The 57,671-nt window shown below is 60.9% G+C and carries 48 protein-coding genes and 2 pseudogenes (1 of these 50 running past the window's edge); 27 read left to right on the forward strand and 23 right to left on the reverse strand.

Annotated elements, in window-relative coordinates:
* Positions 1-158: 158 nt before the first annotated feature.
* Positions 159-452: a DUF6124 family protein gene (locus ACIPL0_RS19335; protein ID WP_400597870.1), complete on the reverse strand. Its 294-nt coding sequence runs from the start codon at positions 450-452 to the stop codon at positions 159-161.
* A gap of 595 nt (positions 453-1,047) precedes the next feature.
* Between ACIPL0_RS19335 and ACIPL0_RS19340 the strand changes: the two genes are divergently transcribed.
* The 11 genes from ACIPL0_RS19340 (at position 1,048) to ACIPL0_RS19390 (ending at position 16,336) form a co-directional block, all read left to right on the forward strand.
* Entirely contained in the window at positions 1,048-1,767 is a 720-nt protein-coding gene (locus ACIPL0_RS19340; RefSeq protein WP_400597868.1) for an SIMPL domain-containing protein, read from the forward strand.
* A gap of 237 nt (positions 1,768-2,004) precedes the next feature.
* Positions 2,005-3,582 (forward strand): HET-C-related protein, encoded by a 1,578-nt coding sequence (locus ACIPL0_RS19345; protein WP_400597867.1) that lies wholly within the window; start codon positions 2,005-2,007, stop codon positions 3,580-3,582.
* Between the two features lie 106 nt (positions 3,583-3,688).
* Complete coding sequence (locus tag ACIPL0_RS19350; protein ID WP_400597865.1) at positions 3,689-5,287, forward strand: ABC transporter substrate-binding protein; 1,599 nt, start codon at positions 3,689-3,691, stop codon at positions 5,285-5,287.
* Between the two features lie 293 nt (positions 5,288-5,580).
* Positions 5,581-7,209 carry an ABC transporter substrate-binding protein gene (locus ACIPL0_RS19355; RefSeq protein ID WP_400597864.1) on the forward strand — a complete coding sequence of 543 codons (1,629 nt, stop codon included), beginning with the start codon at positions 5,581-5,583 and terminating at the stop codon, positions 7,207-7,209.
* A gap of 333 nt (positions 7,210-7,542) precedes the next feature.
* Positions 7,543-9,144, forward strand: a complete 1,602-nt coding sequence (locus tag ACIPL0_RS19360) for an ABC transporter substrate-binding protein (RefSeq protein ID WP_400597862.1) — start codon at positions 7,543-7,545, stop codon at positions 9,142-9,144.
* A gap of 152 nt (positions 9,145-9,296) precedes the next feature.
* Positions 9,297-10,676 (forward strand): OprD family porin, encoded by a 1,380-nt coding sequence (locus ACIPL0_RS19365; RefSeq protein WP_400597860.1) that lies wholly within the window; start codon positions 9,297-9,299, stop codon positions 10,674-10,676.
* Between the two features lie 91 nt (positions 10,677-10,767).
* A complete protein-coding gene (locus tag ACIPL0_RS19370; RefSeq protein WP_400597858.1) occupies positions 10,768-12,375 on the forward strand; it encodes an ABC transporter substrate-binding protein in 1,608 nt (535 codons plus the stop codon).
* A gap of 75 nt (positions 12,376-12,450) precedes the next feature.
* Positions 12,451-13,461, forward strand: coding sequence for an ABC transporter permease subunit (locus ACIPL0_RS19375; protein ID WP_400597856.1), 1,011 nt, complete (start codon positions 12,451-12,453; stop codon positions 13,459-13,461).
* Positions 13,462-13,471: 10 nt separating this feature from the next.
* Positions 13,472-14,383 (forward strand): ABC transporter permease subunit, encoded by a 912-nt coding sequence (locus ACIPL0_RS19380; protein ID WP_400597854.1) that lies wholly within the window; start codon positions 13,472-13,474, stop codon positions 14,381-14,383.
* A 10-nt stretch (positions 14,384-14,393) separates the two neighbouring features.
* Entirely contained in the window at positions 14,394-15,362 is a 969-nt protein-coding gene (locus tag ACIPL0_RS19385; protein WP_400597852.1) for an ABC transporter ATP-binding protein, read from the forward strand.
* A complete protein-coding gene (locus tag ACIPL0_RS19390; protein WP_400597851.1) occupies positions 15,362-16,336 on the forward strand; it encodes a peptide ABC transporter ATP-binding protein in 975 nt (324 codons plus the stop codon). Before ACIPL0_RS19385 ends, ACIPL0_RS19390 begins: the two co-directional genes overlap by 1 nt.
* Before the next feature lie 2,051 nt (positions 16,337-18,387).
* Here ACIPL0_RS19390 and ACIPL0_RS19395 read toward each other — a convergent pair.
* Both ACIPL0_RS19395 and ACIPL0_RS19400 read right to left on the reverse strand, forming a co-directional pair.
* Complete coding sequence (locus ACIPL0_RS19395) at positions 18,388-20,949, reverse strand: PepSY domain-containing protein (RefSeq protein ID WP_400598139.1); 2,562 nt, start codon at positions 20,947-20,949, stop codon at positions 18,388-18,390.
* Between the two features lie 502 nt (positions 20,950-21,451).
* Positions 21,452-23,776, reverse strand: coding sequence for a TonB-dependent receptor (locus ACIPL0_RS19400; RefSeq protein WP_400597850.1), 2,325 nt, complete (start codon positions 23,774-23,776; stop codon positions 21,452-21,454).
* A 200-nt stretch (positions 23,777-23,976) separates the two neighbouring features.
* Between ACIPL0_RS19400 and ACIPL0_RS19405 the strand changes: the two genes are divergently transcribed.
* Both ACIPL0_RS19405 and ACIPL0_RS19410 read left to right on the forward strand, forming a co-directional pair.
* Positions 23,977-24,657, forward strand: a complete 681-nt coding sequence (locus ACIPL0_RS19405) for a Fe2+-dependent dioxygenase (RefSeq protein WP_400597849.1) — start codon at positions 23,977-23,979, stop codon at positions 24,655-24,657.
* A 1-nt stretch (position 24,658) separates the two neighbouring features.
* On the forward strand, positions 24,659-25,450 hold the full coding sequence (locus ACIPL0_RS19410) for a tetratricopeptide repeat protein (protein ID WP_400597848.1): 792 nt from the start codon (positions 24,659-24,661) through the stop codon (positions 25,448-25,450).
* Here the strand turns inward: ACIPL0_RS19410 and ACIPL0_RS19415 are convergent.
* From ACIPL0_RS19415 to ACIPL0_RS19445, 7 genes are all read right to left on the reverse strand, one after another.
* Complete coding sequence (locus ACIPL0_RS19415; protein ID WP_400597846.1) at positions 25,427-26,488, reverse strand: alpha-xenorhabdolysin family binary toxin subunit B; 1,062 nt, start codon at positions 26,486-26,488, stop codon at positions 25,427-25,429. The two genes, ACIPL0_RS19410 and ACIPL0_RS19415, sit on opposite strands and share 24 nt — an antisense overlap.
* Before the next feature lie 29 nt (positions 26,489-26,517).
* Complete coding sequence (locus tag ACIPL0_RS19420) at positions 26,518-27,702, reverse strand: alpha-xenorhabdolysin family binary toxin subunit A (RefSeq protein WP_400597844.1); 1,185 nt, start codon at positions 27,700-27,702, stop codon at positions 26,518-26,520.
* Positions 27,703-28,008: 306 nt separating this feature from the next.
* Positions 28,009-29,172 carry a type III PLP-dependent enzyme gene (locus ACIPL0_RS19425; protein WP_400597842.1) on the reverse strand — a complete coding sequence of 388 codons (1,164 nt, stop codon included), beginning with the start codon at positions 29,170-29,172 and terminating at the stop codon, positions 28,009-28,011.
* 1,496 nt (positions 29,173-30,668) lie between these two features.
* A complete protein-coding gene (locus tag ACIPL0_RS19430; protein WP_400597840.1) occupies positions 30,669-31,826 on the reverse strand; it encodes a betaine/proline/choline family ABC transporter ATP-binding protein in 1,158 nt (385 codons plus the stop codon).
* On the reverse strand, positions 31,823-32,476 hold the full coding sequence (locus ACIPL0_RS19435) for an ABC transporter permease (RefSeq protein ID WP_400597838.1): 654 nt from the start codon (positions 32,474-32,476) through the stop codon (positions 31,823-31,825). The genes ACIPL0_RS19430 and ACIPL0_RS19435 overlap by 4 nt, the downstream gene beginning before the upstream one ends.
* A complete protein-coding gene (locus ACIPL0_RS19440) occupies positions 32,473-33,441 on the reverse strand; it encodes a glycine betaine ABC transporter substrate-binding protein (protein WP_400597836.1) in 969 nt (322 codons plus the stop codon). Before ACIPL0_RS19440 ends, ACIPL0_RS19435 begins: the two co-directional genes overlap by 4 nt.
* A gap of 40 nt (positions 33,442-33,481) precedes the next feature.
* Positions 33,482-34,195: an ABC transporter permease gene (locus ACIPL0_RS19445; RefSeq protein ID WP_400597834.1), complete on the reverse strand. Its 714-nt coding sequence runs from the start codon at positions 34,193-34,195 to the stop codon at positions 33,482-33,484.
* A gap of 321 nt (positions 34,196-34,516) precedes the next feature.
* On the opposite strand from ACIPL0_RS19445, the gene ACIPL0_RS19450 reads away from it, so the two are divergent.
* The gene (locus ACIPL0_RS19450) at positions 34,517-36,100 is read left to right on the forward strand and encodes a peptide chain release factor 3 (protein WP_400597832.1); all 1,584 of its coding nucleotides are present in this window, start codon (positions 34,517-34,519) and stop codon (positions 36,098-36,100) included.
* Between the two features lie 140 nt (positions 36,101-36,240).
* Here ACIPL0_RS19450 and ggt read toward each other — a convergent pair whose 3' ends face one another.
* The 3 genes from ggt to ACIPL0_RS19465 all read right to left on the reverse strand — a co-directional run bounded on the left by ggt (position 36,241) and on the right by ACIPL0_RS19465 (position 40,266).
* Positions 36,241-37,908, reverse strand: coding sequence for a gamma-glutamyltransferase (gene ggt / locus ACIPL0_RS19455; protein ID WP_400597830.1), 1,668 nt, complete (start codon positions 37,906-37,908; stop codon positions 36,241-36,243).
* A gap of 300 nt (positions 37,909-38,208) precedes the next feature.
* Positions 38,209-39,108, reverse strand: a complete 900-nt coding sequence (locus ACIPL0_RS19460) for an NAD-dependent epimerase/dehydratase family protein (protein ID WP_400597829.1) — start codon at positions 39,106-39,108, stop codon at positions 38,209-38,211.
* 231 nt (positions 39,109-39,339) lie between these two features.
* Complete coding sequence (locus ACIPL0_RS19465) at positions 39,340-40,266, reverse strand: DMT family transporter (RefSeq protein ID WP_400597827.1); 927 nt, start codon at positions 40,264-40,266, stop codon at positions 39,340-39,342.
* Positions 40,267-40,380: 114 nt separating this feature from the next.
* On the opposite strand from ACIPL0_RS19465, the gene ACIPL0_RS19470 reads away from it, so the two are divergent.
* Positions 40,381-41,262: a LysR family transcriptional regulator gene (locus ACIPL0_RS19470; RefSeq protein WP_400597825.1), complete on the forward strand. Its 882-nt coding sequence runs from the start codon at positions 40,381-40,383 to the stop codon at positions 41,260-41,262.
* A 169-nt stretch (positions 41,263-41,431) separates the two neighbouring features.
* On the opposite strand, the gene ACIPL0_RS19475 is transcribed toward ACIPL0_RS19470, so the two are convergent.
* Together ACIPL0_RS19475 and ACIPL0_RS19480 are read right to left on the reverse strand one after the other, a co-directional pair.
* On the reverse strand, positions 41,432-42,328 hold the full coding sequence (locus tag ACIPL0_RS19475) for a LysR substrate-binding domain-containing protein (RefSeq protein WP_400597823.1): 897 nt from the start codon (positions 42,326-42,328) through the stop codon (positions 41,432-41,434).
* Between the two features lie 61 nt (positions 42,329-42,389).
* Positions 42,390-42,953, reverse strand: coding sequence for a TetR/AcrR family transcriptional regulator (locus ACIPL0_RS19480; RefSeq protein WP_400597821.1), 564 nt, complete (start codon positions 42,951-42,953; stop codon positions 42,390-42,392).
* A gap of 94 nt (positions 42,954-43,047) precedes the next feature.
* Between ACIPL0_RS19480 and ACIPL0_RS19485 the strand changes: the two genes are divergently transcribed.
* On the forward strand, positions 43,048-43,692 hold the full coding sequence (locus ACIPL0_RS19485; protein WP_400597819.1) for a glutathione S-transferase: 645 nt from the start codon (positions 43,048-43,050) through the stop codon (positions 43,690-43,692).
* Positions 43,693-43,747: 55 nt separating this feature from the next.
* Here the strand turns inward: ACIPL0_RS19485 and ACIPL0_RS19490 are convergent, their stop codons facing one another.
* Positions 43,748-44,332, reverse strand: a complete 585-nt coding sequence (locus tag ACIPL0_RS19490) for an NAD(P)H-dependent oxidoreductase (RefSeq protein WP_400597817.1) — start codon at positions 44,330-44,332, stop codon at positions 43,748-43,750.
* A gap of 204 nt (positions 44,333-44,536) precedes the next feature.
* Between ACIPL0_RS19490 and ACIPL0_RS19495 the strand changes: the two genes are divergently transcribed.
* Positions 44,537-44,851 (forward strand): putative quinol monooxygenase, encoded by a 315-nt coding sequence (locus tag ACIPL0_RS19495; RefSeq protein WP_400597814.1) that lies wholly within the window; start codon positions 44,537-44,539, stop codon positions 44,849-44,851.
* 15 nt (positions 44,852-44,866) lie between these two features.
* Here the strand turns inward: ACIPL0_RS19495 and ACIPL0_RS19500 are convergent, their stop codons facing one another.
* A complete protein-coding gene (locus ACIPL0_RS19500) occupies positions 44,867-45,631 on the reverse strand; it encodes a sulfite exporter TauE/SafE family protein (RefSeq protein ID WP_400597812.1) in 765 nt (254 codons plus the stop codon).
* Positions 45,632-46,127: 496 nt separating this feature from the next.
* Between ACIPL0_RS19500 and ACIPL0_RS19505 the strand changes: the two genes are divergently transcribed.
* Together ACIPL0_RS19505 and ACIPL0_RS19510 are read left to right on the forward strand one after the other, a co-directional pair.
* Positions 46,128-47,021 carry a LysR substrate-binding domain-containing protein gene (locus tag ACIPL0_RS19505; RefSeq protein WP_400597810.1) on the forward strand — a complete coding sequence of 298 codons (894 nt, stop codon included), beginning with the start codon at positions 46,128-46,130 and terminating at the stop codon, positions 47,019-47,021.
* A 109-nt stretch (positions 47,022-47,130) separates the two neighbouring features.
* Positions 47,131-47,475, forward strand: a complete 345-nt coding sequence (locus ACIPL0_RS19510; protein WP_400597808.1) for a cupin domain-containing protein — start codon at positions 47,131-47,133, stop codon at positions 47,473-47,475.
* Positions 47,476-47,570: 95 nt separating this feature from the next.
* Here ACIPL0_RS19510 and ACIPL0_RS19515 read toward each other — a convergent pair.
* From ACIPL0_RS19515 to ACIPL0_RS19525, 3 genes and pseudogenes are all read right to left on the reverse strand, one after another.
* A pseudogene (locus ACIPL0_RS19515) lies at positions 47,571-47,675 on the reverse strand (anti-sigma factor); the annotation flags it as partial.
* 522 nt (positions 47,676-48,197) lie between these two features.
* Positions 48,198-48,311, reverse strand: a pseudogene (locus ACIPL0_RS19520) (zf-HC2 domain-containing protein); the annotation flags it as partial.
* Positions 48,298-48,810, reverse strand: a complete 513-nt coding sequence (locus tag ACIPL0_RS19525; RefSeq protein WP_400731568.1) for a sigma-70 family RNA polymerase sigma factor — start codon at positions 48,808-48,810, stop codon at positions 48,298-48,300. The gene ACIPL0_RS19525 and the pseudogene ACIPL0_RS19520, both read right to left, overlap by 14 nt.
* Positions 48,811-48,972: 162 nt before the next feature.
* Here ACIPL0_RS19525 and ACIPL0_RS19530 point away from each other — a divergent pair, with 162 nt between their 5' ends.
* From ACIPL0_RS19530 to ACIPL0_RS19545, 4 genes are all read left to right on the forward strand, one after another.
* Positions 48,973-49,944, forward strand: coding sequence for a metallophosphoesterase family protein (locus ACIPL0_RS19530; RefSeq protein ID WP_400597805.1), 972 nt, complete (start codon positions 48,973-48,975; stop codon positions 49,942-49,944).
* A gap of 162 nt (positions 49,945-50,106) precedes the next feature.
* Positions 50,107-50,421 carry a cupredoxin domain-containing protein gene (locus tag ACIPL0_RS19535; protein WP_400597803.1) on the forward strand — a complete coding sequence of 105 codons (315 nt, stop codon included), beginning with the start codon at positions 50,107-50,109 and terminating at the stop codon, positions 50,419-50,421.
* Positions 50,422-50,535: 114 nt separating this feature from the next.
* Entirely contained in the window at positions 50,536-51,198 is a 663-nt protein-coding gene (locus ACIPL0_RS19540; RefSeq protein WP_400597801.1) for a carbonic anhydrase, read from the forward strand.
* A gap of 111 nt (positions 51,199-51,309) precedes the next feature.
* Positions 51,310-51,549 (forward strand): DUF2790 domain-containing protein, encoded by a 240-nt coding sequence (locus ACIPL0_RS19545; RefSeq protein ID WP_400597798.1) that lies wholly within the window; start codon positions 51,310-51,312, stop codon positions 51,547-51,549.
* A 150-nt stretch (positions 51,550-51,699) separates the two neighbouring features.
* Here ACIPL0_RS19545 and cynR read toward each other — a convergent pair whose 3' ends face one another.
* Positions 51,700-52,599, reverse strand: a complete 900-nt coding sequence (gene cynR / locus ACIPL0_RS19550) for a transcriptional regulator CynR (RefSeq protein WP_400597796.1) — start codon at positions 52,597-52,599, stop codon at positions 51,700-51,702.
* A 147-nt stretch (positions 52,600-52,746) separates the two neighbouring features.
* Between cynR and cynS the strand changes: the two genes are divergently transcribed.
* The 4 genes from cynS to argH all read left to right on the forward strand — a co-directional run bounded on the left by cynS (position 52,747) and on the right by argH (position 56,301).
* Positions 52,747-53,217: a cyanase gene (cynS, locus tag ACIPL0_RS19555; protein ID WP_400597794.1), complete on the forward strand. Its 471-nt coding sequence runs from the start codon at positions 52,747-52,749 to the stop codon at positions 53,215-53,217.
* A gap of 175 nt (positions 53,218-53,392) precedes the next feature.
* Positions 53,393-54,016 (forward strand): DJ-1/PfpI family protein, encoded by a 624-nt coding sequence (locus ACIPL0_RS19560; RefSeq protein WP_400597792.1) that lies wholly within the window; start codon positions 53,393-53,395, stop codon positions 54,014-54,016.
* 326 nt (positions 54,017-54,342) lie between these two features.
* Positions 54,343-54,597, forward strand: a complete 255-nt coding sequence (gene grxC / locus ACIPL0_RS19565; RefSeq protein ID WP_400597790.1) for a glutaredoxin 3 — start codon at positions 54,343-54,345, stop codon at positions 54,595-54,597.
* A gap of 276 nt (positions 54,598-54,873) precedes the next feature.
* Positions 54,874-56,301 carry an argininosuccinate lyase gene (gene argH, locus ACIPL0_RS19570; protein WP_400597789.1) on the forward strand — a complete coding sequence of 476 codons (1,428 nt, stop codon included), beginning with the start codon at positions 54,874-54,876 and terminating at the stop codon, positions 56,299-56,301.
* 130 nt (positions 56,302-56,431) lie between these two features.
* Here argH and mmsB read toward each other — a convergent pair whose 3' ends face one another.
* The gene (gene mmsB / locus ACIPL0_RS19575) at positions 56,432-57,319 is read right to left on the reverse strand and encodes a 3-hydroxyisobutyrate dehydrogenase (RefSeq protein ID WP_400597787.1); all 888 of its coding nucleotides are present in this window, start codon (positions 57,317-57,319) and stop codon (positions 56,432-56,434) included.
* Positions 57,320-57,530: 211 nt separating this feature from the next.
* On the reverse strand, positions 57,531-57,671 hold the 3' portion of the coding sequence (locus ACIPL0_RS19580) for a CoA-acylating methylmalonate-semialdehyde dehydrogenase (RefSeq protein ID WP_400597786.1). 1,383 nt of this gene lie beyond the right edge of the window; 141 of the gene's 1,524 nt are visible here — the last part of the coding sequence; its start codon lies off the right edge, out of view; its stop codon occupies positions 57,531-57,533.

The following is a 57,671-nucleotide window of genomic DNA, read 5'->3' on the forward strand; positions in this document are numbered from 1 at the left end:
TGCTACGGGACGGTGTGTGCTGTCTGCTTTTGATTCTGGCCGCAGGCCGTGGGAGGGAGCTCTGCTCGCGAAAGCGCTATGTCAGCCATTACTGTAGTGACTGACCTGGCGCCTTCGCGAGCAGGCCCCCTCTCACAACGATTATGTGTACGCCTCGCCTAGGGCTTTTGGGTATTTCCCAAGCCCGCGATTGAGGCTTCTATCAGTGCTTTCGCGGCTTCGATCTGATGCACCACCGCACGGGCCAGTGGACGGAATTCGCGGGGGCTGTTGTCTGCCGATTCGTAGGCCGTCGCTACAGCGCTGGCCAGGTATTCGGCGGCGAGGATGAGCGCGTCTTCGACACGGATTTCAGGTTGGACTCGAAACAGGCTGAGGTTGCCGAGATTGACGCTGAACGGGGTGGCTTTGGTGACGGGACTTGCAGGTGGGTGGGGGGTGGATCGGATCATGTTGACGCTCCCTGACGTGGTGGAATCGCCACCGTTCGCGACTAAACGAATGGGGTGGCGACCGTACGCGGGTTAGTCGACCGGGACGTCAGGTACCCGGCGCACACGAATGTGCCCCAACGTACAGCCGCCATAACGAGGCATGCCGGTACGAAGCATCGGCATGGATCATGGAGGGCGTTACGCACCTGACAGTGTTCGGGCGACTAAACCCGGTCGCTGTTCTCAGCGACAGCCCGGAAGGTAGTCGGCGTATCAGGCGGCTTCAAGCGGTTGGGGAGCATATCGCCCAAGTTCAGAATCGTCCTACAGGCCCGCAAGGAATTTTATGGGGAAATATGTCAGACCCACCCCAGACAACACATTTCCTGTAGGAGTGAGCTCGCTCGCGATGACCTTCGTTCAGACACATCGATGCCGACCGACAATCCGTCATCGCGAGCAAGCTCACTCCTACAATCGTCGTCATTGCGCAAAGCCGATGGCGTATAACCCCACCCGGAACAAGATCCCCGGTTTACAGTCTGATGGGGCATCCGTGCGCAGAGGCGTATCGCAGATCCGCCCCGGACGGCCTGCCCAACAAGGAGTTTTTATGTTCAGCCTTCGCCCCGTTGCCACCCTGTTCAGCCTGGGTGCCATTGCACTGGCCAGCGCCCCGGCTCTGGCCGATGAGGTTCATTACAATCAGGTGTCGGTTCGCGCCGAGGTCAATCAGGAAGTCCAGCGCGATCTGATGACCGTCACGCTGTACAGCGAATCGCAAAACAGCGATCCGGCCAAACTCGCCGCAGAGATCACCGAGACCCTGAACAAGGCTCTCGGTCAGGCGCGTCAGGTCAAGGACATCACCATCCGTCAGGGCAGCCGCAACAGCTATCCGATCTACGACGACAAGGGCCAGAAGATCACCGGCTGGCGTGAACGCGCCGAGCTGCGCCTGGAAAGCGCCGACTTCGCAGCCCTGTCGAAACTCACCGGTGATCTGCTGGGCGGCGAGATGAAAATGGGCGGCATGGATTTCTCCATCTCCAACCCAGTACGCAAGGCCAGCGAAGACAGCCTGCTCAAGGACGCCGTCAAGGCATTCAAGGCCCGCGCACAACTGGTCACCGAAGCGCTGGGCGGCAGCGGCTACAAGCTGGTCAACCTGAACCTCAACACCTCGGGTTATCCACAGCCGTATTTCCGTGCGCCGGTCATGATGATGAAAGCCGGTCGCGCCGCCGATGCAGCACCAACGCCGGATGTCGAAGCGGGCACCAGCCAGGTCAGCGTCACCGCCGATGGCGTGATCGAAGTCGCGATTCCGTGATGGCAGGGGCGGCAGCGCAAGGCTGCCGCCCCTTTTCCACTTTGCTGCGGCGCTCAGTCGTCACTTGCGCGACAACACCGCCGCGTTGTCCTACCGCCGGTAAAGAACCACCCGCTTTCTATCTCCTGCTCCGTCCATAAAATCGGTTGCTCGAAGTCAATCACGACTGGCGTCAGCAATGCGTGCCCCGCCTCAGGACATGCCCGGCGCATTCGATCAATCAAGGACGACATCCCCATGCACATACACATACACATACACAACCTCGACAAACCCATGGGCTTCGAAGCCGGCGGCAGCGAACCCCATGGCCACACTCATCAAACCATCGAACACGTTCTGAAAGACGTCGGCTTTACTGCCGATGAAGCCGACGCCGTCTACTTCGGTAACTGGCTGCGCGATTACTCGCAAGTGGTCGACCCCAAGATCACCCGCGCCGCCGACATGCCCAAAGAATTTCCAACCCTGCTCTCCCGGGATGCCTGGACCCGCCTGGTCGACGTACTGGCGGTGAAGAAGTTTCTCGCACTGAGATCCCGGCACGCCGATGACATGCAGGTGACCGCGGAAAAGCTCGGCCTGTATCGCGCCAGTGAACACATCGATAATCCGCTGGTGAGTGATCCGTCGTTTCCCGACCCGAGAGTCCGCGACCCGGACTTCGAGCCATGGGTGCTGAAGGGAAACCCGCTGCTGGAGGTCGATCCGGAGACCTCAATGAAGCGCTACCTCTCCAGATCGGTCGACTACATGCAGCAGCAACTGCGGCTGGCCATGCAGCAGGGGCGTTCTTTCGCCGGCCTGCGCAGCCTGGGCGCCGCCCTGCATGTGCTGGAGGATCTGTTCGCCCACTCCAATTTCGTCGAACTCAGCCTGATCCAGGCCGGACATGATCGAGTATTGCCATGGACAACGCCTGGCCAGAGCAAGCACGAACTGCCGCTGGTGACCGGCACTTTCGGTGGCAGCGACATCATTGCCAGCCTCGCCGCCCCTTTGGGCAAGATTCTGTTCTCCACCCACGATCTGGCGTTCGAGCTCACCGCGCCGGGCAATCGTTCGGAGCGTGACCAGGTCATGCTGATCCTGCTGGAGGAACATCCCGACCCGAATTATCACAAGGCTTTCACCCTGTTTCTTGAGGCACGGGATGAATTGATCAGCATGGCCAGTCTGGCCGGCATTGACCTGCTGCGCTTCTACTGCTGGTTGCTGACCACGCCTCTGGCGATCCTGCTCAACGCGTTCAATTCCTTGGCGCAAGGCCTGATCACCTGGATCGGCAACAGCGTCGACGACGGACAGACGCTGCTGGGCAGCGACCCGAATCTCGACCCGGCTGTCGAACCCAGTCATTCGCAACTCTCCAAGGACCACGCTGAACACCCACTACAGGATCTGGCTGCGAACCTCGCCAGCAGCGCCGTGCGTCAGGTCGCGCACGCGTTGGTAGACCACTGGAACGGCAAGCCGGATGCCGATCCGCTGGCGGTGGCGAAGTCGTTCTTCTGCCACCCGGCCGACAGCGACTGGCAGCGTCAGCAGGTCCAGGCCTGGGCCAGCGAGCATCCGGCTGAAGTGGCACGCGCCCAATCGAAAACCGAGCTGGACAAGGTTCATCTGGGCGCCATTGAGGAATTGCGGGGTGTCCAGAAAAAACTGGTCGACAGCAGCGCAGCCTTCACCGATTACCTGTTCAACAGTCAGGATCAGACACCCTCTGTTGCGCGTGAATTGGCCGAAGCCGCATTCAAGATACTGATCGCCGAAACCTCATGGTGGAAAGCGTTGATGGCGCTGCCCAAGCAGTAACTACGCTCTGCGCATCTTGTAGAGCCGCTCTGCGCTGCGGCATTCTCGTTCGTCTGTCATCCGTCGATGACGTCAGGCATGAATGCCGTATTTGCGTGAGGTTCACATGGAGAACACCTTCAAACCCCTGCTGCTCGCCGCCGCGATTGCCCTTTGCGCGCCGTCGGTGCAGGCCGCCAGCACGCTGGTCTATTGCTCCGAAGCCAGCCCGGCCGGCTTCGATCCCAGCCAGTACACCAGCGGCACAGAGTTCGATGCGTCGGCCGAAACCGTGTTCAACCGCCTGACCCAGTTCAAGCGCGGCGGCACCGAAGTCGAACCGGGCCTGGCGACTCGCTGGGACGTGTCCGCCGACGGTCTGACCTACACCTTCCACCTGCGCGAAGGCGTCAAGTTCCACACCACCGACTACTTCACCCCGACGCGTACCTTCAACGCCGACGACGTGCTGTTCACCTTCAACCGCCTGCTTCACGCGGACGACCCGTTCCGCAAGGCCTACCCGTCCGAGTCGCCGTATTTCACCGACATGGACATGAACAAGACCATCAAGCAGGTGGACAAGGTCGACGAGCACACCGTCAGGTTCCAATTGAACAACGTCGAAGCGGCCTTTATCCAGAACCTGGCGATGAGCTTCGCCTCGATCCAGTCCGCCGAGTACGCCGCGCAACTGCTCAAGGAAGGCCGCGCCGGCGATATCAATCAGAAGCCGGTGGGCACTGGACCTTTTGTGTTCAAGCGCTACCAGAAAGACGCGCAGATTCGCTTCGTCGGCAACAAGGACTACTGGAAGCCGGAGGACGTGAAGCTGGACAATCTGATCTTCTCGATCAACACCGACGCGGCCACCCGCCTGCAAAAACTCAAGAGTGGCGAGTGCCAGGCCAGCGGCTATCCGCGTCCGCAGGATATCGAGGAAGCGCAGAAAGACCCTAACCTGCGGGTGCAGAGCCAGGCCGGTTTCAACCTCGGTTTTCTGGCCTATAACGTCACCCATCCGCCGCTGGATCAATTGAAGGTGCGTCAGGCGCTGGACATGGCCATCGACAAGCCGGCGATCATCAAGGCGGTGTATCAGGGTGCCGGCCAACTGGCACAGAACGCCCTGCCGCCGGCGCAATGGGGTTTTGATCCGAATATCAAGGACGCGCCTTACGACCCGGAAAAGGCCCGGCAACTGCTCAAGGAAGCCGGCGTCGCGCCGGGCACGCAGATCAACCTGTGGGCGATGACCGTGCAGCGCGCTTCCAACCCCAACGCGCGCATGTCAGCGCAGATGATCCAGGCCGACTGGGCGAAGATCGGCATCAAGGCCAACATCGTCAGCTATGAATGGGGCGAGTACATCAAGCGCGCCAAGGCTGGCGAACACGACGTGATGATCTATGGTTGGACGGGCGACAACGGAGACCCGGACAACTGGCTCGGTGTGCTTTACAGCTGCGCGGCGGTCAACGGCAGCAACTACGCCAAGTGGTGCAACACCGGCTACGACAAACTGGTCACCCAGGCCCGGCTGATCAGCGACCGCGACGAGCGGATCAAGCTGTACCGTCAGGCCCAGAACATTCTGAAAAACGACGTGCCGATCACCCCGATCGCCAACTCGAAAGTGTTCCAGCCGATGCGCAAGGAGGTGCAGGACTTCAGGATCAGCCCGTTTGGCCTGACGCCCTTCTACGGGGTAAGCCTGGCGAAATAGGCCGAGGGCCCACACAGAAATTCAACACACAAGTAACACCTGTGTACCGGGCGGGTGCATTCGCAACAAAGCAATGCGCCGCTTTGGTGCACGAAAGATGTCGATATGCGACACGCAAACGTTCAACAGCGGCAAAAATTATACTTTTGCGACATTCGTGTACGTTCGTGCCACTCTTTGACACTTCATTGGCGCCAGCATCTTGCTTTGGGTATGGCGCCTGCATAAGTATCCGCGGGATCGATCCACAAGGTCGTATCCTCAATTAAAAAATGACAACAACTGAGGCCACCATGCTCAAAAAAGCGGTCATTCCGTTTGTTCTCGGCGCAGGTTTGATCGCCAGCGCTCCCTTCGCCCATGCAGCATCGAATCTCGTGTTCTGCTCCGAAGGCAGCCCTGCTGGTTTCGACCCAGGTCAATACACCACCGGCACCGATTTCGACGCGTCGGCAGAGACCATTTTCAACCGTTTGACCCAGTTCGAACGTGGCGGCACCGCCGTGATCCCGGGCCTTGCTACCAGCTGGGACGTGAGCCCGGATGGCCTGACCTACACCTTCCATCTGCGTGACGGCGTCAAGTTCCACACCACGCCTTACTTCAAGCCGACCCGTACCTTCAATGCCGACGACGTGCTGTTCACGTTCAACCGCATGATCAACAAGGACGATCCGTTCCGTAAGGCGTACCCGACCGAGTTCCCGTACTTCACCGACATGGCGATGGACACCAACATCACCAAGATCGAGAAAGTCGACGAGCACACCGTCAAGTTCACCCTGGGCACTGTCGACGCTGCGTTCATCCAGAACCTGGCGATGAGCTTCGCGTCCATCCAGTCCGCCGAGTACGCAGCCCAGCTGCTCAAGGAAGGCAAGGCCGAAGACATCAACCAGAAGCCGGTCGGCACTGGTCCGTTCGTGTTCAAGAGCTACCAGAAAGACTCGAACATTCGCTTCACCGGCAACAAGGACTACTGGAAGCCGGATGACGTCAAGGTCGACAACCTGATCTTCGCCATCACCACCGACGCTTCGGTCCGCGCACAGAAGCTGAAGAAAGGCGAATGCCAGATCACCGCTTACCCGCGTCCAGCCGACCTCGCTCCGCTGAAGGCCGACCCTGCACTGAAGATGCCTGATCAGGCCGGCTTCAACCTGGGTTACATCGCCTACAACGTGATGCCGAAGATCAAGGGCGACGACAAACCGAACCCGCTGGCCGAGCTGAAAGTGCGTCAGGCACTGGACATGGCCGTGGACAAGAAAGCCATTATCGACGCCGTGTACCAGGGCGCAGGCCAGCTGGCGGTCAACGCCATGCCGCCGACCCAGTGGTCCTATGACACCACCATCAAGGATGCACCGTACGACGTCGCCAAGGCCAAGGAACTGCTGAAAGAAGCAGGCGTGAAGGAAGGCACCGAAATCACCCTGTGGGCGATGCCGGTTCAGCGTCCTTACAACCCGAACGCCAAGCTGATGGCCGAGATGCTCCAGAACGACTGGAAGAAGATCGGCATCAACGCCAAGATCGTTTCCTACGAGTGGGGCGAGTACATCAAGCGCGCCAAGAACGGCGAAAACGGCGCGATGCTGATTGGCTGGAGCGGCGACAACGGTGACCCGGACAACTGGCTGGGCACCCTGTTCGGTTGCGACGCGGTCAACGGTAACAACTTCGCCAAGTGGTGCGACAAGCCGTTCGACACGCTGATCCACCAAGCCAAGGAAACCACCGACCAGGCCAAGCGTACCGATCTGTACAAGCAAGCTCAGCACCTGCTCAAAGACGCAGTGCCGATGACCCCGATTGCTCACTCGACTGTCTACCAGCCGATGCGCAAGGAAGTGCAGGACTTCAAGATCAGCCCGTTCGGTCTGAACTCGTTCTACGGTGTCAGCGTAAGCGGCAAGTAATACCTTTGATATGACCGCACGGTCGCGTTGCCTTCGGGTAACGCGACCGTGTCGTTGCCTGCGTGTTTTACCCATGAAAATGACTATCGTTAGGCGCGTAACTTACTTCGCACAGTAATTGCCTACTAACGATATGCACTTTTCCTACAGAAATTGAAGCACCCAGAACTCTTTACTGTGCGCCTTGACGGACATACCTTCGCAAGTGCCCGCACCTGATACATGTCGTTACCTCGAACGGTCGGGCTGTCCCGTAATCGTTGAAAAATCCGTTTGCGCAAACGATTGCCACGGTATTTCCGGTTATTCGCGTTCCAGACGATAAGGATTGTCATGCGAAACAATATTGTGATTTCTTCGCTGTTAACTGCTGGGCTATTTGCCATTACCCCACAGATTCAGGCCGCCACGAAAAGTCTGGTGTTCTGTTCCGAAGGCAGCCCTGCCGGTTTCGATATCGGTCAATACACCTCGGGCACCGATAACGATGCGTCCGAGCCGATCTACAACCGCCTGGTGGAGTTCGAGCGCGGGCAAACCGGCGTGGTGCCTGCCTTGGCGACGAACTGGGACATTTCCGAAGACGGTCTGACCTATACGTTTCACCTGCGCGAAGGCGTGAAATTCCACAGCAATAAAACATTCAAACCGACGCGTGACTTCAATGCCGACGACGTGCTCTTTACTTTTAATCGGATGTTGAATAAGCAACATCCGTTTCGCGTCGCCTATCCGACAGAATTTCCCTACTTCACCAGTATGGGTCTGGACAAGAATATAAAGTCCGTCGAGAAAACCGGTCCGCTGACTGTTGTATTTACCCTCAACCATGTCGATGCGGCATTCATTCAGAATATAGCGATGAACTTCGCGGCCATTCTTTCCGCGGAATATGCTGACAAACTGATGGCATCGGGTGCTGTGCGCGATATCAACCAGGCCCCCATCGGCACCGGTCCGTTTGTCTTCCAGCGTTATCAGAAAGACTCGCAGATCCGTTATGTCGCCAATAAACAGTTCTGGGACCCGAGCCGGGTCAAGATCGATCAACTGATCTTCGCCATCAACACCGACGCCTCGGTCCGCGTGCAGAAGCTGCGCAAGAACGAATGCCAGGTTACCTATAACCCGCGCCCGGCGGATGTCGAAGCGCTCAAGGCAGACAAGCAGCTCAAGGTCGTCGAACAGTCAGGCTTCAACCTCGGCTACATCTCCTACAACGTGCGCCATGCGCCGCTGGACAACCTGCAGGTGCGTCAGGCGCTGGACATGGCTGTGGACAAGAAAGCCATCATCGACGCCGTGTACCAGGGCGCCGGTCAACTGGCGCAAAACGCCATGCCGCCGACCCAGTGGTCCTACGACGACACGGTCAAGGACGCTCCCTATAACCCGGAAAAGGCCCGCGAACTGCTGCGCGCCGCCGGCGTCAAGGAAGGCACCGAGCTGACCCTGTGGGCCATGCCGGTACAGCGTCCGTACAACCCGAATGCCAAGCTGATGGCGCAGATGCTCCAGGCCGACTGGGCCAAGGTCGGTATCAAGGCGACCATCGTCAGCTACGAATGGGGCGAGTACCTCAAGCGCAGCAAGAACGGCGAACACGACATCTCGCTGATCGGCTGGACCGGTGACAACGGTGACCCGGACAACTGGCTCGGCACGCTGTACAGCTGCGCCTCCATCGGTGGCAACAACTACTCGATGTGGTGTGACGAGAAGTACGACGCGCTGATCAAGGCCGCCGTGGCGACCGCCGACAAGGACCGTCGCATCGACCTCTACAAACAAGCCCAGCACTACCTGAAACAGCAGGTGCCGATCACTCCGATTGCCCACTCGACGGTCAACCAGCCGCTGCGTGCGGAAGTCGAGGGATTCCAGGTCAGCCCGTTCGGGCGCAACAACTTCTCCGGCGTGAGCATCGCCGAATAACCCTGAAACCGTGCCGCAGGTCTGTCTGCCTGCGGCACCGCCTGATCCGCAACCGTGGATAACGCGAAAAAGGCCCACGAGGCCGCGTCACCAAAGCCGGTTACCACATAAAAACCGGCCTCTATAAAAGCAGTAATTGGGAGCTTCAAAACGTGAAAAAAGCCAGCACCGCTGTATTCGCCTTGTCCCTGCTCGGAATGAGCATCGCGGCACAGGCAGAGCCAACCAGTCAGGAATTCGTTCCGACCACCCTGGCCACCAGCAACGCCCAGAGTGAAGCCAAGGGTTTCATCGAAGACTCGAAAATCTCCGGTTCGACCAAGAACTGGTACGCCAACGAACTGCTGCGTCGCGGCGGTGAGTTCCGTCGCAGTGAAAACGGCGTCGTCGTCGACAGCGACCCACGCCGGATCAACTGGGTGCAGGGCACCATCGTCGACTACTCCTCGGGCTTCACCCAGGGGCCAATCGGCTTCGCCACTGAATTGGCCGTGTACAACGCCGTGGCGCTGGACCGCGACAAGGATGACGTGATGGGCGGCGGCAACCGCACCCTGACCGAAAACAACGGCGATCCAGTCGGTCAGTGGAGCAAGCTGGGCCTGGGCAACATCAAGGCCCGCGTCTCCAACACCACCCTGACCTTTGGCCGTCAGTCGGTGAACACGCCTGTGATCGCCTACATCGGCAACCGCGCGCTGCCATCGAGCTTCGAAGGCGTGAGCATCCTCAGCGAAGAGTTCAACAACCTCTCGTTCACCGCCGGCAGCTTCGACCGCGTTTCGCCGCGTACCGAGCAGAGCCTGAGCAAGTTCCGCTCCGAGTACGGCGCCAACGGTGCCGAGGCGGATCGAGTGGACATGGCGGGCGTCGAGTACAAGCCGCTCAAGAGCCTGAGCACCAACTTCTACTACGCCAACGTCCAGGACTTCTGGCATCAGTACTATTTCTCGTTCCTGCACGAGATGGGCGACACCGATGTCGTCGGTCTGAGCACCAACCTGAACTACTACAAAACCAAGGATTCCGGCCAGAAGAAGATGGGCCCGATCGACAACGACACCTACAGCCTGTCGTTGACCGCCACTCACAAGGCCCACGCGCTGAGCCTGTCCTACCAGGAAGTGAACGGCGACACCTACTTTGACTACCTGCATGAAACCAACGCCATCTTCCTGTCCAACTCCCTGCTCTCGGACTTCAACGGCCCGAACGAGAAGTCGGTACAGCTGAGCTACCTGCTGAACATGGCCGAATACGGCGTGCCGGGCCTGAGCTTCAACCTGTATCAGGCGCGCGGTTTCGACATCGACGGTACCCACTACAAGGGCACCGCCTATGACGTTCGCAGCATGGACGGCGAAACCCACTACGAATACGGCATCGGCACCAAGTACGTCATGCAGTCCGGTCCGCTGAAGGCGTCGAGCATTCGTGCCACCTACACCACGCACCGTGCCAGCGCCCAACAGGCTGACGGCAACATCAACGAACTGCGTGTGGTGACCACCATTCCGTTCAACATTCTGTAAGCAGCAAACAGCGGGTACTGCGGACACCCACCTTCCCCAAGGGTCCGCAGTACCCGCCCCCATGGCTTCATTACTTTCGGAGGGCGTTTAGTTGAAATCGACATTCAAACTCGCAACATTGCGCAACGCGATCGCGCTGGCGCTGTTCAGCGTCTCGGTTGGCGTCTGCGCCAAACCTCTGGTGGTCTGCACCGAAGCCAGCCCGGAAGGGTTCGACACGGCGCTGTACACCACGGCTGTCACCGCTGACGCCGCGGCGGAAACCATTTTCAACCGGCTGGTGGATTTCAAGCCGGGCACCACCGATATCGAGCCGGCGCTGGCCGAATCGTGGGCGATCAGTGAAGACGGCCTGACCTACACGTTCCACCTGCGCAAGGGCGTCAAGTTCCACACCACCGATTACTTCAAGCCGACGCGCGACATGAACGCCGACGATGTGCTCTGGAGCTTCCAGCGTCAGTTGGACCCCAACCATCCGTGGCACAAACAGTCGACCGTCGGCTTCCCGTACTTTGAAAGCATGGGCTTCAAGGAACTGCTGAAAAGCGTCGAAAAAATCGACGACAACACGGTCAAGTTCACTCTGACCCGTCGCGAAGCGCCGTTCCTGGCCGACGTCGCCATGGCCTTCGCCTCGATCTATTCGGCCGAATACGCCGACCAGTTGCTCAAGACCAACAAGACCGACGAGCTGAACAATCATCCGATCGGCACCGGCCCGTTCATCTTCCAGCGTTACGCCAAGGACGCCCAGGCGCGCTTCAAGGCCAACCCGGAATACTTCCGTGGCAAGCCGCCGGCAGACACCCTGGTCCTGGCCATCGCCACCGACAACAACGTGCGCCTGCAGAAGCTCAAGGCCAACGAGTGCCAGGTCGCGCTGTACCCCAAGCCGGATGACATCCCGAGCATCAAGAAAGACCCGAACCTGAAGGTCGACGAACTGGAGGCGATGACCACCGCCTACATCGCCATGAACACCAGCCACAAGTACATGAGCGATGTCCGCGTGCGCAAAGCCATCGACATGGCCTTCGACAAGGAAGCCTATGTCAACGCGCTGTTCGGTAAAGGCAACGCGCTGGTCGGGGTCAACCCGTACCCGCCGACCCTGCTCGGCTATAACAAGACCCTGAAAAACCCGGCCCACGATCTGGACAAGGCCCGCGCCCTGCTCAAGGAAGCCGGCGTACCGGAAGGCACCGTGCTGACTCTGTTCACCCGTAACGGCGGCGGCCCGACCAACCCGAATCCACTGCTCGGCGCGCAAATGATGCAGGCGGATTTGGCGAAAATCGGCATTAAGTTAGATATTCGCGTCATGGAATGGGGCGAAATGCTCAAACGGGCCAAAAACGGCGAACACGACATGGTGTCGGCGGGCTGGGCAGGCGACAATGGCGACCCTGATAACTTCCTGACTCCGAACCTGAGTTGCGAGGCCGCCAAAAACGGCGAAAACTACGCCCGCTGGTGCAATCAGAAGTTCCAGACGCTGATCGATCAGGCTCGGGAAAAAACCGACCCGGCCGAGCGTGCCGCGCTCTACGAGCAGGCCCAGGTGGTCTTCAATGAAGATCAACCGTGGATCAGCATGGCGCACACCAAGATGTTCACTGCAATGCGCAAGAACGTAGAGGGCTATCACATTAGCCCTCTGACCACCAATAACTTCGCTACCACCCAAGTGAAGTAGAAGAAGAATCCGGCGGGCTCGCAAAAACGGGCCCCGCCGGCATACGCCTAACCGGCAGATGAGGTACACGAGAAGATGTTTAGTTTTATCGCCCGCCGAGTGGGGTTGCTCATACCCACCTTCTTCGGCATCACCTTGCTGACCTTCGCCCTTATTCGCCTGATTCCGGGCGACCCGGTCGAAGTCATGATGGGTGAGCGCCGGGTCGATCCGGAAATGCACGCCCAAGCCATGGAACGCCTTGGCCTGAACAAACCCCTGTATGCGCAATACATCGATTACGTCGGCAAGCTCGCCCATGGCGACCTCGGCGAATCGCTGCGTACGCGCGAGAGCGTGTGGTCCGAATTCACTTCGCTGTTCCCGGCGACGCTGGAGCTGTCGATTGCGGCGCTGATCTTCGCAGGCATCATCGGCCTGCTGGCCGGGGTCATTGCGGCCCTGCGACGAGGCTCACTGTTCGACCATGGGGTCATGGGCATCTCGCTGGCCGGCTACTCGATGCCGATCTTCTGGTGGGGCCTGATCCTGATCATGTTCTTCTCGGTATCGCTGGGCTGGACCCCGGTATCGGGTCGTATCGACCTGTTGTATGACATTCCGCCGAAAACCGGCTTCATGCTGATCGACACCCTGCTCAGCGATGAAGAAGGTTCGTTCATCGACGCCCTGCGTCACCTGATCCTGCCGGCCATCGTGCTGGGCACCATCCCGCTGGCGGTGATCGCGCGGATGACCCGTTCCTCGATGCTGGAAGTGCTGCGTGAAGACTACGTGCGTACCGCCCGCGCCAAGGGCCTTTCGCCGGCTCGCGTGGTGTTCGTCCACGGCCTGCGCAACGCGCTGATTCCGGTCCTGACCGTGTTCGGCCTGCAAGTCGGCACCCTGCTCGCCGGTGCGGTCCTGACCGAGACGATCTTCTCCTGGCCGGGCATCGGCAAGTGGCTGATCGAAGCCATCGGCGCCCGCGACTACCCTGTCGTGCAGAACGGCATCCTGCTCATCGCCTGCCTGGTGATTCTGGTGAACTTCGTGGTGGACATCCTCTACGGCTTCGCCAACCCACGCATCCGTCACCAGCGCTGAGATCCCGACCATGAATACACCTGTTCCTGTAACAGCAGTCGATCAAAGCCTGCTGTACCCGTCCGTCTACAAAGAGTTCTGGCAGCACTTCTCCAAGAACAAGGGCGCCGTGGCCGGTCTGGCCTTCATGCTGCTGATCGTGTTCTGCGCGATTTTCGCCCCATGGGTTGCACCCCATGACCCGAGCGAGCAGTACCGCGACTTCCTGCTGACTCCGCCGGTGTGGCTGGAAGGCGGCCAGTGGCGGTTCCTGCTGGGCACCGACGAGCTGGGCCGCGATCTGCTGTCGCGCCTGATCCAGGGTTCGCGCCTGTCGCTGCTGATCGGTCTGTCCTCGGTGGTGATGTCGCTGATTCCGGGCATCCTCATGGGTCTGCTGGCCGGTTTCTTCCCGAAGGTTCTCGGCCCGACCATCATGCGTCTGATGGACATCATGCTGGCCCTGCCGTCGCTGCTACTGGCAGTGGCGATCGTCGCCATCCTCGGCCCAGGCCTGATCAACACCGTGATCGCCATCGCCATCGTCTCGCTGCCGTCCTACGTGCGCCTGACCCGCGCCGCCGTGATGGGCGAACTGAACCGCGACTACGTGACCGCTGCCCGTCTGGCTGGCGCTACCCTGCCGCGTCTGATGTTCATCACCGTGCTGCCCAACTGCATGGCGCCGCTGATCGTGCAGGCGACCCTGAGCTTCTCCTCGGCCATCCTCGACGCTGCGGCACTGGGCTTCCTCGGCCTGGGCGTACAGCCGCCGACGCCTGAGTGGGGCACCATGCTCGCTTCGGCCCGTGACTACATCGAACGCGCCTGGTGGGTCGTGAGCCTGCCGGGTCTGACCATCTTGCTCAGCGTGCTGGCAATCAACCTGATGGGCGACGGCCTGCGCGACGCGCTGGACCCGAAACTCAAGAACGCCGCCTGAGGAATTCGGAATGCCACTGTTAGAAATCAAGAACCTCAACGTACGTTTCGGCGACGCCAACGCCACTCCAGTGGTCGACGGCCTCAGCCTGAGCGTGGACAAAGGCGAAGTACTGGCAATCGTCGGCGAGTCGGGCTCGGGTAAATCCGTGACCATGATGGCGCTGATGGGCCTGATCGATCATCCCGGTATCGTCACCGCTGACTCCCTGAGCTTCGACGGCAAGGACATGCTCAAGCTGTCCGCACGTCAGCGTCGGCAGATCGTCGGCAAGGACCTGTCGATGGTTTTCCAAGACCCGATGACCGCGCTGAACCCGAGCTACACCGTGGGCTTCCAGATCAAGGAAGTGCTGCGTCAGCACCTCGGTCTGAAAGGCAAGGCGGCGCATCAGCGTGCGCTGGAACTGCTGCAGAAGGTGGAAATCCCCGGCGCTGCCCAGCGTCTGGACGCCTACCCGCACCAACTGTCCGGCGGCATGAGTCAGCGCGTCGCGATCGCCATGGCGATTGCCGGCGAGCCGAAACTGCTGATCGCCGACGAACCGACCACCGCACTGGACGTGACCATTCAGGCGCAGATCATGGATCTGCTGCTGGCCCTGCAAAAAGATCAGGACATGGCGCTGGTGCTGATCACCCACGACCTCGCGGTCGTTGCCGAAACCGCCCAGCGCGTCTGCGTGATGTACGCAGGACAAGCGGTCGAAGTCGGTCAGGTCCCCGGCCTGTTCGACGTGCCGGCGCATCCGTATAGCGAAGCGCTGCTGGCGGCGATCCCCGAGCACAGCATGGGCGCCGAGCGTCTGGCGACCCTGCCGGGCATCGTCCCCGGTCGCTACGACCGTCCGAGCGGTTGCCTGCTGTCGCCGCGCTGCCCTTACGTTCAAGACAAATGCCGCCAGCAGCGCCCGACCCTGGACCCGCAAGTCCACGGCCTGGTGCGTTGCTTCTACCCGCTTAACCAGGAGGTGGCGTGATGAGCGAAATCGTACTGACCGCCCGTGACCTTACCCGTCACTACGATGTATCCCGTGGCTTCTTCAAGCCGACCGCGACCGTACGCGCCCTCAACGGCGTGTCGTTCGAACTGGAAGCCGGCAAGACCCTGGCGGTGGTCGGCGAGTCCGGCTGCGGCAAGTCGACCCTGGCCCGCGCCCTGACCCTGATCGAAGAGCCGTCGTCCGGCTCGCTGAAGATCGCAGGCCAGGAAGTCGCTGGCGCCACCAAGGCCCAGCGCAAGCAACTGCGCAAAGACGTGCAGATGGTGTTTCAGAGCCCGTACGCCTCGCTCAACCCGCGGCAGAAGATCGGTGACCAACTGGGCGAGCCGCTGCTGATCAACACCAACCTGTCCGCCGCCGAGCGCCGGGAAAAGGTCCAGGCGATGATCAAGCAGGTCGGTTTGCGTCCGGAGCACTACCAGCGTTATCCGCACATGTTCTCCGGCGGCCAGCGCCAGCGTATCGCCCTGGCCCGCGCCATGATGCTGCAACCGAAAGTGCTGGTGGCGGACGAACCGACCTCGGCGCTGGACGTGTCGATCCAGGCGCAGGTCTTGAACCTGTTCATGGACATGCAGCAGGAGTTCAACACCGGTTATGTGTTCATTTCGCACAACCTGGCGGTGGTGCGGCATGTGGCTGACAGTGTGTTGGTGATGTATCTGGGTCGTCCGGCGGAGATGGGGCCGAAGGAAGAGATCTACAGCCGTCCGCTGCACCCGTACACCCAGGCGCTGCTGTCGGCGACGCCAGCGATTCATCCGGACCCGCTGAAGCCGAAGATCAAGATCGTCGGTGAGTTGCCGAACCCGTTGAACCCGCCGAGCGGCTGTGCGTTCCACAAGCGTTGCCCGTATGCGACGGAGCGTTGCAGCAGTGAGATTCCGGAACTCCGGGCTGTGGATAACCGTCAGGTGGCTTGCCACTATGCGGAGCAGTTTGTGGCGTGATTCGCTGATCGCTGCATGAAGAAAGGCCGTCGCGTGTGAGCGTGACGGCCTTTTTTCATGATGAGCGTTGCGCGGTTTTCTGTAGGAGCTGGCTTGTCCTGCGAGCGCGCCGGGGTCGCGTCCGACCGAAGTCGTCGTAAGTCCTGTGTCCTTGGCTTGTCTGACACTCCGCCGAGTCTGCTAACGCAGCCTGTTTCGCTTGGCGGCGAGTTACGCGGACCTTTGTAGGAGCTGGCTTGTCCTGCGACCGGCGACGAAGTCGTCGTAAAACCTGTGTCCTTTGCGTGTCTGACACTCCGCTGAGTCTGCTAACGCAGCCTGTTTCGCCTGGCGGCGAGTTACGCGGACCTTTGTAGGAGCTGGCTTGCCCTGCGACCGGCGACGCAGTCGTCGTAAATCCTGTGTCCTTTGCGTGTCTGATACTCCGCTGAGTCTGCTAACGCAGCCTTATTTCGCCTGACGGCGAGTTACTTGGAAAAGCCCCAAGTAACCAAGGGCTCTTATCCCCGCCATACGGTGCCTCGCCTTGGCTCGGCATGCCCTCACTCCGGCAATGCTCCGTGGGCACGCCGCGAATGGGCCATCCATGGCCCACGCGGCTCTCGCGACATCCTGTCGCTCGACCCACTCCACATCGCCTGCGTTCGGCCTTCTGGAACGGGGCCCCAAGATCAAAAGCCAGATCAAAAGCCGGCGAAACACACACCCCCTGTGGGAGCGGGCTTGCCCGCGAAGGCGTCCGCAAGATCGCCACCGCCGGCAAGCCGGACTGCTACAGAAGTTTCACCGCGATCTATGTAGGAGCTGGCTTGTCCTGCGACCGGCGACGCAGTCGTCGTAAAACCTGTGCACGCGGTGTGTCATTTGGATTGCGAGTCTGCTAACGCAGCCCTGTTTCGCCTGGCGGCGAGTTACTTGGAAAAGCCCCAAGTAACCAAGGGCTTCTTACCCCACCATACGGCACCTCGCTAATGCTCGGTGTTCCCTCACTCCGGCAATGCTCCGTGGGCCCGCCGCGAATGGGCCATCCATGGCCCACGCGGCTCTCGCGACATCCTGTCGCTCGACCCACTCCACATCGCCTGCGTTCGGCCTTCTGGGACGGGGCCCCAAGATCAAAAGCTGAAAAGCAAAAGCCAAGCGAGCGCATCCCCCGTAGCAGTCCGGCTTGCCGGCGGTTGCGATCTTGCAGGCCCCACCGACGGCAAGCCGGACTGCTACAGGTTTTGGCGGTGTTCTGAAATCTGTCAGCCCCCTGAAAAAACTGTAGGAGCTGGCTTGTCCTGCGACCGGGGACGCAGTCGTCGTAAATCCTGTGCACGCGGTGTGTCATTTGGATTGCGAGTCTGCTAACGCAGCCTTGTTTCGCCTAGCGGCGAGTTACGCGAACCTGTAGGAGCGTGGCTTGCCCGCGATCGGCGACGAAGTCGTCGTAAAGCCTGTGCAGGCGGTGTGTCTGACGGATCGCTATGGCTGCTAACGCAGCCCCGTTTCGCCTAACGGCGAGTTACGCGACCCCTTGTAGGAGCTGGCTTGCCCTGCGACCGGCGACGCAGTCGTCGTAAAGCCTGTGCACTCGATTTGTCTGATGTATCGCTATGGCTGCTAACGCAGCCGGGTTTCGCCTGACGGCGAGTTACTTGGAAAAGCCCCAAGTAACCAAGGGCTTCTAACCCCGCCATACGGTGCCTCGCTTTGGCTCGGCATTCCCTCCCTCCGGCAATGCTCCGTGGGCACGCCGCGAATGGGCCATCCATGGCCCACGCGGCTCTCGCGACATCCTGTCGCTCGGCCCACTGCGCATCGCCTGCGTTCGGCCTTCTGGGACGGGGCCCCAAGATCAAAAACCAGATCAAAAACCAGATCAAAAGCGGGTGCTCCCCCTGTAGCAGTCCCGCTTGCCGGCGGTTGCAATCTCGCAGACGCCACCGGCAAGCCAGCCTGCTACGGAGGCTTTGCCGCGAACCTTTCGTAGGAGTGAGCTTGCTCGCGATGGCGATCTTGCGGACGCCACCACCAACAAGCCGTGCTGCTACGGTCGATCACCCATTTCAATAAACATCCCGACGATAGCGCCCCTGCTCCACCAGGCGTTCGACGCCCTGTTCGCCCAGTACGTCGACCAGCACCGCGTCGACCCCTGCCGCCATGCCTTCGAGGCTGCCGCAGATGTAGATCACCGCGCCGTCATCCAGCCAGCGCAGCAGTTCGTCGGTCGCCGCACGCAAGCGGTCCTGCACGTAGATTTTTTCGGCCTGATCGCGGGAGAACGCCAAGTCCATGCGCGCCAGATCGCCGGAGGCCAGCCAGCCTTGCAGTTCGCTACCGCAGTGGAAGTCGTGGGCGGCATTGCGCTCGCCGTAGAGCAGCCAGTTGCGCTGTTCGCCCTGAGCGATGCGTGCCTTGAGCAGGCTGCGCAGGCCCGCCAGCCCCGTGCCGTTGCCGATCAGGATCATCGGCACTGCATCGTCCGGCAAGTGGAAGCTGCTGTTGCGACGGACGCGCAGGCTGATGCCGTCACCCACCGCCGCATGTTCAGTCAGCCAGCCGGAGCCCAGACCCAGGCTGCCGTCCGGGTGCAGTTCCTGACGCACGATCAGTTGCAGCGACCCGTCTTCCGGGATCGACGCGATGGAGTATTCGCGCATCGCCAGTGGCACCAGCGCATCGACCAGCGCCTGAGCGTGCAGGCCGACCAGGTGATTGCGCTGGGCCGGCAGCTGACGACTGGCCAGCGCCTGACCAAGGCTTTCCTTGAGACCGTCGACTTCGACGACCGTCTGCGCAGCGATGCCCAGCCCTGCGAGGAAACGCTCGATGGCGGCGACGCTGTTGCGCGGCAAGACCTCAACCAGATCACCCGCTTCCCAACGTGTGGCATCCGGCGCGCTCAGGCCGAGCAGAAACACCTTGGAGCCGACGCTCTGCGGGTTCAGCCACTCGCGCTGGCTCAACGTCCAGCTCTGGTAGTCCGGGGCCTGCCACGGCTCGGCAGGCACGGCGCCGGTCAGGTCGCTGAGTTGTTGTTGCCAGTGCTGCAGGGCCGTTTGATCGCCACTGTCCACTTCCACCGGGGCGAACAGCGTGTTGCCTCCGCGCTCGGTCAGCCAGCCGTGCAGACGCTGGGCGAAGCCGCAGAAGTGTTGATACTGGCGGTCGCCCAGAGCCAACACGGCGTAGTTGAGATTGTCCAGCGACAGCGGACGCCCCAGCAGTTTGCGCTCGAAACCACGGGCGCTGTCCGGCGCCTCGCCGTCGCCGAAGGTACTGACCACGAACAACGCGTTGCGGCTCTGGTTCAGGTCCTGTTCGGTCATGTCGGCCAGACGCTGCACCCGCACCGGCAAGCCGGCCGATTGCAGCTGCCCGGCAGTCTGCCAGGCCAGTTGCTCGGCGAAACCGCTCTGGCTGGCAAAGCCGATCAGCCACGCCGGCCCCTGGCTGCCATAGACCGACGGCACGGCGGCGACTTCACCACGGGCATTGCGGATCTCGCGCTTCTTGCGGCGGCGGTCGAGGTACAGCAGCCAACCGGTGATGAAGAACAGCGGCATCAGCAACGCCGCCACGGTAATGACGATGCGCCCGGTCAGGCCCCAGTAGCTGCCGGTGTGCAGCGAGTAGTTACTGACCAGCAGCTTCGCGCCGTAGCCCTTGTCGGCGTAGCGCGACACCGCCTTGAGCTTGCCATTGGCCGGGTCGAGGGTGATCTGGTTCAGCGCACGCGGGTGCGGCGCGCTCTTGAGCACGTAGAACACCGTCGCCATCTGTCCCGGCATTTGCGGCAGGCGCAGGTTGTAGTTCTTCAGATCGGGACCTGCGGTTTTCTGGATGGTGTCCCAGATCGCCGCGTAATCCGGGGCCTGAGCGGCCACCGGCTCGGCATTTTTCTGCCCTGGGCCCGGGCGCGGTCCACCGCCGCCACGGCGCTGTTCGCCCGGCACCGGCGGATCACCGATCAGTTTGTTCATGCCGTTGTTGAACCAGTCGTAAGACCAGTTCAGGCCGGTGATCGCCAGCAGCAGGTAGACGATCAGGCACCAGGTGCCGAACACCGAGTGCAGGTCCCAGTTGAAACTGCGTCCCTTCTTCGCCCAGTCCAGGGTCAGCCAGACCCGCCAGTTCAGGGCCTGACGCGGCCAGCGCAGATACAGGCCGGACAGGCAGAAGAACAGCAGGATCAGCGTACACACCGCCGTGACCTGCTTGCCGTATTCGCCGGCGGCGAGGAAGCGATGCAGATTGAGGATGAATCCGAAGACGTCCTGACCGACCGCGTCAGGCTTGAACTCGCCGGTGTAGGGGTCGAAATTGTGCATTTCGCCGCGACGCTCGCCGGGGGCCGGTTTGAACCAGACCTGCGCCGCCCGGTCGCCGTCGACTTCGATGCGGAACATCGACACGGTGTCGTGCCCCTGGGCTTCGACCTTGCTGACCATCTCGGCCAGCGACAGCTGCGCCTCGCGCGGCTGCACGAACAGGGCATCGGGATTGAGCGCATCGAGAATCTCGTCCTCGAACGAATACAGCGCGCCGGTGACGCCCATCAAGGCCAGCACCAGCCCCGCCGTGATTCCGAAGAACCAGTGCAGTTGAAACAGGACTTTCTTCAACACCCTCAATCCCCTCATTGATCCGCCGCGCGCATTATGCGCGCAAACGGCATGCGTTCTCATCTGTATCTGATTCCGGTTCGGTTACAACCTTGATACCGAACCCGCGCCCCTACAGGCGCTGGCCTTTCTGTAGGAGCTGGTTTGCCCTGCGACCGGCGGGGAACCCGTCGTAAAACCCGCGGACACCGTTTGTCTGGCACACCGCGTTTACCGGATTTACGACTGCTTCGCAGCCGCTCGCAGGGCAAGCCAGCTCCTACAAGGGATACCTTCGCCACCTGTAGGAGCGCGGCTCGTCCCGCGAGCGGCGGGGAACCCGTCGTAAAACCTGCGGACACCGTTTGTCTGGCACACCGCGTTTACCGAATTTACGACTGCTTCGCAGCCGCTCGCAGGGCAAGCCAGCTCCTACAAGGGACGGTGTTCGCAATCGCCACCACAGCCATTCACACAAAAGCCCCGCAGCCAAGGGCAAGCGGGGCTTTTGCGGGCTTCCTGCTTAGAAGTGGAAGCTGGTGGTCAGCAAGGCCGTACGACCGGCTGCCTGGTTGGCGAAGTGCGCCGCGTAGGCCTTGTCGTAGTAGGTCTTGTCGGTCAGGTTCTGCACGTTCAGTTGCAGGTCGATGTTTTTGGTCAGCTTGTACGAAGCCATGGCGTCGTAACGGGTGTAAGACGGTACGTAGACGGTGTTGGCGGTATCGCCCCAGACACGGCCGACGTAGAACGCGCCACCACCGATGGTCAGCTTCGGCGTGATTTCGTAGGTGTTCCACAGGCTGGCGCTGTGTTTCGCCGTGTTTGGCATCTCGTTACCGTCTTGCGAGGCTGCGCCTGCAGTCACCGCACCGTTACGACCGACCAGGCCGGAGGACACCAGTTCGCTGTCCAGGTAGCTGTAGCCGGCGAATACTTGCCAGTGATCGGTGAGCTTGCCGCTGGCAGACAGTTCGACACCGTCGACGCGGGATTTGCCGGCGTTCTCATAGGTGTTGGTGCTCACCAGGACACGGGTGTTTTCTTTCTCGGTACGGAACACGGCGGCCGTCAGCGACAGACGATCGTTGAAGAAGTCCCACTTGGTGCCCACTTCGTAGTTCTTGGTGGTTTCCGGTTCCAGGTCGCTGGTCAGGGTGCTGCCGTCAGCGATCAGCGTGTTGCCATCGATACCTTCGTTGAGCATGCCGCCCGGCGGGGTGGCCGATGTGGCGAACGAGGTGTAGATGCTGCCGTTCTCGACCGGCTTGTAGACGACGCCCGCCTGCCAGTTCCAGAAGTTGCTGTTGTTCTTGCTGCGAGTGGTCGCGGCAGTGAGGCTGTCGGTCTTGGCCTTGGTGTCGAAGCTGTCGAAGCGCGTGCCCAGGTTGATCTGCCACTGCGGGTTCAGCTCGATGGTGTCGAAGGCATAGACCGAGCGCGTGAAGCCGATGGTGTTGGTGCCTTTGTAGTTACGCGCGATGGTGCCGGTGTAGTCGTCGTCCGGGTTCGGATTGCTCAGCGACGTACAGGTGCCACCGTAGACCTCGCCGACCTGACAGCCCACGCCGCCGGGAGAGGCCGCAGTCGGGTTAGTGTTGGCCGGGTTGGCGAAGGTGTAACCGCTGACCTTGCTCACTTCACGGGTCAGCTCGATACCGGTGGAGTAGTTGTTCTTGAAGCCCGCCAGCTGGAACTCGCCGAACAGGTCGGTCTGGTTGGTGGTAGTTTCAGTGGTGCTGACCCGGGCGTTGGCACGGCGCCAGACGGTGCCACGGGTGTTGACGTTGTGCTGGCTGTCGTCCGGCTGGGTCAGGATGTAGTCCTGGCCGACGTTGCCGTGACGGAAGGTGTTTTTCAGCGTCATGGTGTCGCTGAAATCATGCTCGAAGCTGATGGTCGAGATGTCGCTGCGGGTCTTGCGGAAGTCCCGGTCCTTCAGGCCGTAGAAGTTGTTGCTGTTGCCGCCGTCGGTAGGCTTGTCGTGGACGTGGACAGCCGTTGCCGAGTTCGAGCTGTAGCCGTAGGGAATGCCCGAATCCGGCAGATCGTTGCCTTCCACATGGTAGTAGCTGAGGTTCAGGCGGTTTTCAGTGCCCAGGCCGAAGGTCACCGACGGTGCCACGCCCCAACGGTCATAGTTGATCGCGTCACGACCGGCGACGTTCTGCTCGTGGCTCATCAGGTTCAGGCGGAACGCTGCGGTGTCGAGGAACTTGCGGTTGACGTCGAGGGTGTAACGGCGCGTCTGGTCGGTGCCGTAAGTGAAGCTGCCCTCGGTGAAATCGTTGGCTTTCGGCAGTTTGCTGACCAGGTTGATGCTGCCGCCCGCCGAGCCGCGTCCGCCGAAGGCCGAGTTCGGGCCTTTGCTGACTTCGATCGATTCGATGTCGAAGATTTCGCGAGACTGGGCACCGGTGTCGCGCACGCCGTCGATGTAAGTGTCGCCCTGGGCGTCGAAGCCGCGGATGAACGGACGGTCGCCCTGTGGGTTGCCGCCTTCACCGGCGCCGAAAGTGATGCCCGGCACGGTACGTAGCGCGTCTTGCAACGAGGTGGCAGCGGTGTCTTTCAGGACCTGCTGAGGAATGACGGTGACCGAACGCGGTGTGTCCGACAGCGGCGCGGTGTATTTCTGCGATGCGCTTCGCTCGGTCTTGTAGTCGGTGGATTCTTGCGCCTCACCGTTGATGCTTGTCGCGCCCAGTGCAATTGCACCGCCTTTGGCTTTTTCCGCGTCATCGGCGGCGTGGGCCATCTGCGCTGCCGACATGGCGGTGACAGCCATGCCGATGGCCGAGGCAAGCAGCCGAGGTGAACTGACGGACGGTTGTAAGGTGTGGCGCGACATGGTGAGTTCCTTCCCCAAGGAATGTAGAGGTCGCGGAATATAGGTGAGAGTAATTTGCATTTACACAGAACTTACATTCTTTACAATTTCGCATTACGGTTTTTTCACGCTCATTCGTCTATGGACACTTGGAAGGGGTTGTGCCCGGACAATAAGAATCACTATCATCTACCCCCTTCCCGTTCCCGAGTGGCCACGCCATGCTTCTACACATTCCCGGCCTCTTCACCCGCGAGGAAGTGCTGCGCATCCGCGAAGCCCTGGCACAGACCGAATGGGCCGACGGCAAGATCACCGCTGGCCATCAATCGGCCAAAGCCAAACACAACCTGCAACTGCCCGAAGGCCACCCGCTGGCGGTGGAGATCGGCGCGGCCATGCTCGAACGGCTGTGGCAGAACCCGCTGTTCATGTCCGCCGCGCTGCCGCACAAGGTTTTCCCGCCGCTGATCAACTGCTACACCGGCGGCGGCAGCTTCGACTTCCACATCGATAACGCCGTACGTCAGGCCAAGGGCAACATCGAGCGCGTGCGTACCGACCTGTCGTCGACGCTGTTCTTCAGCGACCCCGACGACTACGACGGCGGCGAGCTGGTGATTCAGGACACCTTCGGCACCCGCCAGGTCAAGTTGCCGGCCGGCGACATGCTGCTCTACCCCGCCACCAGCCTGCACAAGGTCAACGCGGTCACCCGTGGCGCACGTTACGCCTCGTTCTTCTGGACCCAGAGCCTGGTCCGCGACGACGGCCACCGCACATTGCTGTTTGAAATGGACAATGCCATCCAGCAACTGGGCCGCGACGTGCCCGATCATCCGTCGCTGCTGCAACTGACCGGCACGTATCACAACCTGCTGCGCCAGTGGGTCGAGGTCTGACATGGGCTGGAATCTGCGACGCCAGGATGTCCTCGACGGCGAACAGCTGCGCGCCATGCTGCAGGACAACCCGGCCAGCGCCGCCCGCGCGATTCTGGTCGCGGCTCAGGAAAATATCGTCGAAGCCCAGGCCCTGCTCGGGCAGATCCTGCTCGACGGCACCGGCATCGAGCGCGATCAGTCGCTGGCACTGGTGTGGTTCCAGATCGCCGCGCGCAAGGGTCACGCCATGGCCAGCAACATGCTCGGCCGCTGCCATGAGCACGGCTGGGGCTGCGAGGCCGACGCCGGCAAAGCCGCCGAACATTACCGGCAGGCCGCCGAAGCCGATCTGGACTGGGGTTTCTATAACTACGGCAACCTGCTGGCCACCGGTCGCGGCGTCGACAAGGATCAGGCCCGCGCGCTGGCCTGCTACCGCAAGGCGGCGGACATGGGCCACGCCAAGTCGATGAACATGCTCGGTCGCTATCTGGAAGAAGGGGTGAGTTGCGAACGCGATCTGCCGTCGGCCCATCGCTGGTATCAGCGCTCGGCGCAAGGCGGAGATTTTCGCGGCCAGTTCAGCCACGCCGCAGTATTGGCCGATCAAGGCAACATCGGCGAAGCGCTGCGCTGGCTGAATGTCGCGCTGAAAACCGGCAATCTGAATTTTCTGCGGGTGGCCCGCAAGCAGTTGCTGGCTTCACCTCATGCCGACATCCGCGCGCTGGCGAAGGATTATCACCAGCGCGCGGCCGATCTTGGCGACGACTCGGATACTTTTGAGCTAGACAGCCTGCTCGTCAGCTGAGGTCATGCCGTCCGACACGAGCGTGTTGGCTCCCTGCCAGCGACGGCGCAGGCCGTCCAGGTACTTGGTCAGCGCTACGCAGTTCTCGATGAAGCGCGCTACCTCTTCCACGACATCGGCACTGTTGTCGATACGGCTCTGCGTCAGAAACAGGTGCAGCGCTTCGACCAGTTTGCTGGCTTCCTGCATGTAGACTTCTCTTTGCTTGCCGAGCGACTGGAACTCCTGCAACTGGGCAAGTTTGTGCGACACCTTACCAAGCTCATCTCTCAGAGCCTTAAATTCGGCGCGTAGTACGTCCAACTGATCCTGCAACTTATGCCGTGACTTGATGAGATGGCTGTAGTTGATGGATTCCTTGGAGATATTGAGGATGTTCGTTACGCCCTCCATGCCAGCCTCGATGACACCGATCAATGGGCTTTTCGGATCGACCTTAATGAGCTGTTTCAGACTCTCTACCAGCGGTTTCAATTTATCGAGAATCGAACCTTCCTCAAGCTCGTCGATCAAGCCATTGAGCACCGTTTCTTGCTTCTCCAGCTCAATCAGCGGTGCCGCGTCCTTTTCCCAGCTCGCCTTGAGCGGTGCGAGTTCCTTTTCCTGCTCTGAAATAAGTCTATCGGCAGCCTTGAGACTGATGACATTCAAATTGGTGAGGGCGTCGTCCAGCAATTCCCGCTCGCTGGTCACTGTAGCAATGCTGGATTTGTTCTTGTTGATGAGCTCCTTCGTCAGTTGCTCGATGACCTCGGCCACATCGCTTGCAGGCTCGTTTTTAAGGCTTATCAAATTTTTGAGTACATACGATGCGCCTTCAATGTCCAGCGCAACCGGCAGTGACGTCAGTACCTTGAGTAATTTTTCGTCGCTGACGCTCAACTCTCTCGTCAGTGCCTTGAGCGTATCCTGTAGCACAGGCATATAAATATCGCCCAGCCCTGCAGCCCCTTGCGAAAGCGTATCCGCGCTTTTGCGAAGAAGTTCTATGTCGAGCACAGGCAGTTGCAGTGGCGCATCCAGTTGATCTACGGTCATGATTATCATCCATCCAGTCAAAAGCAGGTTTAAGAGTTTTTAAGCGCGACATCGAAAGCCGTCACCAATTTATGAGACTTCGTCTTGATCTCGCTCCAGTATGAAACAACGGTTTTGAAACGAGACACCAGAATGATCAGGAGCATCGCATTATCAATATCGTTCAATTCCTTACGTGAAGACTCGACCAATGTGATCAGTGAATCCCACAGGCTTTCCAGAGTTGAAATACCGGCGATGGCTCCGTCGACTAGAGTCACGATTTCATCCAGAGTCGATTTCGTCTTACTCAAGTCAGCCAAAAACTTGTTCAACGCGGCAAGCTTATCGTCGAGCGGGCGCTTCTGTTCAAGAAGCGCATTCTTTTCCCGTAATACCCGGGTCGCTTTGGGTCCATAAATCGAACCGCTAATGGCTGCGCCGAGCGGCCCCCACCAGACGCCAATCCATGCATTGCGGCAAAAAGTCGAGTACTCGTCAGACTTCTGGTCGATACGCTTCTGAAGCTCGGCTATATCTGTTTTCAAGCCAGCTACAGTTTCCCTGGTGTCGGCGGTGTTAGCCAGGTTGGCCTTGAGCGTTACCTCGCGATTGAGGTTTTCCTCGAGGTCCTTCTTGAATTTGGAGATTCCTTCCTTGGCGTTAGTGGTGCTTACACCATGGGTGGCGATGTGGCGGCGCATTTCGTCGAACAAGGCGATCAGTGAATCGATGGTCTTGCGGTCACCTGGCATTATTTTTTCGGAAGCCACTTTCTCGATCTGTTCGGGCGTCAGGTCTTCTAGCTTCAACTGCCGATAAGACTCCAACGACTCCAGGCCCTGCACCAGGACCTCTGCCGTAACGGCAATGCCTAGAGAAAAAGCGTTCAGGTCCTGGCCGACCTGCTTTATCTCCGATTGAACTGGCAACCAGCTTTTAGCATGCTTATTAATTGCTATATACAGGTCCTGAATGCTCTCCGGCTCCAGCCCTTTAATATCGCCTTTGTAATTACCCATCGAGGCTTTCACATCGACGAGTTCCAACGGAAGTTTCAGCCCATTTTCAACATATCTACGTATCTTGCGAATATCCTCGTTGGTCAATACCAGGCCAGGGTCGCGCTCGAACTGAGGATCCCCCTTACTGACCGCGTTCATGAAATTCAGGGTCGCCGTATTGATCTGCTCAGGCGTAGGAGAATCTTTATCAACTGCATCTGTTTGAGACATACATAATTTCCTTATTATCGATAGACACTTGTGACCACTCAGCCAACGCGTTTCTTTTGTTTGAGTGATGAGTCGACGTTATCAGACGTTTCAATGACGACCTATATAGACACATACGACCCGCCACGTAGGAAACAGGTACGTGGGTACAATGTTTTATAACTGCGTATTGGCTCAATATTGCCGATGCAATAGTAATATCGGGAAAGTGTCGACCAATGCCGGGCACTTCAGGGGAGCAGAATAAAATACGCAGGCATAAAAAAACCCGTGATCGCTCACGGGTTTTTTATCCAGCTGGGCGTCTTAAACGTAGAAAGACTTCAGCGGCGGGAAGCCATTGAATTCAACGGCGCTGTAGCTGGTTGTATAGGCACCTGTCGACAACCAGTACAACCGGTCACCGATCGCCAAGTTCAATGGCAGGCCGTACTTGTAGTTCTCGTACATGATGTCGGCGCTGTCGCAGGTCGGGCCGGCGATGACCACTTCTTCCACTTCGCCTTTTTTCTCGGTCCAGATCGGGAACTTGATGGCTTCGTCCATGGTTTCGATCAGGCCGGAGAACTTGCCCACGTCGGTGTAGACCCAACGCTCGACGGCGGTGCGGGATTTACGCGCAACCAGCACCACTTCGCTGACCAGAATGCCGGCGTTGGCGATCAGCGAACGGCCCGGCTCCAGAATGATTTCCGGCAGGTCGTCACCGAAGTCTTCCTTCAGGAAGCGAATGATCTCTTCGGCGTAGGTTTCCAGGCTGTTGGTACGGGTGATGTAGTTGGCCGGGAAGCCGCCACCCATGTTGATCAGCTTGAGTTCGATACCGTCTTCTTCTTTCAGACGCTCGAAGATTACCTTGACCTTGGCGATGGCCGCGTCCCACACGGAGATGTCGCGCTGCTGCGAACCGACGTGGAAGGAGATGCCGTATGGCACCAGGCCCAGATCACGGGCCAGGATCAGCAGGTCCATGGCCATGTCGGTCTGGCAGCCGAACTTGCGCGACAGTGGCCAGTCGGCGGTGGTGGAGCCTTCGGTCAGGATACGCACATAGACTTTCGAACCCGGTGCGGCCTTGGCGATGTTGCGCAGGTCGGCTTCCGAGTCGGTGGCGTACAGGCGCACGCCCTTGTCGTAGAAGTAGCGGATGTCCTTGGACTTCTTGATGGTGTTGCCGTAGCTGATGCGGTCCGGGCCAACGCCACGGCTCAGCACCTTGTCCAGCTCATAGATCGAAGCGATGTCGAAGCTCGAACCCTTTTCCTTGAGCAGATCGATGATCTCGACTGCCGGGTTGGCCTTGACTGCGTAGTAGACCTTGGCGAATTCGAAACCCGCGCGCAGGTCGTCGTAGGCCTGGGCGATCATCGCGGTATCGATGAGCACGAACGGGGTTTCCTGCTTGTCGGCGAACGCCTTCATTTTTGCGAAGGTGTTTTTCTCGAAATAGTCTTCGACCTGAATCGACATGCGACGTGACTCCTGGTGGCAAACGATGAATGTAAGTGGCTGAAAATGAACGCCCTCCGTATCCCCACTTTGGTTCGCCTACTTCCCAAGGCATGTCGCCGAAAGCAAAAAGGCCATCCGGTAGGTGCCTCCCCGGTTGGCCTTGCTGTCTCGTCGTCAGTACTTGAGCCGGATGGATCGTTTCCAGCATGGACGTTCGGCGCGAACTTTAGGACCTGAGGGGCTGGAGATCAACAAAAAATGTCGCTTTTCTGCCCGTTTTTGCCAGACGGGCGTTCACGGGTCTTCATGCACCCTGTAGTAACCGACCGATGTGACAGGACGATGTTCCCCAATGCGTCGATTCCACCAACGGCATGACTCACTGCTATAGAACGCTCACCGCACCTGTAGGAGCGCGGCTTGTCCCGCGACCGGCGACGAAGTCGTCGTAAAACCGGTATGCGCGGTTTGCCTGATGCAGCTTGGTTGTCCTTTCGATTTGCCTCCGGCGGGTCATCACAACCCCCTGTAGGAGTGAGCTTGCTCGCGATCGGCGACGAAGTCGTCGTAAAAACGGTGTACGCGGTCTGTCTGATGCAGCGTGGTTGTCCTTTCGATTTGCCTCCGGCGGGTCACTTTCGAAAATCCGGAATGCCGGCCCAGGCGAAAGTAACCAAAGCGCTTTTGCTCCTGGCTCGGCCCTCCTTCGTCGGGTTCCCTGCACTCCGGCGTCGCTCCGTGGGCCCGGCGCGAACGGGCCATCCATGGCCCACGCGCCTCTCACGGCATCCATGCCGCTCGGCCCACGCCACGACGCCTGCGTTTCGGCCAGCACCCAAGTCGCGATTTGTGGCGTCTGGGCCATCGCGCGTTTAAAAGCAAAAACACACGCATACGCCTTCGGCAGAATCAAAGGCATCCGACGTACGCCACACCTTTGTAGGAGCGCGCTTGCCCGCGACCGGCGACGAAGTCGTCGTAAAACCGGTATGCGCGGTTTGTCTGATACAACGTGGTTGTCCTTTCGATTTGCCTCCGGCGGGTCACTTTCGAAGAGCGCGAAAGTAACCAAAGCGCCCCTGCTCCTGGCTTGGCCCTCCTTCGTCGGGTTCCCTGCACTCCGGCGTCGCTCCGTGGGCTCGGCGCGAACGGGCCATCCATGGCCCACGCACCTCTCGCGGCATCCATGCCGCTCGGCCCACTCCACGACGCCTGCGTTTCGGCCAGCACCCAAGTCGCGATTTGTGGCGTCTGGGCCATCGCGCGTTTAAAAGCAAAAACACACGCATACGCCTTCGGCAGAATCAAAGGCATCCGACGTACGCCACACCTTTGTAGGAGCGCGCTTGCCCGCGATCGCGCCGGGGTCGCGTCCGACCGAAGTCGTCGTAAAATCGGCATGCGCGGTTTGTCTGGTACGACCGAGATACTCTGTCTTGCTGCCGCTATGCGCCAGATCGCGGGCAAGCGCGCTCCTACGCCTTTGGCAGAAGCGCGCGCCTGCGATATCTGCTTTAACTCGTTGCCACTTCCGCCGGCGAAACGATGCTGGTCTTCTTGCCTCGCGATTGCCCGGAGCTCAGATAGGCCGCAATCGATTCCTGGGTCACTTCACCGAGGAAGACATTCTCGGCATCCAGCACCGGCAACCAGGCGCGGTTGAATTCGTACATCCGCGACAGCAGGATGCGCAGGTGTTCGTCGTAGGCGGCGGTGGCGTTGAACGGGCGCAGGTATTGCTCGCAGGTGCCGCTCTGGCGGTGCAGATCGCGACGGCGCACGTAGCCTTTGGCCTTGTTGGCGGCGTCGGTCACGACCACGTAGCGGCGGTCGTTTTCGTCCATCACTTCCAGCGCGTCGGCCACCGGGGTTTCCGGGCTGACCGAGGGCGCGTTGTCGGCGGCGTCTTCGGCCTTGACCAGCAGCAGGCGTTTCAGCGTGCTGTCCTGGCCGACGAAGTTGCTGACGAAGTCGTCCGCCGGATGCGCCAGCAGCGTGTCCGGGTGGTCGATCTGCAGCAGTTTGCCAGCGCGGAAGATGGCGATCTTGTCGCCCAGTTTGATCGCTTCGTCGATGTCGTGGCTGACCATGATCACGGTCTTGTTCAGCGCCCGTTGCATCTCGAAGAACTCGTTCTGGATCATCTCGCGGTTGATCGGGTCGACCGCGCCAAACGGCTCGTCCATCAGCAGCAGCGGCGCTTCGGCCGCCAGCGCGCGGATCACGCCGATGCGCTGTTGCTGCCCGCCGGACAGTTCACGCGGGTAGCGATGCAGGTACTGCTTGGGCTCCAGCTTGATCATGCTCATCAACTCGCGGGCGCGGTCGTGGCATTTCTGTTTGTCCCAGCCCAGCAGTTTGGGCACCACGACGATGTTTTCTTCGATGGTCATGTTGGGGAACAGGCCGATCTGCTGAATCACGTAGCCAATGTTGCGACGCAGGGTCACTTCGTCCAGTTGCGTGGTGTCTTCGCCGTTGATCAGCACCTTGCCGGAGGTGGGCATGATCAGGCGGTTGATCATTTTCAGCGTGGTGCTCTTGCCGCAACCCGACGGGCCGAGGAACACACAGATCTCGCCTTCGTTGACGGTCAGGCTGACAGAATCGACGGCCTTCACTTCCTTGCCGTTGCTTTGAAAAGTCTTGGTGAGGTTTTGAAGTTCGATCATTTCAGGAGTCCTTTTGGAGTCAGCGAGCGTTGCAGCCATTGCAGAAGCAGGTCGGCGAAGATGGCCAGGATGCTGACCAGCACGGCGCCGACGATCAGCATCGACATGTCGCTGCGGCTGATGGAGGCAAGAATGAGTACGCCGAGGCCACCGGCACCGATGGTGGCGGCGATGGTCATGACGCCGATGTTCATGACCACGGCGGTACGCACACCGGCGAGGATCACCGGCACGGCAATCGGCAGTTCGACCATGCGCAGGCGCTGGCCGAAGGTCATGCCGATGCCACGGGCGGCCTCACGGATACCCGGTTCGACGCCGGTCAGCGCCAGGTAGGTGTTGCGCATGATCGGCAACAGTGAATAAAGGAACACAGCGGTGATCGCCGGCAGCGGGCCGAGGCCCTGACCGAACTTCGAATAGAACGGCAGCAGCAGGCCGAACAGGGCAATCGACGGGATGGTCAGCAACACCGTGGCGCTGGCCTGCAGCGGCCCGGCCAGGCTCGGAAAGCGGGTCATGAACACGCCCAGCGGCACGCCGATCAGAATTGCCAGCGACACCGCGATGCCGACCAGGGCGATGTGTTGCAGGGTCAGGTGAAATACCTGATTCCAGTCCAGATGGGAGAACGCACTGAGGAAGCTCATGGTTTCTTCTCCTGCTGCTCCACTGGCGTCTGCCTGATCGGCACGCTGTCAGCAGACGGATTGATCGGATGGCTGCGCAGAAAATCTGCCGCGACCACCGACGGGCTTTCGTGATCGACGTCGATGCGTGCGTTCAGCGAGATCATGGTCTGGTTATCCAGCAGCGCGGCCAGCGGTTTGAGCTGCTCGGCCAGTTGCGGGTGCTTGTCCAGGTACTCCTGGCGGATCACCGGCGCGGCGGTGTAATCCGGGAAGTAGTGCTTGTCGTCGGCCAGCACCTTGAGCTTGAAGGCATCGAGGCGACCGTCGGTGGTGTAGACCAGCCCGGCGAACACCTGGCCGTTGCGCAGCGCGGTGTAGACCAGCCCGGCGTCCATCTGCCGGGTGTTCTCGCGGGACAGATTCATGCCGTAGTGTTTGACCATGCCCACCAGGCCGTCGGAGCGGTTGGCGAACTCGGTGTCGAGGGCAACGATGTGTTGCTCTTTCGCCTCATCCTTCATGACCCGGGTCAGGTCCGACACGCTGTTGATCTGCGGATACGCCTTGGCGACCTTGTCTGGCAGCGCCAGCGCATAGGTGTTGTTGAACTTCGACGGCGACAGCCAGACCAGGCCTTTCTTCGCATCGAGCGCCTTGACCCGCTGGTAGGTCTGTTCGCTGTCGAGCTTTTCGTCGACATGGTTGTAGGCCACCAGCGATACGCCGGTGTACTCCCAGAGCATGTCCAGCTGGCCGGACTCCTGGGCACTGCGCGCCAGGTTGCTGCCCAGCCCGCCGGTGATCTGGACCTGATAGCCCTTGTCGCGCAGGTATTGCGCGGTCAGCTCGGCAAGGATGGTCTGCTCGGTGAAGACCCGCGCGCCGATGCGCAGCAGCGGTCGTTCGGCCGGCGCATCGGCGGCCTGGGCAAATCCGGACAACAGCAGGCCCGCGCCCATCATTAATGTGCATAACGTTTTCATGGAAATTCCTTTCTCGGTGACTCGTCTCTCGTTTACCGGCTTAGCGAGCCAACCCTCGTTCCAGCCACAGGCGACTCGCCAGAGTCACCGCGCCGTCGAGCAACAACGCCAGCAATGCGGTACACGCAGCACCCAGCACCAGTTGAGGCTGATTGTTCAGGGCGATGCCGGGGAAAATCAGGCTGCCCAGGCTGTTGGCACCGATGAGGAAGGCCAGTGGCGCGGTGCCGACATTGATCGCCAGGGCGACCCGCACACCGCCGACGATGATCGGCACGGCGTTGGGCAACTCGACACGCCACAACACCTGACGCGGTGTCATGCCGATGCCGGTGGCGGCTTCCTTGAGAGAACCCTGTACGTTTTTCAGGCCTTCGTAGGTGTTGCGCACGATGGGCAGCAACGAGGCGAGAAACAGGGCGAAGATCGCGGGTCCGCTGCCGATACCCAGGACGCCCAGGGCAATGGCCAGCACCGCAAGAGGAGGAACAGTGTTCCCGATGTTGAAGATCTGCATGAAACGTTCGGCGCGGCCAACCATGTTCGGTCGGCTGAGCACAATGCCGGTCGGGATTCCGACCACCAGTGCCGCCAGCATCGATGCCAGTACCAGCATCACGTGGGCTTGCAGGTAAAACAGCAGATCATCCTGATACTGCTTGAGGGTGCTGATGCCTATCCAGTGCACCAGCAGGGCCAGGAGTGCGATGACGATCGCAGCTCCCAATAGCCCCTTGCCATAGCGATTAGCCACAGGCGGACTCCTTATTTCAGTCGGCGAACGTATCGCGTGCGATGGACCGGTGGGCCATCTGCGAAGGTTCGCGAAGAGCAGCGGGTGGGGTCGCCGGTAAGGGCGAAAACACGAGCCATGAGCGCAGCTTCGTCAAGCTAACTTGCTGATTTTGCGTCCCTTGGCACCTTGCGTTGCCAGGGAGTGGACGTCTCCGGAACCGCAAAGGTTCCCACGCGAGATGCTATTTGGCCACCCTTGATTGACTGAACGGTTCGGTTATTGACTTCGTTTGGGCTATAATCGCCGCCCTTTTTTGAATCACCTCTCGGGCGATTTCCCATGACCAGACAGGCCGCCGAAGTCGCGAAACGCCGCACTTTCGCCATCATTTCCCACCCGGACGCCGGTAAGACCACCATCACCGAAAAACTGCTGCTGATGGGCAAGGCCATTGCCGTCGCCGGTACGGTGAAGTCCCGCAAGTCCGACCGCCATGCCACCTCCGACTGGATGGAGATGGAGAAGCAGCGCGGCATCTCCATCACCACGTCGGTGATGCAGTTCCCGTATCGCGAGCACATGATCAACCTGCTCGACACCCCGGGCCACGAAGACTTCTCCGAAGACACCTACCGCACCCTGACCGCGGTGGACTCGGCGCTGATGGTGCTCGACGGCGGTAAGGGTGTAGAACCGCGGACCATCGCCCTGATGGACGTCTGCCGTCTGCGTGACACGCCGATCGTCAGCTTCATCAACAAACTCGACCGTGACATCCGCGACCCGATCGAACTGCTCGACGAAATCGAAGCGGTCCTCAAGATCAAGGCCGCGCCGATCACCTGGCCGATCGGCTGCTACCGCGACTTCAAGGGCGTGTACCACCTGGAAGGCGACTACATCATCGTCTACACGCCGGGTCACGGCCATGAGCGCACCGAGACCAAAATCATCCAGAAACTGGATTCCGACGAAGCCCGCGCCCACCTCGGTGACGAATACGAGCGCTTCCTCGAACAGCTGGAACTGGTGCAGGGCGCTTGCCACACCTTCGATCAGCAGGAGTTCCTCGACGGTCAGCTGACCCCGGTGTTCTTCGGTACCGCGCTGGGCAACTTCGGCGTCGACCATGTGCTCGACGCGGTGGTCGACTGGGCACCGCTGCCCCTCGCCCGGGCCGCTCACGAGCGCACCGTGGAGCCGGTGGAAGAGAAGTTCTCGGGCTTCATCTTCAAGATCCAGGCGAACATGGACCCCAAGCACCGCGACCGCATTGCGTTCATGCGCATCTGCTCGGGCAAGTACGAGAAAGGCATGAAGATGCGCCATGTGCGCACCGGCAAGGACGTGCGCATCGGCGACGCCCTGACCTTCTTCTCCAGCGAGCGTGAGCAACTGGAAGAGGCTTACGCCGGCGACATCATCGGTCTGCACAACCACGGCACGATCCAGATCGGCGACACCTTCAGCGAAGGCGAAGCCCTGGGCTTCACCGGCATCCCGCACTTCGCGCCGGAGCTGTTCCGCCGTGTGCGTCTGAAAGACCCGCTGAAATCCAAGCAACTGCGTCAGGGTCTGCAGCAACTGGCCGAAGAAGGCGCGACCCAGGTGTTCTTCCCGCAGCGCAGCAACGACATCATCCTCGGCGCCGTCGGTGTGCTGCAGTTCGATGTGGTCGCCAGCCGCCTGAAAGAGGAATACAAGGTCGAGTGCGCCTACGAGCCGATCACCGTGTGGTCAGCCCGCTGGATCGATTGCAGCGACAAGAAGAAGCTCGAAGAATTCGAGAACAAGGCGGTGGAAAACCTGGCACTGGACGGCGGCGGTCACCTGACCTACCTGGCTCCGACCCGGGTCAACCTGGCGCTGATGGAAGAACGCTGGCCGGACGTGAAATTCCGCGCGACGCGTGAGCACCATTAAGGCCTGACACCGATATGAACCTGTAGGAGTGAGCTTGCTCGCGATGACGTCCGTCCAGACACATCAATGCTGGATGACACAATGCAATCGCGAGCAAGCTCACTCCTACACGGGTTTGCGTCACGGCATCAAAATCCCGCTCACTTCACCACCATCCCCACTCCCCGCCCGCGCGGGTCGGCTGCGGTTTCGATCTTGCTGCCGTTGATCCTGATCGCCTGCACGTTGCCCATCGACCAGCCCTGATCCTTCAGCGTGTAGCCCATCGCCTTCAGTTCACCAGCGACCTTGTCGCTCAGTGGCGCGAATTTCTCGGTGTAGATCGTGTCCTTCGGCAGCAACTGATGGTGTACTCGCTGCATCGCCACCGCGTCTTTCAACGGCAGGTGGTAGTCATAAAGGTTGTTCAGCACCTGAAACACTGTGGTGAAGATCCGCGAGCCGCCCGGTGTGCCGAGCACCAGCGTCACCGCGCCGTCGCGGGTCACCAGGCTCGGGCTCATCGAGGACAGCATGCGCTTGCCCGGCTCGATGGCATTGGCGTCGCCGCCCACCACACCGAACGCATTGGCGACACCGGGCTTGGAGCTGAAATCGTCCATCTCGTCGTTCATCAGGAAGCCGGCGCCCCTGACCACCACGCCGCTGCCGTAGTCCCAGTTCAGGGTGTAGGTGTTGCTGACCGCGTTGCCTTTGGCATCGACGATAGAGAAGTGCGTCGTCTGGTGCGACTCCAGCCCGGCCTTGACGTTTTCCGTTGGCGAAATCGCGTTCGGGTTGACCTCGCGGGCGCGCTGCACCAGATACACGTGATCGGTCAGCTCCTCCACCGGCGCCTTGGAAAAGTCCGGGTCACCGAGGTAGTTGGCACGGTCGGCGAACACGCGCTTTTCGATTTCCGCCAGCAGGTGGATGTAGCGCGCCGAGTTCAGCGGCACGTCCTTGAACTGTTCAGCCAGCTCCTGCTTGATGCCGATCAACTGCGCCAGCGCCACCCCGCCGGAACTCGGCAGCGGCGCGGTGTACAGGGTGTTGCCGTTGAAGTTGACGTGCAGCGGCTTCCGCCACACCGCCTTGTAACCGGCCAGGTCGTCCTTGGTGATCAGCCCGTTGTCGTGCTGCATCTGCGCCACCAGCAGGTCGGCGGTCTGGCCCTGATAGAACTCGTCGGCGCCCTTGTCGGCGATGCGCTCAAGGGTCTGGGCCAGTTCCGGCTGACGCAGGGTTTCTCCAGCCTTCATATTGCCGAAGTAGTCGCCGAAGTTGGTCTTGCCCTCAAGCTGCTTGATCGCCGCTTCGCCGTACAGGTACTGCTTGTCGGCGACCTTGAAGCCATTCTTCGCATAGCCGATGGCCGGGGTCAGCAGTTCGGCCCACGGCAGCTTGCCGAATTTACGGTGCGCCTCCCACAGGCCCATCACCGTGCCGGGCACACCGGAGGCACGGGCACCGACCAGACTCAGGCCGGGAATCACCTCGCCCTTTTCGTCCAGGTACATGTTGCGGCTGGCAGCCTTGGGCGCGGTTTCACGGTAGTCGAGGAAATACGGTTTGCCGTTCATGAACAGGGTCATGAAACCGCCCCCGCCGATATTGCCGGCTTCGGGATAGGTCACGGCGAGGGTAAAGGCGGTGGCGACAGCGGCATCGACGGCGTTGCCGCCTTTTTTCAGAATCTGCGCAGCGACTTCAGCACCGTACTGGTCAGGCGAAGCGACGGCGCCGCCTTCCAGCACGACGGCATACACCGGTGAACTCGCGGCAAAAATCACCGACAGGGCGAGGGTCTTGAGAGTCACGACTCGCATGGGCATTCCTTCTTGGACAGAGGCGACAGCTTGTTACGGAAGGGCTGTCTGAACGCTGAAGAGACTACCTCTGCGGGCCTTTCGATGGGATGAAAATATTGCTTGAACGCAAACGACCACCCGAAGGTGGCCGCATACATTGTAGGAGTGAGCTTGCTCGCGATTGCGTTCTGACAGATACATCTGCGTATCTGATGTACCGTAATCGCGAGCAAGCTCACTCCTACAGTTCAGGCGTCATTCAACATTGCAGCGCCTGATCTGGTGCATTCGCCAGCGAGCCGGCTCCTACAAGTTCATTCAAGCGCGGATCATTTCATTGCGGATCCAGTCAATCACCGACGTACGCTTCGGCGCCCAGCCCAGCAGTTCACGGGCGTTCTTGCCACGCACCCGGCTGTTGGAGCCCAGGCCGTAGTTGGCCATTTCGTAGCCCCACTCGGCTTCGGCGTCTTTCAGTGGCCAGTCCTGCGCTTTGCCCAGACCAGTCGCTTCACCGATGGCATTGCTCATGTCGGCAAACGCCGCTTCGCCACTTTCGACGAAATAGAAGGTGCCAGCCGGGTTCTTCTCCAGTGCCAGCGCATACAGCTCGACCACGTCATCGATGTGTACGTTGGACCAGATGTTGCCGCCGCTGCCGACATGGCGCACCACGCCGCTCTTGCGTGCCTGTTTGAGCAGACGCGGCAGTTGCACGCTGTCGCGGTCGACGCCCTGGCTGTGGCCGTAGATCAGGGTGTTGCAGAGTACGGCGGAACGTACGCCGTCTTTGGCCGAGGCCAGAACCAGATCGTCGATGGCCACCCGTGGCGCCTTGTCTGGCGTGGCGGGCGGCAGTTGACCTTCGTAGTAGACTTTGTCGGTGCCCTGCCCGCCCGAGGCGTCGCCGACGATGCTCGAACCGCTGGTGTGCAGGAACGGTTTGTTGGAGCCCTTCAGGCCTTCGATCAGCGCTTCGACGGCGCCGCGATGGTCACTGCTGGCGGCGTTGATCACGCCATCGGACTTCCGTGCCTGGGCGACCAACAGGTCCTTGTCGTCCAGCGTGCCGATGACCGCGTCGATGCCCAGAGCCTTGAGCTCGTCCGCCTGTTCGGCGCTGCGCACCAGACCGGTGACGTGATGGCCCTTGTTGACCAGGCCGGTTGCGATGGAACCACCGATAAAACCTGCTGCGCCGGTAATGAAGATGTTCATGAGCGAACTCCTGTGCCGAGTAAATGATGGACACAGTATCGGCGCGGGATTCGTTGCGAAAAACAGCTGCCAGGCCAAATGACTCTTGCGCACAGATCACGAATCGCATCTCCCTTGTAGGAGTGAGCTTGCTCGCGATCGCGGCGTGTCAGTGACTTAGATGTATCTGTCAGAACGCAATCGCGAGCAAGCTCACTCCTACAGGAAATACCACCACGCCCCAAGCCCTCATCAATATCTCTCCCGCCGCAGATTCAACGCCAGCACACTGCTCAACACCACCAGCGCCCCGACGATCACCATCGGCGAAGGCATTTCGCCGAGCAGCACCGAGGCGATCGCAATTGCCATCGGCGGAGTCAGGTACAGGCTCATGGTCGCGCGGCTCACCTCAAGGTGCTTCAGCACATAAGCCCAGGCCAGGTAGGCCAGCGCACTGGGGAACAAGCCCAGCACACCCACCGCGACGTTGACCCGCAGCGGCGCATTGAGGATTTCGCCGAGCAGCCCCGGCAGGTAGATCAGCAGAAAAAACGTCCCGGCCCAGATCGTGTAGCAGACCATGGTCAGCCCGTCATAACGGTGGCTGTAGCGCTTCTGCAGGGAGAAATACAGGCTCCAGGAAAACGCCGCCAGCAGGATCAGCAAGCCCCGAGGGTCGATGTGACCGAAGCCGCGATCACCGAGGATGACAATCGCCACACCGACCAGCCCCCAGGCCACGCAGGTCCAGCGCCAGACGCTGACCCGCTCCTTGAACACGAAATGCGCGAGCAAGGCGGTGAACAGCGGCATCGACTGGATCAGCACACTGGACGCTCCGGCGCTGACGCCCGGCTGGCCGAAATTGAGCGCAATGTGGTGCAGGCTGACCGCGAAAAAGCCCAGTACCGCCAGCAGCGGCAAGTCTCTGAGTCGCGGCAGGGCGATTTTCATCGACGAGGCGATCAGCGCCATGAACAGCGACGCGATGATGAAGCGCAGCAAGGCCAGGTGACCGGGATCATAGCCCAGCAGACCGATGCGGATGCCGGTCGGCGAATAGCCCCAGCAAGCGATCACGAACAACGTCGCCAGGGCGACTTTCAAACCCTGCCAGCGCACCTGTGGATAGTCCACGGCGGTGACCGCCAACCCCGTTTCATTGACCGCGCTCATGCTCTTGCTCCTGCCGACAGGCGCTGTGCCTGTGCTTCTGGCGAGGAGTATCGAAACAACTTATGCTCACCACAACCGAACAATAATGACGCAACCATTCACTTTTGGTGAGCTATGGAACTGGCCCAGATTCGCATGTTCAAGACCGTCGCCGACAGCGGCAGCATCGCCCGTGCCGCCGAGTTGCTGCACTGCGTGCCGTCCAACATCACGGCGCGGATCAAGGCGCTGGAAGCCGAACTGGGGACCGAGCTGTTCTTCCGCCATGGCCGGGGGTTGCGCATCAGCCCGGCCGGGGAAATCTTTCTGAATTACGCCGCGCGCATGCTCAGCCTGGCCGAGGAAGCCAAGCGCGCGGTGCATCCGGACGCCACGCCGTCCGGGCCGTTGCGCATCGGTGCCATCGAGTCGTCTGCCACGTCACGGTTGCCACGATTGCTGGCGCGCTTTCACGCCCGCTATCCCGACGTGTCGCTGGAGTTGACCACCGGCACCGGTCCGCAACTGCTCGATGCCACCCTCAACCACAAGCTCGACGGCGCGATTGTCGCCATCGACGTCAAGCGCCCGCGCCTGAAACGCACCTCTATGTACCGCGAGGATCTGGTCCTGATCGCCGCCGAATCCCTGGGGCCGATCCGCAGCGCGGCGGACCTGCAAGGCAAGTCGATATTCATGTGGCCGGAAGGCTGCCCGTATCGCGCGGCGCTGGAGCGCTGGCTGCTGAACAACGGCCAGACCCAGCCGATCATCAGCATCGCCAGCTACGGCACCATCGTCGGTTGCGTCAGCGCCGGTGCCGGCGTGGCCCTGGTGCCCAAGGGTGTGTTCGAGCAGTACCACAAGGGCTCGGGTTGGGTCGGTTACGAATTCCCGGAACTGACCTCCATCGACAACCTGTTCTACTGGCACGAAAACGCCGAACACCACCCGGCGCGGGAGGCGTTTGTGGAGATGTTGCGCCAGGAGTTCGCAGGCGTTCGCCAACCTCTGTAGGAGCCGGCTTGCTGGCGAACCAGGTGTGTCAGTCAATACGGTTTAGCACGTCAATCGCATTCGCCAGCAAGCCGGCTCCCACGGCCTTCGGCCAGAAGCGGGTGATGCGTACCCATGACACCCCGCGGATGCATCCATTCAACCCCGGAAGCCCGCAAAGGCAATCCGTTCACGCGGCATACACCGCCAGCTTCTGCTGAATGAAATCGAGAAAACACTGGATGCGCAGGGCCAGTTGCGAGTTGCGGTAGTACACCGCGTGGATCGGCTGGCGATAGCCGCTGTTGGCCTGGGGCAGGATGACTTTCAGCCGGCCTGAACGGATGTCTTCGTGGGTCATGAAATGCGACAGGCAGACGATCCCCTCCCCCGCCAGCGCCAACTGCCGCAAGGTCTCGCCACTGGAAGCACTGACCGTCGGCTGAATAAACAGGCGGTCACCGTCGGCATGCCGCAGCGGCCAGTGGTTGAGGGTTTCGGTCTGGGTGAAGCCGAGCAGCGAATGCCCGCCGAGCGCCTCGACCGTCTTCGGTGTGCCGTGTTTTTTCAGGTACTCGGGGCTGGCCAGGATGTTCAGCGGGCTGGTCCCCAACGACCGCGCATGCAGGGTCGAGTCGGCCAGATCGCCGATACGGATCGCCACGTCGGTGCTCTGCTCCAGCAGGTCGATGATCAGGTCGTTGCTGTTCAACTCCAGCTGGATGTCCGGGTACAACGCGCGGAACTCGGCCACGTAAGGCACGATGGAATGCAGCATGAACGGCGACGCCGCGTTGATCCGCAAACGCCCGGAAGGCATCTGCTGACGCAGCGCCATGCGCTCTTCCAGCTCTTCCATCTGGCCAAGGATTTGCCGCGCCCGTTCGAGGAAGAACTTGCCCTCTTCGGTCAGGTCCATGCGCCGCGTGGTGCGGTTGATCAGCGTGGTGCCCAGCTTGCTTTCCAGCCGCGACAGCGTGCGGCTGATGGCCGACGGGGTCTGGCCCATCTGCTCGGCAGCAGCGGAAATCGAACCGCTTTCGATCACCGTGACAAACACCTGCAATTCATCGGATCGGGCTTTCACTGTTGTCCTCCACTCAAAACCCGATGGAGATTAGCGGCATGACAGGCAAAAGCCAGCGCCCTCAAGGCAACAGCCCCGCCGCGTGATACGCCGCGATGGTCGAATCGAACACGCCGATATCGCCGCGACCACGGGCCACCAATTGCGCACCTTCCGCCGCTGCGAAAATCGCCAGCGCCTGTTGCCGTCGCGCGTCATCGCTCAGGCCGGGGCGACAGGTCGCCAGCACGTCGCTCAGCCAGTCCACGTTGGCCTGGGTGAACGCATCTACCTCGACCCGCACTTCCGGCGGCAAGTCGTCGTACTCGGCGGACATGATCCCGCACAGGCACATGCGATTGTCGTTGAGCAGCGCCATGCGAAAGATGTTGGTGTAGCCCTGCATCCACAGCTTCAGATCGTCCGAATCGGCACGCAGGCCGCTCAAATACTGGACGCCGTCCTCGGTGTAGCGCTTGGCGATGGCCGCGCCCAGATCGCCCTTGGTGGGGAAGTGATAGTGGATGCTCGCGCTCTTGATGCCGATTTCCTTGGCCAGCTCGCGGAAGCTCAAACCGTTGTAGCCACGGGTCTGCACCATTTTTCGGGCGACGGCCATGATCGTTTCGCGGGTATCGGAGGTCATGAATTTACCTTCCTATCGATAGATAGACGTTGACAGCGAAAATACTTGTCGCGCATTGTATATCTACCAGTAGATAGACAGCTATGGAGCTTGCATGAAAGTTTTCGATATTCCCGGTTTTCCCAACCCGCTGCGCGTACGCATTGTCCTGGCCGAAAAGGGTCTGGCCTCGCAGGTCGAGTTCATCAAGGTCGATCTGCCGGCGGCAGAACACAAGCAACCGGCGTTTCTCGCCATCAACCCGACCGGCACAGTGCCGGTGCTGCAACTGAGTGACGGCACCAACATTTCCGAATGCACAGCCATCACCGAATACCTCGACAACATGGACGGCAATCCGACGCTCACCGGCAAGACGCCGAAGCAGAAAGCAATCATCCACATGATGCAAAAACGCGCCGAATCCGAGCTGGCTGATCCGGTCGGCATCTACTTCCACCACGCCACCCCGGGCCTGGGCGAAGCACTGCAACCGTACAAGAGCCCGGACTGGGCGGGCCGCGTCGAGTGGGGTGGCCGTCAGCGCGACAAGGCCGTCGCTGGCATGAAGTATTTCGATCAGGTCCTGCGCAGCCAGCCTTACGTGGCCGGTGACCAGTTCTCCATGGCCGACATCACCGTGCTGTGCGGGCTGATCTTCGCGGGTTTTGCCAGCATCGCCATCCCTGAAGAATGCACCGCACTGCTGGCCTGGCAGGCCAAGGTCCAACAACGTGACAGCGTGAAAAACCCGGCTTGATTCACCCGAGCCTGCGCCGGCCGTCGAGGCGGCGCAGGCTCCGGACGTCAGGCTTTCAGACGCCGAACACCGAAGCCAGATGCGCTTCGTAGCGTTTCACGTCGTTTTCGATGTTCGGCACCTTCATCACATCCACCGCCAGGAACGTCGGCAAACCAGTCATGCCGAGGAATTGGTTGGCCTTGTGGAACGGGAAATACACCGCGTCCACGCCTTTGCCTTCGAAGAAATCGGTCGGGTCGTCGAACGCCTGCTGCGGCGCGTTCCAGGTCGCCGAGATCATGTATTGCTTGCCGTGCAACAGGCCGCCGCTGCCGTATTTCTGCGAGCTGTCGGAGCGGGTGCGGCCATCGTTGGCGTACAGGCTGCCGTAGCCTTCGGTGAAGACTTCATCGATGTACTTTTTCACGGTCCACGGCGCGCCCATCCACCAACCCGGCATCTGCCAGACGATCACGTCGGCCCAGAGCATTTTCTGCACTTCTTCAGCGACGTCGTAACCGCCGTCGACGAAAGTCTGCTGCACGTCGAAACCGGCGCGATCCATGAACGCCAGGGCGGCGTCGTGCAGGGTCAGGTTGTAACGGCCGTCGGAGTGGGCGAACTGCTTGCCGCCGTTGATGAACAGAATCTTCTTCATGCAAAAAGCCTCGTCAAGAATCAAGCAGAGGCCCGTCGCAGAGCGCCTGATTGAGAGTGGTCAATTCGGAATGGACGGCAGGATAGCGATTTGCGATTCATGCAAAAACCCGCGCACGAGCAAAATACATTTGCTTCACAAGCACGAATTCATGAGGGATTGTTGACTTAGAATCTGGCCACTTTCAGTTCAGGAGGCCGCCCCATGAGCGAGCTGCACGGTTTCATCCTTCACGCCCAGACCAAGCCGGAAAAAGCCGCCGAGTTCGAAGCGCTGTTCAGCGGCTATGTCGCTGCAAGCCGCAGCGAAGAAGGCTGTATCGAATACCACATGCTGCGCGACCGGGAAGACCCCACGCTGTTCATCTTCTATGAGATCTGGCAATCGCAAGCGCATGTGGACGTGCATTCGGCGCTGCCGCACATGGCCGCCTTCTTCGAACAGCGCATGGATTATCTGGTGCGCGATTTCGACATTCGCCGGGTCGACATGATCAGCCCGTCGTCGGCCGTACGCTGACACAGACCTCGCGCATCAGCCGCTGATCAGCAGGTGCAGACCGAGCAGCGCCATGCCGACGAAAAACACCCGCTTGAACAGCACAGCGCTGATGCGCTGACGCAGCCATTGCCCCAGCATCATGCCCACCAGCGCGGGCGCCACGGCCAGCAATGAAGCGCCCATTTCCGCGCCGCCGACCGCGCCGTTCCAGAACAGCCCGGCGCCCAGCGCCAGGGTCGACACGGTGAACGACAGGCCCAACGCCTGCACCAGTTGGTTGCGGTCCAGCCCCAGGCCCTGAATGTACGGCACCGCCGGAATCACGAAGACGCCGGTGGCCGAGGTGACCAGTCCGGTGACGAAACCGCACAGCGGCCCCAGCCAGGGCTCGGCACGGGGCGGCACCTTCAGCGGCGGCAGAAACAGGCCACACAGCGCATAGACGAACAACGCACCGCCCAGAGCGCGGCCCATGGCATGACCGCCGCCCAGGCCGAGCACCGACGACCCCAGCACGGTGCCGAACACAATCATCGACAGCAGCGGCCACAGGCGCCTGATCGACTCGCGCAGATGGCCGCCCACCGCCAGTTGCCAGAGGTTGGTGAAGGTCGACGGAATCAGCAGCAACGCCGCAGCCTGCGTTGGTAACATAGCCACACCAAGCAAACCCATGGCGACCGTGGGCAAGCCCATGCCGATCACGCCCTTGACAGTGCCGGCCAACAAAAAGGCCAGCAACACCAGAGCAGAAAGGCTCCAGCCGATATCCTGATACAGCGCAAATAAAGTATTCATGCCGCCATCCTGAGGCCAGTGCTGCGCTTTGAAAATCTGCGATATATTGAGCCAGCCTTCGGATTTAACAGAGCCATGACTCACCACCTGCTTTGTGGGAGGGAGCCCTGCTCGCGAAGACGCCAGTCCGGACACCACAACACCGATATACAAACGCCGTACTTGTAGGAGCTGGCTTGTCCTGCGAGCAGCGGGGAACCCGTCGTAAATCCGGTAAATGCGGTGTGTCAGGCAAAACGCGCGCACAGGTTTTACGACGACTCCGTCGCCGGTCGCAGGGCAAGCCAGCTCCTACAGGGGATCGTGGTGAATCAGGCGATATGCAGACGCCGTACTTGTAGGAGCGCGGCTTGTCCCGCGACCGGCTGCGAAGCAGTCGTAAATAAGGTAAACGCGGTGTGCCAGGCAAAACGCGCCCGCAGGTTTTACGACGGGTTCCCCGTCGGTCGCAGGGCAAGCCAGCTCCTACAAAAGCGGGTGCAATCCGGAAACTTGTATGCACTTTGATCTGATCGACCTCAAGCTTTTCCTCCATGTGCTGGAGGCCGGCAATATCACCGCCGGGGCGGCGCACAGTCATTTGTCGTTGGCGTCGGCCAGTGCGCGGATTCGGGGGCTGGAAGGTTCGCTGGGCATTGCTCTGCTGGAACGCGGGCGGCGCGGGGTGACGCCGACAGCGGCGGGCAAGGCGCTGGCTCAGCATGCGCGGCTGATTCTGCAGCAGGCCGAACGCCTGCAGGCCGATCTCACCGAATATGCCCAGGGCTTCAAAGGCCAGATCCGCCTGCTGTGCAACACCTCGGCCCTCAGCGAGCACCTGCCGGAGCGGCTGGCCGGGTTTCTCACCCGCCATCCGAACATCGACATCAACCTGGAAGAACACCCCAGCCTGCGCATCCTTCACGCGGTGCGCCACGGCACGGCGGACATCGGCATCATTTCCGACGCGGTGGACGCCAGCGACCTGCAGACCCTGCCCTTCTGCGCCGACCCGCTGGTGCTGATTACACCACCTGATCACCCGCTGGCCGCCCTGTCCGACGTACGTTTCGCCCAGGCGCTGGAATACGACTTCGTCGGCCTAGGCGTCAACAGCGCCATGGCCATCTACCTTGAAGAACAAGCCCTGCACATTGGCCGCCGCCTGAAGATCCGCGTGCGCGCCGAGAGCTTCGACGGCGCCCTGCGCATGGTCGTGCGCGGCGCCGGTCTGAGCGTGGTGCCGCTGGCAGCGGTGCAACGTTTTCAACAGGCGGGCCGGTTGAAGAGCATCGCCCTGACCGATCACTGGGCCGACCGCCAGTTGCGGCTCTGCGCGCCTGATTTTTCCGCGTTGCCGGGTTATGCGAAAGCGTTGCTGGACACCCTGACAGCCGATGCGCCCAAATGACCGAACGAGCGCTCCTGAGCACATCGATGTCGAGCCCAGACAACTGAACCGCTGAAGACCTCCCTATGGTGTGCGAGCGCAAACTTTCGCCACCTCATTCGGAGCTGTCATGAGCAAATCCATCGTCCTTCTTCGCGACACCACGCCACTGCCCGTCGTCGACGCCTGCAAATGGGAACGCATCGGCGGCGACCCGCACACCGTCAACCTCAACGCCTACACCAGCGCCGACGGCGAAAAGATCATGGGTACCTGGATCTGCACACCGGGCAAGTGGTACGTCGAGTACGTGAAGTGGGAATACTGCGACTTCCAGGAAGGCTACTGCGTCCTCACCCCTGAAGGTCAGGAGCCAATCCACCTGAAAGCCGGCGACAAGTTCATCATCGAACCGGGCTTCAAAGGCACCTGGGAAGTGGTCGAAACCGTGCGCAAGTACTTCGTCTTCGCCTGATTTCGTTGCTCCGGTTGCAGGCGTCAGCGGACGCCTGCAACGCCTCGCTGCATCCCCCGCGACAGACTCCGCTATAGCCTCCTCTACAGCCCCTTGCCGACCAGTTCGCTGAAGGTCTCCAGCTCGCTTTTTTCCAGGTCCGATACCGCGATGAAACGCATGTTGTCGTGCTGCCAGGTCACCACGTTGTAGCCACGCAGAGACAGGACTTCACGCGCCTTGTCGCCGCTGCTCACGGGCACGATGAACAGGTTGATCACGTGCTTCGCCCGGCCATAGGACAAGGCCGCCGCCGTCTGGTGTTGCAGGTAATCCAGCCGCCCGCCGAGCAGTGGATAGCCCTGCTCCTTGAAGTCGTAGACCGGCGGCGAGAAGTCCAGCTTACCGGTGAACCAGGGTTTGACCGTGTGCCGGTCCGAGGACGCCACATCGTTCAGGTGTTCGGCCATCAACGAACGCACATGGCTCGACACCGCCTCGTCCATCCACGGCTGCTCGGCCGGTGGCGTGGCGACGTACACCACCAGCGCCAACGCCAGCGCCGCCGCAGAGAACGCCGGTGCCAGCCAGCTGCGCAGTTTTGCCATCCAGTCCTGTGACGTTGCGGGCTGCGGCGCGAACACCGTACGCACCAGCAGGTCGGGCGCCGGGTAGTACGCCGCGTGGCGTTTGACGCTGTCGATCAGCAGCTGGGCCTGCGCCTGCTCGCGACGGCACTCGGCGCAGCCTTGCAGGTGATCGACCATGGCGGCGCGCGCGACGGCGTCCAGCTCGTTGTCGAGAAAGCCGTGAAGCTGGTTGCGGCAGGTGGTGCAGGTGAGTTCAGTCATGGGCATGCAACTTGAGCAGTTCGAGCTTGAGCATCGCGCGCGCCCGGGTCAGGCGCGACATGACGGTGCCCAGCGGAATATCCACTACACGGGCGATGTCCTTGTAGGCCATGCCTTCCAGTTCCTTGAGCACGATCACCTCGCGAAAGGCCGGCGCCAGGGCTTGCAGCGCCTGCTGAAGGAGCCGTGCATCTTCGGCATGCATGGCCAGTAGTTCGGGCGTCTGGCCGTGGCTCAGGGCGATATCGTCCTCGGCGATTTCATCGCCCAGCGCCACCCAGCGACCATCGGCCGAAGCCTTCAGCCAGCCATAGCTTTCATGGCGGACGATGGTCAGAAACCACGCCTTGGGGTTGCCGTCGACGAATTGATGCACGAAGCGGAACGCCCGGATCGCACTGGCCTGCACCACGTCCTGCGCCGCGCTCTCGTCGCCGGTCAGCCAGCGGGCAAGGTTATAGGCGGCGTCCATGTGTGGCGCGAACAATTCCTCGAATCGCTTCATGTCGGCTCCGGTCACTGATCCTCCTATAACCGCGCCCGTCCGGATTTTATTCCCGAAAAAAAATTTATTTCTGCACCCGGAATAAAAGCCCACGGTGCCCGGTTGTAAAGGGTGTCTGCTCGATTCGAGCGCTGCTACCCACACGACACCGAGGACACCCCCATGACACGCGACCGCAGATCATCGGAAAAACGCACCGACGGACCGCTCGACCCGAGCCGCCGCACCCTGCTCAAGTGTTCCGCGTGGGCCGGTGCCGGTGTGCTGTGGGCCATGGCTGGCGGCGTGCCACGGGCATTCGCGCTGGACAGCAGCGGCGCGCCGACCGACCTGGCAGCCCTTAACAGCAATTTTCACTTCGTGCAGATCAGCGACTCGCACATCGGCTTCAACAAGGAAGCCAACCCCGAGCCGGTGAAGACCCTGCAAGAAGCCATCGGCAAGGTTGTCGCCCTGCCCCAGCGGCCGTCGCTGATCCTGCACACCGGCGATATCACCCACCTGTCGAAACCTGCCGAGTTCGACACCGCCGAGCAATTGCTCAAGGGCTTGCCGGCCAGCGTGCATTACGTGCCTGGCGAGCACGACACCCTCGACGAAGGCGGCGGCAAGCTGTACCTGGAGCGCTACGGCAAGGGCACCCGAGGCAACGGCTGGTACAGCTTCGACGATCACGGCGTGCACTTCATTGCTCTGGTCAACGTGTTCAATTTCCAGGCCGGCCGCGAGGCCACGCTGGGCGCCGAACAACTGGCGTGGCTGGCCGACGACCTGCGCGCGGTGTCGACCAGCACACCGGTCGTGGTGTTCACCCACATTCCGCTGTGGACGCTGTACCAGCCCTGGGGCTGGGGCACCGAGGACGGCGACCAGGCTATCGCCATGCTGCGCAAGTACGGCTCGGTCACGGTACTCAACGGCCACATTCATCAGGTCATCCAGAAGGTGGAAGGCAACATCACCTTCCACACCGCGCGCGGCACGGCTTATCCACAGCCGGCGCCGGGCACCGCGCCCTCACCCGGCCCGATGACCGTGCCGGCGGATCAATTGCGCAATTACCTGGGCCTCACCGACGTCAGGGCGACTCAGGGGGATCATCCCTTGGCGCTGATCGATTCGACGCTGGCGTGAAGACGACGGAGGACCACCTGTGGGAGCGAATTCATTCGCGAGAGGCCGGTACATCCGACACAGATCGGTTGTCTGGAGCATTTTTCGCGAATGAATTCGCTCCCACAGGGAAATGTGCACCACCCGCTCTCCACTGCATCACTCAACCCCGGAGTCCGCTTCATGAAAACCTTTCTGCAATCCGCTCTGCTCAGTTCCTTGCTCATCGCCCTGCCCGCTCTGGCCGACGACGTGCGCATCAACATCAAGGATTTCATGTTCGCCCCCACAGACCTGAACATCCCGGTCGGCAGCACCGTGACCTGGGTCAACGACGACCAGATTCCGCACACGGTCATCGAAACCCACAAGGCGTTTCACTCGGCGGCGCTGGACACTAGCGAGAGCTTCACCTTTCAGTTCGATAACGCCGGCACGTTCGAGTACTTCTGCGGGCTGCACCCACAGATGATCGGCAAGATCGTGGTCGGTGGATAAGCCGTCCACAAACTATAGGGACGACCAATAGCTTGGATTGCATATGAGTCTTAGACGTTATAGCTGCGAGCGCGCAACATCGCTTCCACAGCCAACCCACTCCAGGTACTCACCATGAAAGCGCTCATCGACGGCATTCTGAAATTCCAGAAAGAAGCCTTCCCACAACGCACCGATCTGTTCAAACACCTGTCGACCACGCAGAGCCCGGGCACGCTGTTCATCAGTTGCTCTGACAGCCGCATCGTCCCCGAGCTGCTGACCCAGCAGGAACCCGGCGAGCTGTTCGTGATCCGCAATGCCGGCAACATCGTGCCGTCCTACGGTCCTGAGCCGGGCGGTGTGTCCGCCACCGTCGAATACGCGGTGGCCGTGCTCGGCGTCACCGACATCGTGATCTGCGGCCACTCCGATTGCGGCGCCATGACTGCGATCTCCCAGTGCAAATGCCTGGATCACCTGCCGGCGGTGGCCAGTTGGTTGCGCCACGCCGACTCGGCGAAGGTCATCAACCAGGCTCGCCCACACAGCAGCGATGCCGCCAAGTTGAGCGCGATGGTGCGGGAAAACGTGATCGCCCAACTGTCGAATCTGCAGACCCACCCAAGCGTGCGTCTGGCCCTGCAGAAAGGTGAAGTGAACCTGCACGGCTGGGTCTACGACATCGAAACCGGTGGCGTCGAAGCGCTGGACGGTGACAGCCACAGCTTCGTCTCGCTGGCCGATCACCCGCACACCTGCGCCCATCGCTCGATTCGCGAAACCGCTGCCGCCTGATCGCGCCAGCTCTACAACCCTGAACGCCTGAAGTCTTCAGCGCATGGTTCGCCATGCGCCGGACACCTGCACGCCCGAAAAGCGGGCTCATACACTCAAGAGGATTGCACCATGTACAAATCACTGCTGATCGCCGCCCTGTCACTGACCGGTTTTGCCGCCCACGCCGACGACGCCGCCCCCGTGACCCACTACCAATACGGCACCCATCTGGACATCGCCAAGGTCATCAGCCAGAGCGGCCCGGATGAGTTCCTCGACGTCGCGCCCGTGACTCTGGTCTACCTGGACTCCGCCGGCGTGCGCCATGTCCTGCAATACGACGTGGTCGGCACAGGGCACACCGGTTGAAGCTGCCGGTGTGTTGTACCCCGGATCTCCTGTGGGAGCGAATTCATTCGCGAGAGGCCGGTACATCCGACACAGATCGGTTGTCTGGCCCATTTTTCGCGAATGAATTCGCTCCCACAGGGAAAAGCTCATCGGCAACAAATCCCCTTTCTACTCGTCTTCCCCCAACAGGGTCGCGAGTTTGTCCCGCAGCAATTTCTCGAACGCCGCTGACGCCGTGCTCTGATAGCTGTTCCTGCGCTTGAGCAAGGCCGCCGTCCGCTGTGGCGGCTCACCGATGAAATCGATCTTGCGCAAGGTGCGGTCTTCATTGGCCGTGGCCTGGGGCAGAATCGTTGCCACCCCGGCATGACGGGTAATCTCCAGAATCGCATTCACTGAACTGGCTTCCAGGATCACCGTGGGCTTGATGCCATGGGCGACGCAATAGTCGTCGATGCACGTGCGGGTGATGAAGTTACCGGTGAGCAGCGCCAGTGGCAGGCGCTCCAGTTCGGCAGGCGCCAGTGGCTCGTGGCGCTCATACAGCGGGTGATCGCGGCCCACCATCAGCGCCAGCTTTTCTTCAAACAGCGGCGACGACTCGATATCGGCATTCCACACCTCGGTGAAGGCAATGGCGATGTCCAGCGAGTCATCGGCCAGCCCCGCTTCGACATCCGCCATCGACAGCTCGAACACTTCCAGACGAATGCCCGGGTACAGCGCGAGAAAATCCCGTACCAACGGGCCCGCCAGATACGCCATGAACGTCGGCGTCATTGCCAGCCGCAAACTGCCCCGGGACAGGTCCTTGACGTCGTGGATCGCGCGCTTGCCCGCCTCAAGGTCCCGCAATATCCGCCGCGCATATTCGATGTACACCGCACCCGCGTCGGTGGGGTGGACCGTGCGCGCGCTGCGGTCGAGCAGTTCCACACCGAGGGACTCCTCCAACTGGCGGATCTGCTGTGACAGCGTCGGCTGCGAGACGTACAGAGCTTGCGCGGCGCGGGTAAAATTGCCGTGGTCGGCGACCGCCAACAGATAGCGCAGATGACGGAGAAGCATGGGCAGATTCCTATAGGCAGCACTTATGGAAAGTATTGCATATGAGTCTTGGAACTAATAATTGAATGCCGCCATGATCAGTCCCACAGCAACCGGCAACACCCACTTGAGTTGCTAAGCACCCTACACCGCACCGGAGTTACTGACATGACACAAGCACAAGCCTACCAAGACCCAACCCTGGCCCTGACCGCTAAAGTTCTCGACAGCAAAGCCAAGAAAGGCCTGACGTTCGAACAACTCAACGAAGGCACCGGCCTGAGCCTGACCTACGTGACCGCCGCCCTGCTCGGCCAGCACCCGCTGACCAAGGAAGTCGCCACCCTCATCGGTCAGCGTCTGGAACTGAGCGCCGACGACGTCCTGCAACTGCAAAGCATCCCCCTGCGTGGCAGCATCGGCAACGGCGTTCCGACCGACCCGACCGTGTACCGTTTCTACGAAATGATCCAGGTCTACGGCACCACCCTGAAGGCGCTGGTCCACGAACAATTCGGCGACGGCATCATCAGCGCCATCAACTTCAAGATGGACATCAAGAAAGTCGAAGATCCGGAAGGCGGCTCCCGCGCCGTGATCACTCTGGACGGCAAGTTCCTGCCATACCGTCCTTTCTAAGCCACACCGCTCCCGCCAAATGCCTGACCTCGGTCAGGCATTTTTTTTGCCCGCTGCACCGTCAGCGTTTCATTCACCGAAACACTGGATTACCGATTCGAGGGCTTCTGCTGCCGGGCTTCAGAGCGGAGCATGAGCCGCTACCCCCATCCGCTCACCTGAACGAGGACTCCCCATGAAACGCGTACTGATGTTGTTGGCCAATGGCGTCGAACCGCTGGAAATGGCGGCGTTCACCGACGTGCTGGGCTGGGCCGACCTGCTCGGCGATCAGCCGCTGGAACTGGTCCATGCCGGGCTGAGACGGCAGATCACCACGACGTTCGGCCTGTCGCTCAATCCGCGTTACCTGCTCGATGAAATCGATCTGGACAGCTTCGATGCGCTGGCGCTGCCGGGCGGTTTCGAGCCGTCGGGTTTCTACGAAGAAGCGTTGAGCGAGCCGTTCCTGAATGTCATCCGCCACTTCGTCGCGGCGGACAAAACCGTCGCCAGTGTCTGCGTGTCCTCGCTGTGCCTGGGCAGTGCGGGGGTGCTGAAAGGACGCAACGCGACGACCTATCACCAGGTGGGCGGCAAGCGTAAAGCCCAGTTGCTGGAGAGCGGCGCGCAATTCATCGATCGCCCGGTGGTGGTCGACGGCCGCTTCATCACCTCAAGCGGCCCGGGCACGGCCACCGAAGTCGCGTTTCTGCTGCTGGAGCAACTGAGCAGCGCCGAAAACGCCACGTATGTCCGCCAGAAAATGCGCTTCGCCACACCGGACCAGGCGTGGTTTGAAACGCCGCAGGTGCCTTGAGCCACGAACACATCACTTCCCTGTAGGAGCTGGCTTGCCCTGCGACCGGCTGCGAAGCAGTCGTGAATTCAGACGACTATGCATTCCTGACACACCGCATTCACCGGTTTTACGACGACTGCGTCGCCGGTCGCAGGACAAGCCAGCTCCTACAAGGGTGGCGGTGTACGTTAGACGATCTGCCGCATATCCACGACGCTCAGACGCCAAAAGCCGTCCGGCCCGCACTAATATGAAAGCCGTCATGAATGGCTCCACACATCACCGGGCCATTCCAAAAACCGATCCACGGCTGCGTCCACTGGCCGACCACGGAGTCAAATGCCATGTCTGAAGTTACCATCTACACCACCAGCACCTGCCCTTACTGTGTTGCCGCCAAGAGCCTGCTCAAGGGCAAAGGCGTGCGCTTCAACGAAATCAACGTGCAGACTTCGGTCGCACAGCGCCAGATCATGATGGACCGCAGCGGCCGTCGCACCGTGCCGCAGATCTTCATTGGCGACCGTCACATCGGCGGCTTCGACGACATGGCCCTGCTGGAACGCAAAGGCGAGCTGAACGCCCTGCTGTCGGCTTGATGGTGCGTCCCTTGTAACAAGAGGCAACTCCGAACCTGTGGGAGCGGGCTTGCCCGCGAAAGCGTCAGGTCAAACGCAGCAGGTTTGCCTGACACGGCACCTTCGCGGGCAAGCCCGCTCCCACAGATCAGGTTTGCCAACCTTGGGCTCCCTGGCAGGTTTCCATTTCTGCCAAGTCCACTTGCCATCTGTGACATTTCCCCCGCTTGCCGTTTTTCCTAGGCTCTGGTCGACGCCTGGCTTGCCAGCCTTCCACCGATCCAAGGGGAAATACCGATGTCCGATGCTACGGAGCGCCTGTGGGGCGCGCGGTTCAAATCCGGTCCGGCGCCTGCCATGGCCAACCTGTCGCGGGCGCCGCGCGACTACTTTCGCCTGACGCCTTACGATCTGGCCGGCTCCAGAGCCCACGCCAACGAGTTACAGCGGGCCGGCCTGCTCGACGCCGAAGAAACCCGGCGCATCCTCGACACCCTGCAGGCCATCGGTGAAGATTTCGCCGCCGGTCGGGTCGAGCCCATCGATGCCGACGAAGACGTCCACACCTTCATCGAACGCCTGCTGACCGAACGCCTCGGCGCCCTGGGCGGCAAGCTGCGCGCCGGCCGCTCGCGCAACGACCAGACCGCCAACGACATGCGCCTGCTGCTGCGCGACCAGATTCGCGTGCTGACCCTGGCGGTGCTCGACCTGCAACAGGCGCTGGTGGCCCAGGCCGAGCAACACATCGACACCATCGCCCCAGGCTTCACCCATCTTCAGCAAGCCCAACCCATCGTTTTCGCCCATCACCTGATGGCCCACGCCCAGGCGATTCATCGCGACATCCAGCGCCTGCAAGACTGGGACCGGCGCTTCAACCTGTCGCCCCTCGGCGCTGCCGCCATGGCGGGCTCGGCCATCGCCCGCGACCCGCAACGCTCGGCGGCGGAAATGGGCTACGCCGGCCCCTGCGAAAACTCCATTGATGCGGTCGCCAGCCGCGACCATGTCGCCGAATTCCTGTTCTGCGCCAGCATGCTCGGGATCAACATTTCGCGGATGGCCGAAGAGTTCTGTCTGTGGACCTCGCGGCAATTCCGCTGGGTCGAACTGGACGACGGCTATGCCACCGGCAGCTCGATCATGCCGCAGAAAAAGAACCCGGACATCGCCGAACTGGCGCGAGGCAAGTCAGGCCGTCTGATCGGTTCGCTGACCGCGATCCTGGCCGTGCTCAAGGCCCAGCCGCTGTCGTACAACCGCGACCTCAGTGAGGACAAACACGCCGTGCTCGATGCGCTGGACACGCTGTTTCTGGTGCTGCCGGCATTCTCCGGCATGGTGCGGACCATGAAGGTGCGCCGCGAAGAGTTGCTGCATCAGGCGCCGCTGGGGTTCACCCTCGCCACCGAAGTTGCCGACTGGCTGGCCGTGCGCGGCGTGCCGTTCAAGGAGGCCCACGAAATCACCGGGCAACTGGTGCAGTTGTGCGAAGCGCAAGACATCGGTCTAGAACAATTGACCCCTGCGATGCTGGCGGAAACCGATGCCCGGCTGACGCCCGAAGTGCTCGACGCCCTGACCCTGGACGCCGCCCTCGCCGCCCGCAGCGGTTGGGGTGGTACATCACCGGCGCGGGTGGCGGAGCAGATCGGGCGGTTCAAGCAGCACTTGCTGACGCAGGAGCAATGGGCCAATGAATACGCCGGCCCGCGCGGCTGACGCCGAGCCCGAGCCAAATGAAAAACCTGTGGGAGCCGGCTTGCTGGCGAATGCGCAACGTCAGACACATCGACGTCGACTGACACACTGTATTCGCCAGCAAGCCGGCTCCCACAAGTCTGTGACCCGGCTATTCCTTCTTGCGATATCCCTCGATCACCGCCGAAAAATCCTTGCCGCCATCACCGCGCAGGCTCATCGCCTGATACAGCTGATGCGCCACGGCGCCAAGGATCACCGGCTGATGCGCCGCCTTGGCGGCATCGGTCGCCAGGCCGAGGTCCTTCAACATCAGTTCCGCACCAAAGCCACCGGTATAGCCTCGTGACGCCGGCGCCGTTTCGACGATGCCCGGCCACGGGTTGTACATCTCTGAACTCCAGCAACGGCCGGTCGAGCTGTTGATGATGTTGGCCAGCACCGCCGTATCGATGCCAAGGCTATTGCCCAGCGCCATCGCTTCGGCCACACCGATCATGGAAATCCCCAACAGCATGTTGTTGCAGATCTTGGCGATCTGTCCGTTGCCGACATCGCCGCAATGCACGATGTTGCGCCCCATCTGCGCGAGGATCGGCTTGAGCACGGTGAAGTGCTCGACGCTGGCACCGACCATGAACGTCAGCGTGCCGGCCTGAGCGCCGCCGGTGCCGCCGGACACCGGCGCATCGCCGACCACCACGCCCTGCTTCGCCGCAGCGGCCGCCACGTCGCGAATGGTCTGCGGGTCGATGGTGCTGCAATCCACCGCCGGCACGCCAGGGGCAATCCCCGCCAGCACGCCGTCGTCGTTCAGGTACACCGCGCGCACATGGGCCGCTGCCGGCAGCATGGTGATCACCAACTCGGCATCCTGCGCGGCATGTTTCGGCGATTCGCTGATGCGGCTGCCGAGTTCGGCCAGCTCGTTCAGCACCTGTTTGTTGAGGTCGAACAGATGCAGTTGATGCCCGGCCCGAATCAGGTTGCGCGCCATCGGCGCGCCCATGTTGCCCAGACCGATGAATGCGATTTTCATGGTGTTCTCCTTACGAGGTCCTTTGTAGGAGTGAGCTTGCTCGCGATTGCGGTGTGTCAGGCGCCGATGATGAATCTGACACGACGCTATCGCGAGCAAGCTCACTCCTACAGGAGAGATGTTTGCGTTTCAGTCGACACGGACTCACCGCCTGAAACGCCGCTTCGCGAATGAATTCGCTCCCACAGGGGCATGCCGGCCCGTCCTTCGATCAACGCAGATTGATCGTCGTATTCACCCCGTCATTCACGCTGTCGTCATCGAACCAGCGGCTGGTGACGGTCTTGGTCTGAGTGTAGAACTGCACCACCTGTTTGCCGTACGGACCCAGATCGCCGAGCTTGGAGCCGCG

The sequence above is a fragment of the Pseudomonas sp. NPDC090208 genome, assembly GCF_044746785.1.
Lineage (GTDB): Bacteria > Pseudomonadota > Gammaproteobacteria > Pseudomonadales > Pseudomonadaceae > Aquipseudomonas.

Coding starts and splice junctions, on each gene's coding strand:
- ACIPL0_RS19335 (WP_400597870.1), bottom strand. CDS start 452: ATGATCCGATCCACCCCCCACCCACCTGCAAGTCCCGTCACCAAAGCC.
- ACIPL0_RS19340 (WP_400597868.1), top strand. CDS start 1,048: ATGTTCAGCCTTCGCCCCGTTGCCACCCTGTTCAGCCTGGGTGCCATT.
- ACIPL0_RS19345 (WP_400597867.1), top strand. CDS start 2,005: ATGCACATACACATACACATACACAACCTCGACAAACCCATGGGCTTC.
- ACIPL0_RS19350 (WP_400597865.1), top strand. CDS start 3,689: ATGGAGAACACCTTCAAACCCCTGCTGCTCGCCGCCGCGATTGCCCTT.
- ACIPL0_RS19355 (WP_400597864.1), top strand. CDS start 5,581: ATGCTCAAAAAAGCGGTCATTCCGTTTGTTCTCGGCGCAGGTTTGATC.
- ACIPL0_RS19360 (WP_400597862.1), top strand. CDS start 7,543: ATGCGAAACAATATTGTGATTTCTTCGCTGTTAACTGCTGGGCTATTT.
- ACIPL0_RS19375 (WP_400597856.1), top strand. CDS start 12,451: ATGTTTAGTTTTATCGCCCGCCGAGTGGGGTTGCTCATACCCACCTTC.
- ACIPL0_RS19380 (WP_400597854.1), top strand. CDS start 13,472: ATGAATACACCTGTTCCTGTAACAGCAGTCGATCAAAGCCTGCTGTAC.
- ACIPL0_RS19385 (WP_400597852.1), top strand. CDS start 14,394: ATGCCACTGTTAGAAATCAAGAACCTCAACGTACGTTTCGGCGACGCC.
- ACIPL0_RS19390 (WP_400597851.1), top strand. CDS start 15,362: ATGAGCGAAATCGTACTGACCGCCCGTGACCTTACCCGTCACTACGAT.
- ACIPL0_RS19400 (WP_400597850.1), bottom strand. CDS start 23,776: ATGTCGCGCCACACCTTACAACCGTCCGTCAGTTCACCTCGGCTGCTT.
- ACIPL0_RS19405 (WP_400597849.1), top strand. CDS start 23,977: ATGCTTCTACACATTCCCGGCCTCTTCACCCGCGAGGAAGTGCTGCGC.
- ACIPL0_RS19410 (WP_400597848.1), top strand. CDS start 24,659: ATGGGCTGGAATCTGCGACGCCAGGATGTCCTCGACGGCGAACAGCTG.
- ACIPL0_RS19415 (WP_400597846.1), bottom strand. CDS start 26,488: ATGACCGTAGATCAACTGGATGCGCCACTGCAACTGCCTGTGCTCGAC.
- ACIPL0_RS19420 (WP_400597844.1), bottom strand. CDS start 27,702: ATGTCTCAAACAGATGCAGTTGATAAAGATTCTCCTACGCCTGAGCAG.
- ACIPL0_RS19425 (WP_400597842.1), bottom strand. CDS start 29,172: ATGTCGATTCAGGTCGAAGACTATTTCGAGAAAAACACCTTCGCAAAA.
- ACIPL0_RS19430 (WP_400597840.1), bottom strand. CDS start 31,826: ATGATCGAACTTCAAAACCTCACCAAGACTTTTCAAAGCAACGGCAAG.
- ACIPL0_RS19435 (WP_400597838.1), bottom strand. CDS start 32,476: ATGAGCTTCCTCAGTGCGTTCTCCCATCTGGACTGGAATCAGGTATTT.
- ACIPL0_RS19440 (WP_400597836.1), bottom strand. CDS start 33,441: ATGAAAACGTTATGCACATTAATGATGGGCGCGGGCCTGCTGTTGTCC.
- ACIPL0_RS19450 (WP_400597832.1), top strand. CDS start 34,517: ATGACCAGACAGGCCGCCGAAGTCGCGAAACGCCGCACTTTCGCCATC.
- ggt (WP_400597830.1), bottom strand. CDS start 37,908: ATGCGAGTCGTGACTCTCAAGACCCTCGCCCTGTCGGTGATTTTTGCC.
- ACIPL0_RS19460 (WP_400597829.1), bottom strand. CDS start 39,108: ATGAACATCTTCATTACCGGCGCAGCAGGTTTTATCGGTGGTTCCATC.
- ACIPL0_RS19465 (WP_400597827.1), bottom strand. CDS start 40,266: ATGAGCGCGGTCAATGAAACGGGGTTGGCGGTCACCGCCGTGGACTAT.
- ACIPL0_RS19470 (WP_400597825.1), top strand. CDS start 40,381: ATGGAACTGGCCCAGATTCGCATGTTCAAGACCGTCGCCGACAGCGGC.
- ACIPL0_RS19480 (WP_400597821.1), bottom strand. CDS start 42,953: ATGACCTCCGATACCCGCGAAACGATCATGGCCGTCGCCCGAAAAATG.
- ACIPL0_RS19485 (WP_400597819.1), top strand. CDS start 43,048: ATGAAAGTTTTCGATATTCCCGGTTTTCCCAACCCGCTGCGCGTACGC.
- ACIPL0_RS19490 (WP_400597817.1), bottom strand. CDS start 44,332: ATGAAGAAGATTCTGTTCATCAACGGCGGCAAGCAGTTCGCCCACTCC.
- ACIPL0_RS19495 (WP_400597814.1), top strand. CDS start 44,537: ATGAGCGAGCTGCACGGTTTCATCCTTCACGCCCAGACCAAGCCGGAA.
- ACIPL0_RS19500 (WP_400597812.1), bottom strand. CDS start 45,631: ATGAATACTTTATTTGCGCTGTATCAGGATATCGGCTGGAGCCTTTCT.
- ACIPL0_RS19505 (WP_400597810.1), top strand. CDS start 46,128: ATGCACTTTGATCTGATCGACCTCAAGCTTTTCCTCCATGTGCTGGAG.
- ACIPL0_RS19510 (WP_400597808.1), top strand. CDS start 47,131: ATGAGCAAATCCATCGTCCTTCTTCGCGACACCACGCCACTGCCCGTC.
- ACIPL0_RS19525 (WP_400731568.1), bottom strand. CDS start 48,810: ATGAAGCGATTCGAGGAATTGTTCGCGCCACACATGGACGCCGCCTAT.
- ACIPL0_RS19530 (WP_400597805.1), top strand. CDS start 48,973: ATGACACGCGACCGCAGATCATCGGAAAAACGCACCGACGGACCGCTC.
- ACIPL0_RS19535 (WP_400597803.1), top strand. CDS start 50,107: ATGAAAACCTTTCTGCAATCCGCTCTGCTCAGTTCCTTGCTCATCGCC.
- ACIPL0_RS19540 (WP_400597801.1), top strand. CDS start 50,536: ATGAAAGCGCTCATCGACGGCATTCTGAAATTCCAGAAAGAAGCCTTC.
- ACIPL0_RS19545 (WP_400597798.1), top strand. CDS start 51,310: ATGTACAAATCACTGCTGATCGCCGCCCTGTCACTGACCGGTTTTGCC.
- cynR (WP_400597796.1), bottom strand. CDS start 52,599: ATGCTTCTCCGTCATCTGCGCTATCTGTTGGCGGTCGCCGACCACGGC.
- cynS (WP_400597794.1), top strand. CDS start 52,747: ATGACACAAGCACAAGCCTACCAAGACCCAACCCTGGCCCTGACCGCT.
- ACIPL0_RS19560 (WP_400597792.1), top strand. CDS start 53,393: ATGAAACGCGTACTGATGTTGTTGGCCAATGGCGTCGAACCGCTGGAA.
- grxC (WP_400597790.1), top strand. CDS start 54,343: ATGTCTGAAGTTACCATCTACACCACCAGCACCTGCCCTTACTGTGTT.
- argH (WP_400597789.1), top strand. CDS start 54,874: ATGTCCGATGCTACGGAGCGCCTGTGGGGCGCGCGGTTCAAATCCGGT.
- mmsB (WP_400597787.1), bottom strand. CDS start 57,319: ATGAAAATCGCATTCATCGGTCTGGGCAACATGGGCGCGCCGATGGCG.